This window comes from Pseudomonas sp. P39-UII1, from assembly GCF_039672635.1.
In the GTDB taxonomy this organism is placed as follows: Bacteria; Pseudomonadota; Gammaproteobacteria; order Pseudomonadales; family Pseudomonadaceae; genus Aquipseudomonas.
On sequence record NZ_JBDFPP010000023.1, the window covers coordinates 1 to 57,384 of the forward strand.

A 57,384-nucleotide genomic window follows, 5' to 3' on the forward strand; every position below is an offset into this window, starting at 1 on the left:
CAATCTGATCAACCACCGCCAATTTAAAAGACAGTGAGTAATCTCGCTGTGTGCGCTTTACACCTTGCTCCATCTGACTCTCCGGAAATTCGGGATGGGAGGTGTAAACCTTATTCAGGACGGGACAATGCGAAGAAAAAAGGCGACCCCTAAAGGTCGCCTTTTTTTGTTACTTGACCACCTTCAGGCTTGGCCGACCACTCGGACGCGGTGGCTGACCACCCCCTTCCGGCGGGCCATCGTCATCCGGCTCCACGTCATCATTCTCCAGCTCTTCACTGTCCAGCAACGACGGCTCGAGCTCAAAGACCATGCCTTGGCCGTTCTCACGGGCGTAAATACCCAGAATGGCGCCGACCGGCACGAACAGCGAATGGGCAACACCGCCGAAGCGCCCCTCGAAGCTCACCGCATCGTTGTCCATGTGCAGGTTGCGCACGGCACTCGGAGAAATGTTCAGGACGATCTGGCCGTCACTGGCAAAACCTTGCGGCACCTGGACAGCCGGAAACTCGGCATTGACCAGCATATGAGGGGTGCAATCGTTGTCGACGATCCACTCGTACAGTGCTCGAACCAGATAGGGGCGACTGGAGTTCATCAACAGCTCCTTAAAGCTTGCGCATTTCATGTTCAACGGAGGACAGGCTGGCCAGGAATGGCTCACGGGCAAACTGCCGCTCCATGTAATCAAGCAGCGGCTTGGCTTGCCGCGGCAATTCGATACCCAGCACCGGCAAACGCCAGAGTATGGGCAATAGACAACAATCGACCAGGCTTTGCTCATCACTCATGAAGCAAGCGAACTCACCGAACAGCGGTGAGACCCCGGTCAGGCTCTCTCGTAGCGCCTTGCGCGCCTCGGCGCGGGCGGCATCGCTGCTGCGCGGGTCGAGCACGGTATCGGCCAGCGCGCACCAGTCACGCTGGATGCGGTGTATCAGCAAACGGCTGTTACCACGCGCCACCGGATACACCGGCATCAGTGGCGGGTGCGGGTAACGCTCCTCGAGGTATTCCATCACCACGGTCGACTCATACAACGCCAGGTCACGATCGACCAGGGTCGGCACGCTGCCGTAAGGGTTCACCTCAACCAGCTTGGGCGGCAGGCGGCCGGGATCGACGTCGATGATCTGTACGCTGACACCTTTCTCGGCGAGAACGAGGCGTACCCGATGAGAATAATGGTCAGCGGGATCGGAATAGCAGGCTAACCGGTTGGTCGCGCCCATGTAGCGCCTCCTCGCAAGGCATGCGTAAAACTCTAAATGAAAACGCGCCCGGGGCAGCCTGGCAATATTGCTAGGCTCCCCCGGGCGCGTTCAACTACCAGAAACTACTGCGTGATCAGTGCACGTCCTTCCAGTATTCGCGCTTGAGCAAGTAGGCGAACACGAAGAAGAAAGCCAGGTACAGCAACACGTAGGTACCGATGCGCTGGCTTTCCAGTTTGACCGGGTTGGCCGAATAGGCCAGGAAGGTCACCAGGTTCTTGACCTTCTCGTCGAACTGCTCGGCCGTCAGGGTACCGGAATTCGGCGTGATGGTCAGCTGGTCACACGCTTCATGCGTCAGCGGGCTCCCCGTCAATGGGTCGAATTGTTTCTTGCCATCAACGACCATCTGCACCTGCTTGCAGCCAATCACCTGGTTACCCTGCAGGCCGACCAGCACGTTGGGCATGCCAACGTTCGGGAACACCTTGTTGTTCACGCCGTACGGGCGCGAAGGGTCTTCGTAGAAGCTGCGCAGGTAGCTGTACAGCCAGTCAGTGCCGCGCACCCGGGCGACCAGGGTCAAGTCAGGCGGCGCTGCACCGAACCAGGTCTTGGCATCACTGGGCTTCATGCCGATGGTCATGTGGTCACCGATCTTGGCACCGGTGAACACCAGCTTCTCCAGCATCAGCTCATGGGGAATCCCCAGGTCGTCGGCAACACGCTCATAGCGCTGGAACTTGGCGCTGTGGCAGCCCATGCAATAGTTGGCAAAGGTCCGCGCACCGTCCTGCATGGCGGCCTTGTCCGCCAGGTCGATATCGACCTTGTCCAGCTCCAGGCCATGTTCGGCAGCGAAGGAAAAGGCGGGCATCACTGCCAGCAAAAATACTGCAATCAACTTTTTCATCAGCCAGTCACCCTTTCCGGAACCGGTTTGGTCTTCTCAAGCCTTGTGTAGAACGGCATCAGCAGGAAGTAGGCGAAGTACAACACCGTGCACACCTGCGAGAGCAAGGTGCGCCCCGGCGTCGGTGCCAGTACCCCCAGCACGCCGAGGATGACGAAGGCTATGCAGAACACCAGCAGGAAGACCTTGCTGATCCAGCCCTTGTAGCGCATGGAGCGCACCGGGCTGCGGTCGAGCCATGGCAATACGAACAGCACGGCGATGGCAGCGCCCATCGCGATCACGCCCAGCAGCTTGTCGGGCACCGCGCGCAAGATCGCGTAGAACGGCGTGAAGTACCAGACCGGCGCGATATGCTCAGGCGTCTTGAACGCGTTGGCCTGCTCGAAGTTGGGTTTTTCCAGGAAGTAACCACCCATTTCCGGGAAGAAGAACACCACTGCGCAGAATACGAAGAGAAACACCACTACCCCGACAATGTCTTTGACGGTGTAGTACGGGTGGAACGGGATGCCGTCGAGCGGAATACCGTTCTCGTCCTTTTTCTTCTTGATGTCGACCCCATCCGGGTTGTTCGAGCCCACCTCGTGCAGGGCCAGAATATGCAGCACGACCAGCCCGAGAATGACGATTGGCAGGGCCACCACATGCAGCGCGAAGAAGCGGTTGAGGGTAATGCCGGAGATCAGGTAGTCGCCGCGAATCCACTGGGTAAGGTCGCCACCAATCACCGGGATGGCACCAAACAGCGAGATGATCACCTGGGCACCCCAGTACGACATCTGCCCCCACGGCAGCAGGTAGCCCATGAAGGCCTCTGCCATCAGCGCCAGGTAGATCAGCATGCCGAACAGCCACACCAACTCGCGCGGCTTCTGGTAGGAGCCGTAGAGCAGGCCGCGGAACATGTGCAGGTAGACCACGATAAAGAACGCCGAAGCCCCCGTAGAATGCAGGTAGCGCAATATCCAACCGTACTCCACGTCACGCATGATGTACTCGACCGAGGCAAAGGCCTCTTCAGCCGAGGGCGTGAAGCTCATGGTCAACCACACGCCAGTGACGATCTGGTTGACCAGCACCAGCAGCGCCAGCGAGCCGAAGAAATACAGGAAGTTGAAGTTCTTGGGCGCGTAATACTTGCTCAGGTGGTCTTCCCACATCTTGGTGGCGGGGAAGCGAGCGTCAATCCAGTCCATGAACTTGCTCATCATGCTTTCTCCTGGTCGACGCCGATGACGACAATGTCATCCGACTCGTAAGAGTGCGGTGGCACTGGCAGGTTGAGAGGCGCCGGCTGCGACTTGTACACACGGCCAGCCAGGTCGTAATGGGAGCCGTGGCACGGGCAGAAATAGCCACCCACCCATTTCGGCCCCAGGTCGGCGGGCGCGACTTCCGGGCGGAAGGTCGGCGAGCAGCCCAGGTGCGTGCACAGGCCTACGAGGATGAGCAGTTCTGGCTTGATGGAGCGAACTTCCGGGTCGACGTAGGTCGGCTGCTCCGACGCTTTCGACTCAGGGTCAGACAGCTCCCCAGTGAGTTTCTTGAGATTCCCGAGGATTTCTTGCGTTCGCCGCACGATGAAAACGGGCTGCCCCCGCCATTCCGCGACCATCTGCTGCCCAGGCTCCACCTTGGCGATATTCACCTTCACCGGTGCACCGGCAGCCTTTGCCTTGGCACTGGGAAACCATGACCCCACGAACGGTACCGCAGCCCCCACTGCCCCCGCTGCCCCGACCACGGATGTCGCGGCTACGAGGAAGCGGCGCCGGCCTGCGTTGACGCCGTCATTGCTCATTCAGTCCTCTCCCATCAGCTTGCTTGGCCTGTTGAACCAGGCCTGTACTTAGGTAATGTCTGTGGCACTAAAAGTTGGCCGCCATGGTAAGAAACAAAACCACACAGTGACAAGGTGATTAGCCGGGGTACGGCTACAACCCTCGCTTTGCTTGATCTGCGTCTATGCGGCGGGTCGCCCCGGACATGCTGACAGGTTAGTTCAAGACATAAAAAAAGCCCGGTTCCAAGGAACCGGGCTTTTTTCGACTGCCGAAGCGGTATTAACGCTTGGAGTACTGAGGACGCTTACGCGCTTTACGCAGACCCACTTTCTTACGCTCGACTTCACGAGCGTCGCGGGTAACGAAGCCAGCACGACGCAGAGCGCCACGCAGAGTTTCGTCGTATTCCATCAGAGCGCGGGTGATACCGTGACGGATCGCACCGGCTTGACCGCTGACACCACCACCGGCAACGGTGACGTAGATGTCGAACTTCTCGGTGGTTTCGGTCAGCTCGAGCGGCTGACGAACAACCATGCGAGCGGTTTCGCGACCGAAGAACACGTCCAGAGAACGGTTGTTGATGGAGATGTTACCAGTACCCGGACGCAGGAAAACGCGAGCGGTTGCGGTCTTGCGACGGCCAGTGCCGTAATTTTGAGTCGCCGACATAATGAACTATCCCGTTAGATCTTCAGTTCTTGAGGCTGCTGAGCAGTGTGTGGGTGAGCAGCACCCGCGTACACTTTCAGCTTACGGTACATGTCGCGACCCAGCGGGTTCTTCGGCAGCATGCCTTTGACCGCGGTTTCGATAACACGCTCAGGGGCTTTGGCGATCAACTTCTCGAAGTTGATTTCCTTGATGCCGCCTGGGAAGCCGGAGTGGGAGTAGTACATCTTGTCGGAAGACTTGGCGCCAGTTACACGGATCTGCTCGGCGTTGATGACGACGATGTAGTCGCCGGTGTCAACGTGAGGGGTGTATTCTGGTTTGTGTTTGCCACGCAGACGGCTAGCGATTTCGGTAGCCAGACGACCCAGGGTCTGACCAGCGGCGTCGACTACGAACCACTCGCGCTTTACTGTTTCCGGTTTAGCAGTAAAAGTTTTCATTCTCTAAAGCCTCAGAGGCCGCCCAGCGAAAAATAGACGGCGAATCTTACTGGATAGTGCACAGCTTGCCAAGGGCAAGCGCGCAGCCGAACACAGACGCTTTTGGGGGCTCGGGTCGGGCACGCCAATGTTCGACGGGGTTCTTCCTGCGCGGCGGTGCATCACTCCCACCACACGGAGAGGTGCCGAATTATCCAGATTGCGCGAAAAATTTCAACCTGCTTTTATGGGCTTCTTTGCCAAGGAGTGTTTTCCCGATGGAATACCGCAAGCTCGGCCGTACCGATCTCGACGTCAGCGCCCTGTGCCTGGGCACCATGACCTGGGGCGAGCAGAACGACGAGGCCGAGGCCTTTGCCCAGATCAATCGAGCCAAGGCCAGCGGGGTCAACTTCATCGACACCGCCGAAATGTACCCGGTCCCTCCCCGCCCCGAAACCTACGCCGCCACCGAACGCATCATCGGCAACTGGTTCCGCCAGCACGGCGACCGCGATGACTGGATCCTGGCCAGCAAGGTGGCAGGCCCCGGCAACGGCATCAGCCATATCCGCGATGGCCAGCTCAAGCACAACCGCCAGCACATCGTTGCAGCGCTGGACGCCAGCCTCGAACGGCTAAGCACGGACCGCATCGACCTTTACCAGCTGCACTGGCCGGAACGCAGCACCAACTTCTTCGGCAAGCTGGGCTACCAGCATCTGCCACACGACCACTTCACCCCGCTGGAGGAAACCCTGGAAGTGCTCGATGAACAGGTGCGGGCGGGCAAGGTCCGCCACATCGGCCTGTCCAACGAAACGCCGTGGGGCACCATGAAGTTCCTGCAGCTGGCGGAAAGCCGCGGCTGGCCGCGCGCGGTGTCGATCCAGAACCCGTACAACCTGCTCAACCGCAGCTTTGAAGTGGGCCTGGCGGAAGTGGCCATCCGCGAGCAGTGCGGCCTGTTGGCGTACTCGCCACTGGCTTTCGGCATGCTCTCGGGCAAATACGAGAACGGCGCGCGCCCGGAAAAAGGCCGCCTCACCCTGTTCAGCCGCTTCGCCCGCTACTCCAACCCGCAGACCGTGGCGGCCTGCAGCCGCTATGTGCAACTGGCCCGGGACCATGGCCTGGACCCGGCACAGATGGCCCTGGCGTTCGTCACACGCCAGCCGTTCGTGACCAGCAACATCATGGGTGCCACCGACCTGGTGCAGCTGGAGAGCAACCTCAAGAGCGTGGAGCTGAACCTGAGTGACGAGCTGTTGGCGGCTATCGAAGCGATCCATCAGGACCAGCCGAACCCTGCGCCGTAGCCGGGAAGGGGCCGCGTTGCGGCCCTTTCTCGACACGAGGCCGCTGCTACATTCTGCGGGGTAGACACAATCGCCAAAAAATAAGACGATCCAGCCGGTGATTGACCACTCTACCCTATAAGAACAATGACAATGATGTTTACCCAACCCTCCGCGTCGTTGCGGCGCGTCAGCATCCTGGCCATTGACAAGGTGTTCGCTTCGACCTTGATGCAGGCCAAGGATTTCTTCCACCTCGCCAGCCTGCGTTACAGCAAGCAGCTGGGCCTGGGCTTGCAGCCCATGTTCGAGATCAGCCTGGTGAGCCCGGACGGCCAGCCCGTGGACAGTTTCAGCAATGTGCAGCTGCCGGTCGATGGCGGCCTGGACGATGCCGATGTGATCATCCTCCCTGCCTTCTGGGAAGACTTCGACAACCTGTTGCAGCAGTACCCACAGGTGCTGCCATGGCTGCGCGCGCAGCATGCGCGGGGTGCCGTGCTCTGCGCCGAGGCCAGCGGGGTGTTCTGGCTGGCTGAGTCAGGCCTGCTCGACGGCAAGGAGGCGACTACCTACTGGCGCTTTTTCGCCAGTTTCGCCGAACGCTTCCCGAAGATCCGGCTGAACCAGGACAAGCACCTGACCGATGCCGACAACCTCTACTGCGCTGGCGGCACCACTTCGGCCTGCGACCTGTACATCTACCTGATCGAGCGTTTCTGCGGCGCCAACGTCGCCCGTGCCGTGGCCCGCGACATTCTCTATGAGGTGCAACGCAACTACACCCCTGGCCGCATGGGCTTTGGTGGCCAGAAGCTGCACCAGGACCTGATCATCCTGCAGATCCAGCATTGGCTGGAGGAACACTTCGCCGACAAGTTCCGCTTCGAGGACGTCGCCCGCAACCATGGCATGAGCATTCGCAACTTCATGCGTCGTTTCCAGGGCGCGACCGGCGACAAGCCATTGCATTACCTGCAGCGGCTACGGATCGAAACGGCCAAGGGGTTGCTCTCCAGTACGCGCAAGAGCATCAAGACCATCAGTTATGAGGTCGGCTACGACGATGCCAGCTTCTTCGCGCGGCTGTTCCGCCAGCATACGGAGTTGTCGCCGAACCAGTATCGGCAGCAGTTCATGCAAGAGGCCTGAAATGGCTGGGGCCGCTGTGGGAGCGGGCTTGTCCCGCGAAGCGGCCAACGCGGTGACTGGCACCGGCTTCGCCGGTGTTCGCGGGACAAGCCCGCTCCCACAACTTTAATGATTACGGCTTGTGCGCGCGCGACAGGAATTCGTGCGACTGCATTTCCAGCAACCGGCTCAGGGTACGCTGGAACTCGAACGCCAGCCGGCCACCGGTGTACAGGTCTTTGAGCTCCACCTCAGCCGAAATGATCAGCTTGACGTTGCGGTCGTAGAACTCGTCCACCATGTTGATGAAGCGCCGGGCGATGTCGTCGGTGGCGACACTCATCTGCTCGACGTTGCTCAGCAGCACGGCATGGAAGATCTTGCCCAGTTCGATGTAGTCGTTCTGGCTGCGCGGCCCGTCACACAGGGCGCGGAAGTCGAACCAGGCGACGTCGTCACAGGTACGCAGGGCGTGGATCGGGCGGTTTTCGATCATCAGTACGTCATTGTCGACAGCCTGGGTGCACTCCGGCGTCAGCGCCTTGAAGCTTGCACGCATGCTCTGCTCGGCCGCCTCGTTCAACGGGTAGTGGAACAGCTCGGCCTGCTCCAGGTGACGCAGGCGGTAGTCGACGCCGCTGTCGACGTTCACCACGTCGGTGTACTGCTTGATCATGGCGATGGCCGGCAAGAAGCGCGCACGTTGCAGGCCGTCCTTGTACAAGCCGTCCGGGACGATGTTGGAGGTCGCCACCAGCGATACGCCATTCTTGAACAGCTCTTCCATCAGGGTGCCGAGAATCATGGCATCGGTGATGTCGGAAACGAAGAATTCGTCGAAGCAGATCACCCGGGCTTCTTCACTGAAGCGCTTGGCAATGATGGTCAGCGGGTTTTTCTCACCCTTGAGGGTTTTCATTTCCTCGTGCACGCGCTTCATGAAGCGATGGAAGTGCGTACGCATCTTCTGCTTGAACGGCAGCGCCTCGAAGAAGGTATCGACCAGATAGGTCTTGCCTCGGCCTACCCCGCCCCAGAAATACAGGCCCTTGACCGGCGTCTGCTCCTTTTTGCCGAACAACTTGCCGAACACGCCGGGCTTGTTGTTCTGCGCCGCCACCAGGTCGTCGTACAGACGCTGGAGGTGACGCACCGCAGTTTCCTGCGCCGCATCATGGAAGAAGTCGGGACGTTTCAGATCTGCTTGATATCGTTCTAGGGGCGTCATGATTTCGTTAGCGAGGCAACAAAAAACGGGCCGTCACTGTAGCGACCGGCCCGCTTAATGGCAATCAGACTTGCGTCAAACTGTCTCAGTCCGCACGCAGTCCCTGTAGGAGCGGCTTCAGCCGCGAACACGGGCCAAGCCCGTGCCAGGCACCGCGGCGCCTGCTTCGCGGATAAATCCGCTCCTACAAAGGCTGGAGCGCTTCACGCAAGCGTTCGACGGCCGTGTCACGGGCTTCGGCGCTGTCGAACTGCGGCCCGTCTGCAACCTGCTCATCACCCAGCCACAGGCTGAAGCCCAGGCCTTCGACACGCACGTCGGCTTCGCCGCCCTGCTGCAATTGCTTGCTTACGGCACCCGCGCTCTTGCCGTCGGCGAAGCTGCGCGACAGCAAAAGTTGCTCGCCATCGGCGGCCAGCAAGCGGAAACGGAAGCTGCCGTCCTCATCACGGAAACTGACGAAACGCGCGCTCTTGGCGGCTTTTTTCTTCACTTCGGTCGTGGCCTGCACGCTGCTGCGGAACGAGCGCAGGCCAACGGCCTCGCGCAGTTGCTCGAGAAACGGCGTGGCGATCTTGCGCGCCTTGGTGGCGCCAGCCAGAAGGATGTCTTCCAGGTCCGCCGGGCGTGAAATCAGCTGGTGATAATGCTCGCGCTTCTCGGCCAGCTGGCCGTCGAGCAACTGGAACAGGCGCTGCTTGGCCTCACCCCAGCCCAGGCCCTGCAGCAGTTCTTCGCGGAACTCGGCACATTGCGCCGGCGACGAGAAGGCCTGGAACAGGGTGAACAGGTGCGAGTTGTCCGGGTCCTTGGCTTCGCCGGGCGCACGCGAATCGGTGACGATGCGCGAGATAGCGTCCTTCATGTCCTTGGCGCTGGTGAACAGCGGGATGGTGTTGTCGTAGCTCTTGGACATCTTGCGACCGTCCAGGCCCGGCAAGGTCGCCACGCTTTCCTCGATCACCGCCTCCGGCAGGGCGAAGAAGTCTTTGCCCTGGCCAAACAGGTGGTTGAAGCGCTGGCCGATATCACGGGCCATTTCCACGTGCTGGATCTGGTCGCGACCGACCGGCACCTTGTGAGCGTTGAACATCAGGATGTCCGCAGCCATCAGCACCGGGTAGCTGTACAAGCCCATGGTCACGCCGGCATCCGGGTCTTCGCCGGCCTCGAGGTTCTTGTCCACCGAAGCCTTGTAGGCGTGCGCGCGGTTGAGCAGGCCCTTGGCCGCAACGCAGGTCAGCAGCCAGGTCAGCTCGGGGATCTCGGGAATGTCGGACTGGCGGTAGAAGGTCACCTTGTCCGGGTCGAGGCCACCAGCCAGCCAGGTGGCGGCGATTTCAAGGCGCGAACGCTGAATGCGCAGCGGGTCGTCGCACTTGATCAGGGCGTGGTAGTCGGCCAGGAAGTAGAACGAATCGGCACCGGGCTGCTGGCTGGCGACGATGGCCGGGCGGATGGCGCCGGCGTAGTTGCCCAGGTGCGGGGTGCCGGTGGTGGTGATACCGGTGAGAATGCGCGTGGTCATGGGTGTTCGCTTATTCAGGCTTGGCTCAATTCGAAAGGCGCGGCAGCAGCAGATCCTTCAGATCGGTCAGCTTGCCATGGAAGAAGTGTCCGCATTCTGCCACTTTCAGCAGCTCATGGGGGCGCGACAGGCTGTCGGACCATTCGTAAACCAACTGCGGCGCGACGACTTCGTCGGCATCGGGCTGCACCACGGTGATCGGGCAACGCTGGGGCAGCGGGAACTCTGCGGTCAGGCGCATCACTGCCGGGGCAATCATGAACAGATGTTGCAGCGAGACATCGGCGCTTTCCAGCCGGCCCGCCAGGCTGGTAGCCACGAACCCACCGAACGAGAAGCCCATCAGCACCAGCGGCAATTGCGGATGTTTTTCACGCAGCCAGGCGGCGGCGGCCTCGGCATCAGCCACCTCGCCGGCGCCCATGTCATGGCTGCCGGCGCTCTGGCCCACGCCGCGGTAGTTGAAGCGCAGGGTCACGTAACCGGCATCACGCGCCGTGCGCTGAAGCGTCGAGACCACCTTGTTGAGCATGGTGCCGCCCTGGACCGGGTTGGGGTGGCAGATCAGCACCGCGCCGCGGGCGTCGGCCACGTCCAGGTACAAGGCTTCCAGCTGGCCGACAGGGCCGTCGATGAACAAGGGGGTTTCGCGGACAAGCAAGGCACTAACTCCGTGACCTCGAAGGGGGTCGATTCGTCTAGGTGAGGAATTCTGTTCTGATTTGCGATCGCTCGCGGTATACAGCGCAGGTCTGAGCCGTTAACGTAAAGCAAAGCCGTTTATAGAGGAAGGACTCGTGGAACTCTCGCTCCTTGTTTGGTTGTTGCCAACCCTGGCCCTGGTCATCGGTGTGGCGGTCGGTTTCATCGTGGCCCGCCTGCTGCCCAATGCGGCGCCCAGCAACACCCAGCGCCAACTGGATGACATCCAGAAGCGCTTCGACAGCTACCAGAACGAAGTGGTCACCCACTTCAACAGCACCGCCATGCTGGTCAAGAAACTGACCCAAAGCTACCAGGACGTGCAGGATCACCTGGCCGAAGGCGCCAACACCCTGGCCCTCGACGACGTCACCCGCCAGCGCCTGCTGGCTGCCCTGCACTCCGAAGCGGCCCAAGGCCCACGTGACCGCCTGACGCCGCCACGCGACACCGCCGAAGTGCCTCGAGACTACGCGCCAAAGACGCCGAACTCGCCGGGCATGCTCGATGAGAGCTACGGGCTCAAGCGCTGATGCGCTGAAATGAAACAAGGCCTCGCGAGAGGCCTTTTTCTTGGGCTGGTTTTACCGGCCTCTTCGCAGGCAAGCCCGCCCCCACAGAAAAACCAGTGCCCTTGAGCCCCCCACTGTACCTGCAGGAGCCGGCTTGCCGGCGATAGGGCCAGACCAGGCCACCTATCTGCAAGACCCCAACGCCTGCTTCACATCCGCGATCAAGTCCTCGACATCCTCCAACCCCACCGACAACCGCACCAACCCCTCCGAAATGCCATGGTGCGCACGCTCCTGCGGCGTATAGCTCGAATGCGTCATGCTCGCCGGGTGCTGGGCCAGCGACTCGGCATCGCCCAAACTCACCGCCCGCGCAAACAGCTGCAAGGCGTTCATGAAGCGCCGCCCCGCGTCGATCCCACCTTTGAGCTCGAACGCAATCATTCCACCTGGCAAGCGCATCTGGCGCTGGGCCAGCGCATGCTGTGCAAACGATGGCAACCCCGGGTAGTGGATCAGCTCGACCTGCGGTTGGCTCGCCAGAAACTGCGCCACCTGCTGCGCATTGGCGCAATGGCGGTCCATGCGCAAGGCCAAGGTCTTGATGCCTCGCATCAACAGCGAAGCGTCCTGCGCCGACAGCACCGCGCCGGTCATATCCTTCAGCCCTTCCAGGCGAATCCGGTCGATCAGCGCCTTGCGCCCGACCACCAGGCCCGCCGTGATATCTCCATGGCCGCTCAGGTATTTGGTCGCGGAATGCACCACCAGGTCGGCACCCATTTCCAGGGGCCGCTGCAAATAAGGTGTGCAATAGGTGTTGTCGACCACGATATGCACGTCATGCCCACGCGCTGCGTCGGCCACCGCTGCGATATCGACCAGTTGCATGTTGGGGTTGGCCGGGGTTTCGAAGTAGATCATCCGTGTCTTGCGGGTGATCGCTGCCTTGAGTGCCTCGATGTCGTTAAGGTCTACATGATGGATCTTGACCCCGAACTCGCCGATGCCATGGTGCAGGAAAGCAAACGTGCAGCCATACAACGTACGCCCAACGATCAGCTCGTCGCCCGGCCGTAGCAGCGTCCACATTGTCGAAGTGATGGCCCCCATCCCCGACGCCAATGCCAGCCCCGCCTCGCCCCCCTCCAGTGATGCCATGCGCTGTTCCAGCAACGCCAACGTCGGGTTGGAAATCCGACTGTAGACGTGCCCGCCCTCCTCCCCGGCAAAGCACGCCGCACCGTATTCGACGGTAGGGAAGGCATAAGTAGCAGTCTGATACACCGGCGGCACCAAGGCGCCGCCGTGGGAAAGCGGGTCGTAGCCATGATGAATGGCGCGTGTGGAGAAACCGTTGTTGTTATGGGAGTCGCGCATGGCAACAGCCTCTGGTGGTTTGCTATAAGCTTATGCCACCGAGCTGCCCGAATTTTTCCAAAATTGCCCACGCCTTCGCGGGCTTATTGGAATAAAAACAACAAAAACCACTTCAGGAGGGCAAACCATGCCTGCAAGCCTCGACCGCACCGACCGCGCCCTGCTCGCCGCCCTGCAGGACAACGCCCGCCTCACCGTTTCCGAACTTGCCGACCAGGTAGCATTGACCACCTCGCCCTGCTGGCGGCGGGTCAAACTGCTGGAGGACAACGGCTACATCACTGGCTACCAGGCGGTTCTTTCGCCCAAGTCACTGGGGTTCGGCGTCACCGCCTTCGTCAGCATCATGATGGATTCCCACACCAAGGACATGGCCTTGGCGTTCGAAAAGCGGCTGATGGAAATTCCCGAGATCGTGGCCTGCCACAACATCTCCGGGCGCTATGACTTCCTGCTGGAAATCCTGGCGCGGGACCTGGAGTCGTTTGGCGAATTTACCCGGGAAGTGCTGCAGCGGTTGCCGGGGGTGAAGGAGATTTACTCGAGTTTTTCCTACAAGGCGGTTAAGGAAAAACGCGTGATTCCTGTGTCGGAAACGCATATCTGAATCAGATCTTTCAAACCGGTGGGAATACTCCTACCGGTTGACAGACCGCGCCTGACATACGGGAAAAACTGCCTGGAGCACGCTTGCCATGTAGCTATCAGGAGGATGACTACATGGCTCAAAATGACACCATTCACTTACAGAACTCGTACGTTGATGCATCCAGAACGCTGCATATCAATGAAGCCGTCTGGATCAGCGCCCATGCCCCCGACCGAACTCCGCTAAGCCCTTTGCCTGGCGGTGGAGGGCCAGGATACGGCGGCTGGGGCCTTGACGCCGGCCGACCTCGAGGTACCGGAGGGCCTCCACGGTTTAACCACGAAAAGGGCTGGCGAACAGCATTCGGCGATGAACATCAGGCTGTCAGTAACGGCTACGCCGAACAATACGCTCCTACCCTGCAACAACTTCCCACACAAATTGCCGCGGAGAGAGCGGCCATTCAGCAGCAGGCGCACACTGCAGCGACCAGCCCCACCCAGCTTATCGAACTTCAACAACAGTTGATCACGGCAAACGTGCAACAAAAGCGTACCGAATACCTGCAAACCGTGCCAACGGCAACCGGGTTCTACGGCGCCATTCCCTTTTATAAACGCTACGACTCATTTGCGACTCGGCTCAATGATGACGGCGCGTTCGATTTGACTAGCTCGCCCGAGGAGTGGGGCAGACTAATCTGGGAAACTTTCAATGCATCAATCGACGCTGCCTACAGGCTCCACCTTATTGCAGAGAAGCACCGAGCACTGGCCAGCGATTTCCCCGCATTGGCCCAGCAAGTAGACCAAGCAGAGCTTGCGCAGACACCGGTAGATCTGCCCCGGGCGATTGATCGCAGAGCCAGGCAAATTCAACTGGAGCAGCAAATATGCTTTGACTGCCTGCCAAATTTCGTGCAGCAGCAGTTGATGCAGTCCGCCCCTGTTCAGGAAACCGACACGCTCAGCCAACGACTTTCGCTATATCTAAATGCCACCCATGCACTTATAAGGGCCAAGCGATCAGAAATCCCTGCTTTCAGCGAGCCCAACCCGAATATTGTCGGGCCGTTATCCAAGCCGCAGACCGAAGCACTGCAGCACCTTGTCGATGAACAGGCCACGCGAAGAGCGGGACCGCTTTGGGCAGACTATCACCGAGCACTCTCGCTAACGGAGTCCATTCGGCATCTGGAATGGTTCAGCGGCGCCATGAGCGGCCTGGTTCAACGCGCCATAGAGGTGGAGCAACTACAAGCCAGGCATGTAGCCGAGCAAGCAACGGCCGAGCAAGCTGCACGGCTTCAGGCAGAGGCCGAGCGACTGAATGCCGAACAAGCTGCACGACAACAAGCCGAGGCCGAACGGTTAGCCATCGAGGCCGAGCGTCAGAGACTTGAAGCGGCGCGGCAAAATATCAGCTACATCAACGAGGCCCGCGTCGCCTCTTCAACACCGAGCTTCATTCCTGTAGGTGCTGCGACATTCGGCATTGCCGAGGCCGCATCCACTGCTCTGCTGGAAGCGATCGCGGCGGCAGTTAGCCGAATGTCTGCGGCACTGGTATCCCTTCCCCCTCTTACCGTGGCGGTGCTGACTGCAGCCTGGCCATCAGCGCTCGGCAACGCTGAGCGGCGTTATCTGATCACCGCCCCTCTTTCCAGCCTCTCGCCTGCGGGCGGCCCGGACCTCGCAGCACTGGCCATGTCATCTGCCAGCGTCGACGTGCCGTATTTGCTCGCGGGGGATGAGAACGAGAACGAAATGGGGCTCTATGTAGTGCCGGGTGGCAAGCCGGTAGGGGTACGCGCGGCGACATTCGACAGCGAGCGGCAGGTTTACAGCCTCGCGCTGGACAATCCGCAGCGAATCCTGACATGGACGCCCGCGAGCGCGCCGGGCGATGAAGATGGAAACTCCACAAGCCTGCCTTCAGCACCACCGGGTACCGTCATTTATACCGGCAGCAGCCTGAACCCTGTAAGCACCGAGACGGAAAGCTACCCAGCGTTGGATTTACTGGATCAGGAACGGCTAATCATCACGTTCCCGATTGACTCGGGACTGCCGCCTATTCTGGTGGTGTTTAAAAGTCCACGCTATGAGCCGGGGACCGCTACAGGTGTCGGCATGCAGATAACGGGAACCTGGCTCGGAGACGGTACTCGGGAAAACGGCGCGTCAATCCCAGCACATATTGCTGACCGTCTCAGAGGTGCGGAATACAGAAATTTCGATGTATTCCGAACAAAATTCTGGAAGGCCATCGCTAATGATTCAGAGCTTTCGAAGCAATTTGACGAAAGAAGCTTGCGCCGGATGAGGAAAAACGGGAATGCTCCGCCAGTAGATGACAGTGACATCTACAGGAGTCAGGTATCTTTTGTGCTCCATCACTCCACGCCGATAAGTGAGGGCGGCGGAGTCTACGACATGGACAACATTAAAATCGTGACACCGGTGGCTCATAATAGAATTCATTATGGAGACAACCAATGATATTTAAAGAAAAACTCAGCGACTATACAGAAGAAGAATTCCTGGACTTCCTGAACGAAATCGACAGAGCAAATGACGACGAGCCTGACGCTGTACTAGCTCCTCTGCTACTACATTTCAGAAAAATCACTGAACATCCATCTGGTATTAATCTATTGTACAAGCCTGCTTCCAGCAAGGATGGTGAGCCACAGGAAATACTCAGAATCGTCAAGGAATGGCGCCTAGCTAACGGTAGAGATAGCTTCAAGACGTCCTGACAAAGTTCATTCAGAGGTCCTGATAACTCAGGCCCTCTGACCTCCCCACGCATGCAATCGAAAATTCCTACACATCAGTAAAAAATGCCCCACAGCCAAATAGGCCCTACTTAGGTTTATAAAATTCAAAGACTACGCCACCATCTTTTGACACTGCTCAAGAGAACTATCCTATGGCTGCTCATCTCCCCAATCACATTCTCAACAAGCTAGCCGCACAGACTTTCGATGACTTCGACCACTTCACCCAGGCAGTCTGGATGGCAATCGCCGAAGACCCCATCTACTCCCACCAATTCATCCCCTCCCAGCTCAACCGCATCAAACAGGGCTGGCCTCCCCACGCGCCCTTCCGTGATACCGCAAAAGGCCTGCTTTCTTACCAGATCAGCCATCTCAGCCCACCCGAATTCGGCGGCCTGATGTATGACGCCGACAACCTGCGCATCATGAGCGTCATGCAGTACGCGCTCTCTTCGGAGGTGGCGTGGTGATCAGCCAGAAACAAAACCTCGCGGACGACACCTATGCCGAGTTCGAGTCCGTAGTGGAAGCATTGCTGCAGGCTGCCGGCACTTCAGCTTGGCAAGATCGCCTGCTGGAGCACTTCATCGCTGTAGCAGGCCACCCCGACGGCTCGGACCTCATCTACTACACCGAAACCGCACACGAATGCCGCGCCGAGCAGGTGATCGCGCAGGTGGTGGCTTGGCGAAAATCGCAGGGACTTGCCTTGTTCAAGGATACGAAATGAGAAAAACTGCACTCTTGTTGATCCCGATTTTGGCAGGATGTGTCCATGGGAGACCCCTGCTTTTACCTGATAAGCAGGACCTGAAGTTCGCTTGCGACATGGACCCCTATAAACAAGGGTGCGAGAGGCGAAGCGACTACGATCAGCATTTCAAATCGATCGAGGGCAAGAAGGCCAGCTGGATCGAGGCTGTTGAATAGCGGTTTGGTCAACAGCGCGATCCGATCGGAGAGCGGCCATGAGCAGTGAGATACAGCGGTATGAAAACGACTTAAAACGAAAGGTACAGCAAGCACTGAACAACTCTCCGGAACTGGTGCGACAAATACGGATAGTGAGCGATTGCGGGGATTTCTTTATGCGCAGCAGTCGTGATGGTACCTCCTCAGGGGCTGAATAGACCCTTCAAGCACAACCTAGACCGAGCCAGCCCTTTCAACTTGTGCAACTGGCAACCCGTAACGGTTAGTGAAACATGCACGCTTCATAAACAAAAAACCCCGCCGAAGCGGGGTTTGGCATGGCAGCCAGTACTTAGATCGCGCCACGCTGACGCAGCACATCCAGCACCAACTTCACGCCTTCGTCGACACTGGTGTTCTGGGTATCGATCACCAGGTCTGCATCCAGCGGCACATCGAACGGGAAGCTCTCACCCGGGATATTGTCGCCACCAGCCGCATACAGGCCCTGCGGGTCACGCTCGCGGCACGCCAGCGGCGAGGCCTGAACGTAAACGGTCACCAGGCGCTCCTTGCCAATCAGTGCCTTGGCCTGTTCGCGGCCTTCGGCATCCGGGGCCACGAACGCGGCCAGGGTCAGCAGGCCGGCTTCGTTGAACTGGCGCGCCACATGGGCGGCGCGGCGCCAGTTCTCGGTGCGGCCAGCGCGGTCTTGTGGCAGGCCCTTGTTTAGGTCGTGGCGCAGGTTCTGCCCATCGAGCACGTACACCGCACGGCCCATGTCGAACAGCTTGCGCTCGACGGCGTAGGCCAGGGTGCTCTTGCCAGCGCCGGACAGGCCGCTGAACAGCACGGTGGCCGGCTGCTGGCCGAAGCGCAGCGCGCGCTCTTCGGTGGAAACGTGGGCCAGCTTGCCATGCTGACCGGTGCTGCCGTGTGGCAGCACTGGCGGGGCGATGATCATGCCGGCGCCGACGGTGCCGTTGGTCAGGCGGTCGATGACGATGAACGCACCGGTGGTGCGGTTGCTGTCGTAGCCGTCCAGGGCGATGGCGCTGTCAAGCGACACCTTGACGCGACCGATCTCGTTCAGTTGCAGCGCGCTGGCTGCGTCCTTCTCGAGCGTGTTCACATCGACCTTGTGGGTAATGCTTGCGATCGAGCCCGGCACATAGCTGGTGGCGCGCTTGATGTCGTATTTCTTGCCTGGGAGCATCGGCTCTTCGGCCATCCACACCAGCATGGCGTCGAACTGATCGGTCACCGGCGGCACGTTGTCGGCATGCACCAGCAGGTCGCCACGGGAGATGTCGATCTCGTCTTCCATGGTCAGAGTCACGGCCTGGCCTGGGCCGGCGTTTTCCAGTTCACCTTCGTAGGTGACGATCGATTTGACCCGGCTGCTCTTGCCCGAAGGCAGTACGACGATTTCGTCACCCTTGTGCACCACGCCGCTGGCGAGGGTGCCGGCGAAGCCGCGGAAGTTCAGGTTCGGGCGGTTGACGTACTGCACCGGGAAGCGCAGGTCGGTGAAGTTGCGGTCGGCCGCCACTTCCACGGTTTCGAGGATTTCCATCAGCGCGGGGCCGGTGTACCACGGCGAACGCTCGCTGCGGTTGACCACGTTGTCGCCCTTGAGCGCCGACATCGGCACGAAGTGCAGGCTGCTCGGGGTCAGGTTGATGGCCTCGGCAAACTTCAGGTAGTCAGCCTTGATTGCCTCGAAGACGCCTTCATCGAAGCCTTTGAGGTCCATCTTGTTGACCGCGACGACGATGTGCTTGATGCCCAGCAACGAGGCAATGTAGCTGTGGCGACGGGTCTGGGTCTGCACGCCATAGCGGGCATCGACCAGGATGATCGCCAGGTCACAGGTGGATGCACCGGTGGCCATGTTGCGGGTGTACTGCTCGTGGCCCGGGGTGTCGGCAATGATGAACTTGCGCTTGGCGGTGGAGAAGTAGCGGTAGGCGACATCGATGGTAATGCCCTGCTCACGCTCGGCCTGCAGGCCGTCGACCAGCAGCGCTAGGTCGACTTCTTCGCCGGTGGTGCCGGACTTCTTCGAATCACGGGTGATGGCTTCGAGGTGGTCCTCGTAGATCATCTTCGAATCGTGCAGCAGGCGCCCGATCAGGGTGCTCTTGCCGTCATCCACGTTGCCGCAGGTGAGGAAACGCAGCAGTTCTTTGCGCTCGTGCTGAGCCAGATAAGCGAGGATGTCTTCGCTGATCAAATCGGATTGGTGCGACATGGAGTAACCCTGAAAATTAGAAGTAGCCCTGACGTTTTTTGTCTTCCATGGAACCGGCGCCATCGTGGTCGATGACCCGGCCCTGGCGCTCGGAAGTGCGCGTCAGGAGCATTTCCTGAATGATGTCGGTCAGCGTTTCGGCTTCCGACTCGACAGCGCCCGTCAACGGGTAGCAACCGAGGGTACGGAAACGCACCTTCTTCTTGACGATGCGGGCTTTCTCTTCCTCGGAGAGGTGCTCGAGGATGCGCTCGTCGTCGATCATGATCAGGGTGCCGTTCTTCTCGATCACTTCACGCTCGGCGGCGAAGTACAGCGGCACGATCGGGATGCCTTCGAGGTAGATGTACTGCCAGATGTCCAGCTCGGTCCAGTTCGACAGCGGGAAGACGCGGATCGACTCGCCTTTGTTGACCTTGCCGTTGTACACGTTCCACAGCTCGGGGCGCTGGTTTTTCGGGTCCCAGCGGTGCTTGCTGTCACGGAACGAGTAGACGCGCTCCTTGGCCCGCGACTTCTCTTCGTCGCGGCGGGCTCCGCCGAAGGCGGCGTCGAAACCATGCTTGTCCAGTGCCTGCTTGAGGCCCTGGGTCTTCATGATGTCGGTGTGCTTGGAGCTGCCATGGGTGAACGGGTTGATGCCCTGCGCCACACCCTCGGGGTTGACGTGGGTGATCAGCTCCAGGCCCATTTCCTCGACCATCTTGTCGCGGAAGCTGTACATCTCCTGGAATTTCCACTGGGTGTCGACGTGCATCACCGGGAACGGCAGCTTGCCCGGGAAGAAGGCCTTGCGCGCCAGGTGCAGCATCACGGCGGAATCCTTGCCGATCGAGTACAGCATCACCGGGTTGTCGAACTCGGCGGCCACCTCGCGGATGATGTGGATGCTCTCCGCCTCCAGCTGTTTCAAGTGCGTCAGTTTGTCGACCATGGCTACTCACGAAAAACGATCTTATGGACGGCCTTCGGGCCGTGTTCGAGCGAGCCACTTTATCACAGCGGCTGATTCTATTTAGGCGCCGGGCTAGATCGAAAAGGTCTAACGATATGACTGAGGGTTTGGCTATCAATGCACCGCCCTACAGCTCACCTCCGGCTCCCATAGGCTCACCACACACCTTGAAGCCTGCAGTATTCCAGTGGGAGCCGGCTTGCCGGCGATGAGGCCGGAACAGGCCTCAGATCGGGTTCGGGCAATCGATGAACAGGTGCTCCACGGCAAACCGCCGGGCCAGGTAATCCCCCAGCGCCTGCACACCATAACGCTCGGTGGCATGGTGCCCGGCCGCAATGAAACTGACACCGTTTTCGCGGGCGCTGTGGTAGGTCTGCTCGGACGCCTCACCACTGATGAACAGGTCCACACCGGCCGCAATCGCGGTGTCGATGTAGCCCTGCCCGCCGCCGGTGCACCAGCCGACCCGGCGGATCATCGCGTCGCCTTCGACCAGCAGCGGCTCGCGCCCCATGACTTCCTGCACGCGTCGGGCAAAATCCCGCGCGGTCATGGGCTCGGCCAGTGAGCCAACCAGCCCCACCACCTTGGGGTTTTCAGGGTCAAGCGGCCCTTCAACCGTGATGTCCAGCTGCCGCGCCAGTTGCACGTTGTTGCCGACTTCCGGGTGCACGTCCAGGGGCAGATGGAACGCCAGCAGGCTGATGTCGTGCTTGAGCAGGGTTTTCAAGCGGCGCTGCTTGATGCCGGTGATGCACGGGTTCTCGCCCTTCCAGAAATAGCCGTGGTGCACCAGTATCAGGTCGGCCTCGGCCTCGACCGCCGCATCCAGCAACGCTTGGCTGGCGGTAACGCCGCTGACGATGCGGCTGACCTGCGGCCGGCCTTCGACCTGCAGGCCATTGGGGCAGTAATCCTGGATTTTCGCACTGCCCAGGTAGCGCTCGGCTTCCTCGACCAGGGTATTGAGGGCGACGGCCATGGAAAATCTCCTCGAAATCTGCACGTTCAACGGGAACAACGCCCGTATAATGGCCGCCATTATGGGCCGTCGCCGGCGTTGGGGAAACCGGTGTATGATCGCGCGCGTTTGCGCACCGCCGCGCCATCATGGCTCTCGCCCACTCCCAGGATTCGTTCATGTTCAAGGCTTTGCGTTATTTTGGCTGGCCCCTGCTTACCGGCATTCTGATCGCCATGCTGATCATCCAGCGCTTCCCGCAATGGGTCGGCCTGCCGAGCCAGGACGTCAACCTGCAACAGGCGCCACAAACCACCCAGATCATGCAGGGCCCGGTGTCCTACGCCGATGCCGTGACCCTCGCCGCACCAGCGGTGGTCAACCTGTACACCACCAAAGTGGTGAACAAGAGCGCCCACCCTTTGTTCGAAGACCCGCAGTTCCGCCGCTTCTTTGGCGACAACCTGCCCAAGCAGCGGCGCTGGGAATCGAGCCTCGGCTCAGCGGTGATCATGAGCCCCGAGGGCTACCTGCTGACCAACAACCACGTCACCAGCGGCGCCGACCAGATCGTCGTGGCGCTCAAGGACGGCCGCGAAACCCTGGCCCGGGTGATCGGCAGCGACCCCGAAACCGACCTTGCGGTATTGAAGATCGACCTCAAGAGCCTGCCGGCGATCACCATCGGCCGTTCCGACAGCATTCACATCGGTGACGTCACCCTGGCCATCGGCAACCCCTTCGGCGTCGGCCAGACCGTCACCATGGGCATCATCAGCGCCACCGGCCGCAACCAGCTGGGCCTGAACAACTACGAAGACTTCATCCAGACCGACGCTGCGATCAACCCGGGCAACTCCGGCGGCGCGCTGGTCGATGCCAACGGCAACCTGGTCGGCATCAACACGGCGATCTTTTCCAAGTCCGGCGGCTCACAGGGCATCGGCTTCGCCATACCGGTCAAGCTGGCCCTGGAAGTGATGAAGTCGATCGTCGAGCACGGCCAGGTGATCCGTGGCTGGCTGGGTATCGAGGTGCAGCCGTTGAGCCAGGAGTTGGCCGAGTCGTTCGGCATGCAGGGGCGCCCTGGCATCGTGGTGGCGGGGATCTTCCGCGACGGCCCGGCGCAGAAGGCCGGGTTGCAACTGGGCGACGTGATCCTCAGCATCAACGGCGAACCGGCCGGTGACGGGCGCAAGTCGATGAACCAGGTGGCGCGGATCAAGCCCAACGAGAAGATCACCATCGAGGTGATGCGCAATGGGCAGCAGTTGAAGCTGATCGCCGAGGTGGGGCTGCGGCCGCCGCCTGCTCCGGCAGCTGCCCCAGAAGAAGAGAAATAACAGAAGGGCTGCTTTGCAGCCCATCGCCGGCAAGCCGGCTCCCACAAGTTCTGCGCCTATCCTGAGAGCGGCGCCGTACCTGTGGGAGCCAGCTTGCCAGCGCCCACAAGTTCTGCGCCTATCCTGAGAGCGGCGCGGTACCTGTGGGAGCCGGCTCGCCGGCGATGGGCCGCAGAGCGGCCCCAGTTGCATCAGTGCAGGATCTGGCTGAGGAAGAGTCTGGTGCGGTCGCTGCGCGGCCGGTCGAAGAAATCATCCGGTGCCGCCTGCTCCACGATCTCCCCCTTGTCCATGAAGATCACCCGGTTCGCCACGGTGCGGGCAAAGCCCATCTCGTGGGTCACGCAGAGCATGGTCATGCCGTCCTCGGCCAGGCCGACCATGGTGTCGAGCACCTCCTTGACCATTTCCGGGTCCAACGCCGAAGTCGGCTCGTCGAACAGCATGATCTTCGGCTTCATGCACAGCGCCCGGGCAATCGCCACGCGCTGCTGCTGGCCACCGGACAACTGCCCCGGGAACTTGTGCGCCTGCTCCGGAATACGTACCCGCTCCAGGTAATGCATGGCAATTTCCTCGGCCTTGCGCCGCGGCATCTTGCGTACCCACATGGGCGCCAAGGTGCAGTTTTCGAGGATGGTCAGGTGCGGGAACAGGTTGAAGTGCTGGAACACCATGCCCACCTCGCGGCGGATTGCCTCGATCTGCTTCAGGTCGTTGGTCAGCTCCACGCCATCGACCACGATGCGGCCCTGCTGGTGTTCTTCCAGGCGGTTGAGGCAGCGGATGGTGGTGGACTTGCCCGAGCCGGACGGCCCGCACAGCACGATGCGTTCGCCCTGACGCACGTTCAGGTTGATGTCCTTGAGTACATGGAACTGGCCGTACCACTTGTTCACGCCCTGCATCTGGATGATGCCTTCGAGGCCAGCAGGCTGCTTGATCGCTTCACTCATTTCGAAACTCCTAACGCTTGTGGCCAGTGTCCAGCTTGCGCTCCAGGTGCATGGAGTAGCGGGACATACCGAAACAGAAGATCCAGAACACCAAGGCGGCAAACACGTAGCCCTCGGTGGCCATGCCCAGCCAGGCCGGGTCGGCGGCGGCTTGCTTGACGCTGTTGAGCAGGTCGAACAGGCCGATGATGATCACCAGGCTGGTGTCCTTGAACAGGGCAATGAACGTGTTGACGATGCCGGGAATAACCAGCTTCAGGGCCTGCGGCAGGATCACCAGGCCCATCGAACGCCAGTAGCCCAGGCCCATGGCCGCGGCCGCTTCGTATTGCCCTTTGGGGATGGCCTGCAGGCCGCCGCGTACCACCTCGGCGATGTACGCCGACTGGAACAGGATCACGCCGATCATCGCCCGCAGCAGCTTGTCGAAACTCATGCCCTCGGGCAGGAACAACGGCAGCATCACCGACGACATGAACAGCACGGTGATCAACGGCACACCCCGCCAGAACTCGATAAAGGTCACGCAGACCACTTTCACCGCTGGCATCCGCGAACGGCGCCCAAGCGCCAGCAAGATACCGAGAGGCAAGGCCCCGACGATGCCCACGGTGGCAATCACCAAGGTCAACATCAGCCCGCCCCACTGGCTGGTAGGCACGCTTTCCAGGCCCAGGTAGCCGCCATGCAGCAGCGTGTAGGCGAGGATCGGGTACAGCACCAGAAAGCCCAGGCCGTACACGGCCTTGCGCGGGAAACGCTTGATGAACAAAGGTGCGGCGCCAAGCACGGCAAGCCACACGGTCAGGTCCACGCGCCAGCGCAGTTCGGCCGGGTAGTAGCCATACATGAACTGGCCGAAGCGCTGCTGGATGAACACCCAGCAGGCGCCCTCCTTGGTGCAATCGGCGCGCGTGGTGCCAACCCAGTTGGCGTCGATCAACGCCCACTGCAGCAACGGTGGCACGATCAACCACACCAGGTACACGGCGAACAGGGTCAGCAGGGTGTTGAGCCAACTGGAGAACAGGTTGGCACGCATCCAGGCGAATACGCCGACGGTTTTCACCGGTGGCGGCATGTCAGGTTTGAAAACATGAGCATTCACGGGCGTATCCTCACCGCTCGATCAGCGCAATGCGCTTGTTGTACCAGTTCATCAGCAGCGAGATGCTGATGCTGATGGCGAGATAGACACTCATGGTGATGGCAATCACCTCGATGGCCTGGCCGGTCTGGTTGAGCACGGTACCGGCGAACAGCGAGACCATCTCCGGGTAGCCGATACCAGCTGCCAGCGATGAGTTCTTCGCCAGGTTCAGGTACTGGCTGGTCAGCGGCGGAATGATCACCCGCAGGGCCTGAGGGATGATCACCTTGCGCAGGGTCGGGCCCTCGCGCAGGCCGAGCGAACGGGCAGCTTCGGTCTGACCATGGCTGACCGAACGGATCCCCGAGCGCACGATTTCGGCGATAAACGCGGCGGTGTAGATAGTCAGTGCCAGCGTCAGCGCCAGCAGCTCGGGTATCAGCACCCAGCCGCCCACGAAGTTGAAGCCCTTCAGCTGCGGCACTTCCCAGTGCACCGGTGTGCCGAACAGCAGCGCACACAGGCCCGGGATGGCAATCAACAGCGCCAGCCCCACCCAGAACTTGTGGAACGGTTCGCCGGTTTCGTTGAAGCGCTTGTTGGCGTAACGCACCATCGCCGCGATAGCCACGATCGCCAGCACCACCGCAACGACAAACGGCCAGAAGCCATCAGCCATGGCAGCGCCAGGCATGTTCAGGCCACGGTTGCTGATGAAGAACATATCGTCGATGTTGATGCTCCCCCGCGGCCCCGGCAGGGTCAGGAACACGGCGAAATACCAGAACAGGATCTGCAGCAACGGCGGGATGTTGCGGAAGGTTTCCACATACACCGTCGCCAGTTTGTTGATCATCCAGTTCTGCGACAGGCGCGCCACACCGATGATGAAGCCCAGCACCGTCGCCAGGATGACGCCGATGAAGGTCACCAACAGGGTATTGAGCAGGCCGATGACGAACACCCGCGCGTAGCTGTCGGATTCCACATAGGGGATCAGATGCTGGGCGATACCAAAGCCGGCACTGCGGTCGAGGAAGTCGAAACCCGAGGTGATCCCCCGGTGCTGCAAGTTGGTTTGAGTGTTGTGGAACAGGTACCAGCCCAGGCCCACCACGAAGATGATCGTGAGAACCTGGAACAGCCACGCGCGCACACGCGGATCGTTCAGGGATAACCCCTTTTGTGCGCCGATTCGATTTTGCATGAAGTGCCCCGGACAGTAGGGATTCGAACAGCCTGCGGCGGCGGGATGCCGCCGCAGGGTGCAGCCATCAGCGCACAGGTGGCGCGTACTGGATGCCGCCGTTGTTCCACAGGGCGTTCATGCCACGGTCGATCTTCAAGTCAGTGCTCTGGCCCAGGTTCTTCTCGAACACTTCGCCATAGTTGCCCACTTGCTTGACGATCTGCACTACCCAGTCCTTGGGCAGTTTGAGGTCCTTGCCGTACTCGCCGTCAGCGCCGAGCAAACGGGCGTTGTCCGGGTTCTTGGTCGATTTGGCTTCAGCCTCGACAGTCTTCGAGGTGATACCCGCCTCTTCGGCGTTGAGCATGGCGAACAGGGTCCACTTGACGATGCTGAACCACTCCTCGTCGCCTTTGCGGACCACTGGGCCCAACGGTTCCTTGGAGATGGTTTCCGGCAACACCACGTAGTCGGTCGGCGCGGCCAGCTTGGAGCGCTGGGCGAACAGCTGCGACTTGTCCGAGGTCAGCACATCGCAACGGCCCGATTCCAGCGATTTGGCGCTTTCGTCAGAGGTGTCGAAGGTGATCGGGGTGTACTTCAGGCCATTGGCGCGGAAGTAGTCGGAAACGTTCAGCTCGGTGGTAGTACCGGCCTGGATGCAGATGGTCGCGCCATCGAGCTCCTTGGCACTGGAAACCCCCAGCTTCTTGTTGACCAGGAAGCCAACGCCGTCATAGTAGGTGACACCGGCAAACACCAGGCCCATGCCGGCATCGCGCGAGCTGGTCCAGGTGGTGTTGCGCGACAGCACGTCGACTTCGCCCGACTGCAGCGCAGTGAAGCGTTCCTTGGCGTTGAGCTGGCTGAACTTGACCTTGGTGGCGTCGCCGAACACGGCGGCGGCAACAGCGCGGCAGACGTCGGCATCGATACCGACGATCTTGCCCTGCGCATCAGGCACCGAGAACCCTGGAAGACCGTCGCTCACGCCACACTGGACGAAGCCCTTCTTCTTTACCGCATCGAGGGTGGCGCCGGCCTGGGCGTTGCTCACGGCGCCCAGCGCGGCGGCAGCGGTAAGGACTGCCAGGGTGGTTTTCAACATCTTCATTCACAACCTCCAAATCGCTCTTGTTGTATGAGCCGGAATTGCACCGCACCCTTATGAGGCGCATCCGACCCGTGTTGGCTTGTTCTTGGGTCAATTGGCGCAATGGGCTGTTCTATGACAGCCTTGCGTGCAAGGGTGTTACCGTGCCGGCCTGACCCTTGCATCGGATGTTCCATAGCAAACGGCGTACCACAGTCGACGGCTAAAGCGTTTAAGCGCACGTCAAGTAGGGAAAGTTGTATCGTTGCGACATTCTTTTTCTGACAATCATTTCCAGCGCCTTCTTTTTGCGCATGCCTTTACCAGATCCGCACACTTTCGGAGCAGTCATGACCAACCCGCTTATTCTCGAACCCCAGAAAACCGCAGACGCTTGTGTGATCTGGTTGCATGGCCTGGGCGCCGACCGTTACGACTTCCTACCGGTTGCCGAATTCATGCAGGAACGCCTGCTCAGCACACGCTTCGTCATGCCCCAGGCGCCAACCCGGCCGGTTACCATCAACGGCGGCTATGCAATGCCCAGCTGGTACGACATCAAGGCCATGACCCCGGCCCGCGCCATTGACGAAGCGCAATTGGAAGAATCGGCCGAGCAGATCATTGCGCTGATCAAGGCCGAACAGGGCAAAGGCATCAACTTGTCACGCATCTACCTGGCGGGGTTCTCTCAAGGGGGCGCAGTGGTGCTGCACACTGCCTATATAAAGTGGCAAGAAGCGCTGGGCGGCGTGATCGCACTGTCCACCTACGCGCCAACCTTCAGCGACAGCCACCAGCTCAGCGCCTGCCAACAGCGCACCCCTGCCCTGTGCCTGCACGGTGTGCATGATTCGGTGGTAATTCCAGCCATGGGCCGTACCGCCTTCGAGTACCTCAATACCTGGGGTGTTGCCGCCCAATGGCATGAATACCCGATGGAGCACGAAGTCGCTGTCGAGGAGCTGAGCGACATCTACAACTGGCTGAGCAAGCAGCTGCAATAAGCAGTATCTCTTGTAGTTGTGGTCCTATTCCGCTACGCCGCGTCCGGATCTTGCATTACACTGCCGGGCGTACATTCCTTAATCAGTTGATGAGACGATCGTGCTCAAGGCACTCAAAAAAATATTCGGCAAGGGAGACGCCGCGCCTCAGGCCGTCGCTCCTGCTGCCAGCCTCACGCCGCCCGCGCCCGCCGCGGCCCCCGTGGCTCAGCCCGAGCCGCAGCCCAGCCAACCGCGTGCCAAACCCGCCGCCAAGCCGGCCGTCGAGGCTCAAGCGCCTGCCGCAATGCCCGCTGCCGACAAGCCGGCCAAGGACAAACCACGCCGCGAGCGCAAGCCCAAACCCCAGGCAAGCCTGTGGAAGCCGGAAGACTTCGTGGTCGAGCCGCAGGAAGGCAAAACCCGCTTCCATGACTTCAAGCTGTCCAACGAGGTGATGCACGCCATTCACGACCTGGGCTTCCCGTACTGCACGCCGATCCAGGCTCAGGTACTGGGTTACACCCTGCGTGGCCAGGACGCCATCGGCCGTGCCCAGACCGGCACTGGCAAAACCGCCGCGTTCCTCATTTCGATCATCTCCCAGCTGCAGCAGACGCCACCGCCCAAGGAACGCTACATGGGCGAACCGCGCGCGCTGATCATCGCGCCGACCCGCGAGCTGGTGGTACAGATCGCCAAGGACGCCGCTGCCCTGACCAAGTACACCGGCCTGAACGTCATGACGTTCGTCGGCGGCATGGACTTCGACAAGCAGCTCAAGGCCCTGGAAGCGCGCCACTGCGACATTCTGGTGGCCACCCCGGGCCGCTTGCTGGACTTCAACCAGCGCGGTGACGTGCACCTGGACATGGTCGAGGTGATGGTGCTGGACGAAGCCGACCGCATGCTCGACATGGGCTTCATCCCCCAGGTACGCCAGATCATTCGCCAGACCCCACCGAAAAGCGAGCGGCAGACCCTGCTGTTCTCCGCCACCTTCACCGATGACGTGATGAACCTGGCCAAGCAGTGGACCACCGACCCTGCCATCGTCGAGATCGAGCCGGAGAACGTCGCCAGCGAAACCGTCGAACAGCACGTCTATGCCGTGGCCGGCAGCGACAAGTACAAGCTGCTGTACAACCTGGTAACCCAGAACAAGTGGGAACGGGTGATGGTGTTCGCCAACCGCAAGGACGAGGTGCGGCGCATCGAGGAAAAACTGGTGCGCGACGGCATCAACGCCGCCCAGCTGTCGGGTGATGTGCCGCAGCACAAGCGTATCCGTACCCTGGAGAGCTTCCGCGAAGGCCGCATCACTGTGCTGGTGGCCACCGACGTGGCAGGGCGCGGCATTCACATCGACGGCATCAGCCACGTGATCAACTTCACCCTGCCGGAAGATCCGGACGATTACGTGCACCGTATCGGCCGTACGGGCCGTGCCGGCACCAATGGTGTGTCGATCAGCTTTGCCGGTGAGGACGACTCGTATCAGCTGCCTGCGATCGAAGAGCTGCTGGGGCGCAAGATCAAGTGCGAGATGCCGCCGGACGAGCTGCTCAAGCCGGTGCCGCGCAAGCATCATTGATAGCGGGCTGCTTTGCAGCCCAATCGCCGGCAAGCCGGCTCCCACAGGTACCTGTGGGAGCCGGCTTGCCGGCGATCCGGGGCAAAGCCCCGGCCATTCAATCAGGCCTTACCAGCGCCCCGCCGCGTCCTGATCGCTCTGCTTGCCTTCCACCCACCGCGGCCCCTCCTGGGTGTTCTCCTTCTTCCAGAACGGCGCGCGGGTCTTCAGATAATCCATGATGAAATTGCAGGCATCGAACGCCGCCTGCCGGTGCGCACTGGCCACGCCGACGAACACGATCGGCTCTCCCGGCTGCAGTGCACCAATGCGATGCAGCACCTCGACCTTGAGCAACGGCCAGCGCTGTTCGGCCTCGACCACGATCTTGGCCAGGGCCTTCTCGGTCATCCCCGGATAGTGCTCGAGGAACATCCCCGCCACATCCCGACCGTCGTTGAAATCACGCACATAGCCGACAAAGCCGACCACCGCCCCCACGCCGACGTTGGCGGCGTGCATGGCATTGACCTCTGCGCCCGGGTCGAACGCCGCTTGCTGCACTCGCACCGCCATGCTCAGCCTCCGGTGACCGGTGGGAAAAACGCCACCTCATCGCCCGCTTCCAGCGGCTCGTCCAGCCTGCACAGCTCTTCGTTGCGTGCGCACATCAGGTTCTGCTCGGCCAGCACCTCGTACTGCCCACCCTTGGCGACCAAGGCCAGGCGAACATCGTCGACCACCTTGAATTCACCTTCCAGGCGCTCGGCATCCACACCGAGCAACTCGCGGTAACGGGCAAAGTACATCACGTTCACATTCATCACGCCTCCACCTTGTAGTGGCCGCTCTTGCCGCCCAGCTTCTCCAGCAGGCGCACCTGCTCGATGACCATGCCCTTGTCCACGGCCTTGCACATGTCGTAGATGGTCAGCGCGGCGACGCTGGCGGCGGTCAGCGCTTCCATCTCCACACCGGTCTGCCCGGCCAGCTTGCAGCGGGCGACAATGCGCACGGCATCTGCGCCGTCGGCACTGAGTTCGACCTTGACGCTGGTGAGCATCAGCGGATGGCACAGCGGGATCAGGTCACTGGTCTTTTTCGCTGCCTGAATGCCGGCAATACGCGCCACGGCGAACACATCGCCCTTGGGGTGCTCGCCATCGACGATCATCTGCAAGGTCTGCGGCAACATGCGCACGCGGGCTTCGGCAATGGCCTCGCGCTCGGTCACGGCCTTTTCAGTGACATCGACCATGTTGGCGCGGCCCTGGGAATCAAGATGTGTCAGCACTGCTCTGCTCCTGTGAAGGGAACACAGAGTGTAAACCTGTGGGTCAGGTTTGAGCAGTGGAATGTACAGTCAGCGGTGGCCTCTTCGCGGGCTTGCCCCGCGAAGAGGCCGGGCGGAGCGCCGCCCGGCGAGGAGGGTTACAGATGCGACTCGGCATACTCGGCCAGCACCGAGCGCGGGACGCCCTGCAAGGTGATGTGCACGCCGTGGGGGAAGTCCTTGAAGCGCTCGGTCAGGTAGGTGAGGCCCGAGCTGGTCGCGGACAGGTAGGGGGTGTCGATCTGCGCCAGGTTGCCCAGGCAGACCACCTTGGAACCGGAGCCGGCACGGGTGATGATGGTTTTCATCTGGTGCGGCGTGAGGTTCTGGCACTCGTCGATCAGGATAAGGCTCTGCTGGAAGCTGCGGCCACGGATGTAGTTCAGCGATTTGAACTGCAGCGGTACCCGCTCAAGGATGTATTCGACGCTGCCATGGGTGCTTTCGTCATCCATGTGCAAGGCTTCGAGGTTGTCGGTGATGGCGCCCAGCCAAGGCTCCATCTTCTCCGCTTCGGTGCCCGGCAGGAAGCCGATTTCCTGGTCCAGCCCCTGCACGCTGCGGGTGGCGATGATGCGCCGGTAGCGCTTGCTGACCATGGTCTGCTCGATGGCTGCAGCCAAGGCCAGGATGGTCTTGCCGGAACCGGCGGCGCCGGTCAGGTTGACCAGGTGGATGTCCGGGTCGAGCAGCGCGAACAGCGCCAGGCTCTGGTGGATATCCCGCGGTTTCAGGCCCCAGGCCTCCTGGTGCAACAGGGGTTCCTGATGCAGGTCGAGCAGCAGCAGCTCGTCGTTGCGGATGCCCTTGATCCAGCCTACGAAACCTTGCTCATCAATGATGAACTCATTGATGTGCACAGCCGGCAGGTTGTCGATCATCTGTACCCGATGCCAGGTGCGACCCCGCTCCTGACGGGTATCGACCTTGCTGACGCGGTCCCAGAACGAGCCGGTGACCGAATGGTAGCCCTTGGACAACAGCGACACGTCATCGACCAACTGGTCGGTGCTGTAGTCCTCGGCCGCGATACCGCAGGCGCGCGCCTTCAGGCGCATGTTGATGTCTTTGGTGACCAGCACCACGTCGAAGTCGGTGCGCCGGGCGCGGACTTCGAGCAACTGGTTGATGATGATGTTGTCGTTGAGGTTCTCCGGCAGCAGCTTGTTCGGCTCGTTGCGCGGGGTCATCAGGATGGACAGGAAGCCCTTGGGCCCACTTTTGTTGCGTTGGATCGGCACACCCTGCTCGACATCGCTGGGCGAGGCATCACCTAGGGTCTGGTCGATCAGGCGGATGGCCTGGCGGCATTCGGCGGCGATGGTCTGTTTACCGGTCTTGAGCTTGTCGAGTTCCTCCAGCACCGTCATGGGTATGGCGACGTGGTGCTCCTCGAAGTTGAGTAATGCGTTGGGGTCGTGAATCAGGACGTTGGTATCGAGCACATAGAGGATTGGCTTGCTGGAGGAAGGGTTGCGTCCTTGGTCATCCATACTCGGTCACCTTATGTCGAAGCCACACGGCGCGGTCTGCTGCGCCGCAGAGTGACTGCCGTGCTCCCCGTATCCGCGTTGCTACGGGCGGGAAGTAACCTGGCAAGGTGGGCTTGGATGACGCCACCTGTGCTGCAGGAATCGGCTGTCTGGTTTCTTCATACAGCAAAAACGATGACTAAAAAAAGCGTTTTTTCGTGTTGATGAAGTTTATTTTTCCGAATGACGAATAGGCCTTGGCGCTGACCCCAGACGGGTCTACAGTCAGAAATCAGACCCGTTAATCCTGATAGCCGTATTCGCGGCAATCCTCCCAACCGATGCCACTTTGTGCGGTATTGCGCAGCAACCATTCCACTGCCGGCTGAGCCTTAGGCAGGCTGTCGTGGAACTGAATCACGCCCTTGCGCCACAGCAGCATCAACGTCACCACCCGCTGGGCTGAAGCTTCAGCACTCAACGGGCCGTCATCCTGGGCATCGATATCCCACAGCGAAACACGCAGTTGCTGGCTGGCCATGAACGCCTCGCCATCGGCCCGACGCTGGCCATACGGTGGGCGGAACAGCGGCACATATTGCTCCGGCAAATCGGCCTGCACCCGGGCCTGGCTACGTTTGAGCGAATCCTGCCAACCATTCCACTGGGCATGCGAGCGGTATTCCCAGCCCTGAATACCCACGCATTGTCCTTTATAAAGTCGGCTCAGCGCGCCCACGGCACCGGCATCACGGCGCTGCTGCAAGCGGTTGCCCAAGACGAAGAACGTGCCCTGCAGCTTCTGTTTGCGCAGGTAATGGGCCAGCGTATCGGTGGTGCTGCCCTCGGGGCCAGGGCCGCCAACGAAGGTCAGCAGGAACATGCGATCGTTCAGTTCATCGCCATTGCGCTCGCGGTTGGACAGGCGCTCGACCTCGCTGCTGGTCTGTGGCAACAACGCCGCCTTGCGCAGTTGTTCATCGAGATAGCGCACATGGAACTGGTGGCTAGGCTCTATCCAACCTGTATAGAACGTGCCGACATCAGCTGCAAATGTCGCCGCCTTGGTGCGTAAGTCAGCCATGGACTCAACCAGATAGCAGAACGAGGCATCCTGCTCGCAACTGCGCTGCGCCTGCTGGTAACCCTGCCACAAACGCTGCCACATGCGTGCCCGTACTGCTCGCACCTTCTGCAGGTTGATCTGGCGCAGCCCCAAGCGTGCCGCCAGGGTAGCGTCATCCAGCAGCTCGCTTTCATGCAGTACCTGGGCAAACGACAGGATCTCCGCCCGCGAGGCCACATCGAACAGCGCCGGGCTGTCCAGTTGCTCGGGCCACAGGCTGCGGTCGAGGCTGGCCGGGGGAATGGGGGCGGCCTGGGCGGCCAGGCTCATCATCAAGGCCAGCAAGGCACCGGCAATGCGCACGATCGGTCTCTCCGTGACGGCGAAACGGGCACTATAGCGCCTGCTCAAACGATGGTCTGTGTCTATTGTCACCATAGTTTGGCGTTCACCCCTTCAATCCGTAGAATCCCCGGCAACGATTCCAGGAGCCGACCCGATGCTGACGGTGATTTCCCCCGCCAAGACCCTCGATTACGACACCCCGCCGGTGACCGAGCGTTTCACCCTGCCCCAGTACCTGGACGACTCCCAGGCGCTGATCGTGCAGCTGCGCGAGCTGTCGCCGGCGCAGATCAGCGAACTGATGCACCTGTCGGACAAACTCGCCGGCCTCAACGCCGCACGCTTTGGCAGCTGGACCCCAGACTTCACCCCGGCCAACGCCAAGCAGGCGCTGCTGGCCTTCAAGGGCGACGTGTACACCGGCCTGGATGCCGAAACCCTCGGCGAGGACGACTTTACCTACGCCCAGCAGCACCTGCGCATGTTGTCGGGCCTTTACGGCCTGTTGCGGCCACTGGACCTGATGCAGCCCTACCGCCTGGAAATGGGCACCAAGCTGGCCAACAGCCGCGGCAAGGACCTGTATGCCTTCTGGGGCACACGCATCAGCGAATGGCTGAACCAGGCAATGGCCGACCAAGGTGATGACCTGCTGCTGAACCTGGCCAGCAACGAGTATTTCAGCGCCGTGAAACGCACCGCGCTCAAGGGCCGGGTGATCAACGTCGACTTCAAGGACCAGAAAAACGGCCAGTACAAGATCATCAGCTTCTACGCCAAGAAAGCCCGCGGCATGATGAGCCGCTTCGTCATCCAGGAGCGGGTCAACGACCCGGAGCAGCTCAAGCAGTTCGATGTGCAGGGCTACTACTACAGTGCCGAGCAGTCCAAAGCTGATCATCTGGTGTTCCTGCGCGACCACCCTGCCGATTGATCGGCGCAACACCTGCCTGTGGGCGCCGGCTTGCTGGCGACAGGGCCGCAACGCGGCCCCCTACGGGACCTGCACATAACCCGCCTGCAGCCCTTGCACTTCTACCCCTTGCGCTACCGCGATACCGACCGTGACCGCGACCCTGCGCTCCGGCCCATCAGCCGCACTGCGGTAGCGCACGTAATCGCGCCCTGCCTCATCCACCCGCAGTGCTTGCGCTGGCACCGCAACCCCCTGCTCCGTTCGATGAACCCTCACTGTCAACTGCGCACTCATCCCCAGGCGCAGCCCCAATTCCGTTGGCTCGCGAGGCGCATCCAGTTCCACCAGCACGTCATACCAAGCCCCCTGCCCCGCATCGTCCCTGGCCTGAAGCCCGATGCGCCGCACCTTGCCTGCCAGTGCCTGGCCCGCGACCAACACATCGGCCTGCTGCCCCTCGCGCAGCCAGGCAAGATCCTGTTCGTGCACCCCGGCCAGCACCTGCAGCTGGCCCAGGTCGATCAGCGCCAGCAATGGGGTGCCTTGGCTGACCTGCTGGCCAGCCTGCACGGCGCGTGCAGCTGCGCCGTCGCGGCTACCGACGGGCGCAACCAGGGCGGCGAAAGGTGCAGTGCCTACCTGCCGCTGTCGCAGTGCCAGCAATGCCTGCCAACGCGCTTGGGCGTTGGTCAGTTCCATCTGCGCGATGCGTAACCCATCACCCTGCCCACGCGCCAGCACCCCCTGCAGTTCGTCTTCGGCATCCTGCAAGGCCTGGCGCTGCGCCGACACTTGCTGCGCCAGGCTGTCGACCTCGATACGGGCAACGATCCCGCGCTCGAACAAGCGCCGCGTGTCTACCAACGCCGCCTGGCTGAGCGCCAGCGAAGCGCGGCCGGCCAGCACCGACCGGCGTGCCCGCGTGACCTCAGGCCCCGCCTGCCAGCCCTGCAACTGCCGGTGGCTCGCACGGGCTTTGAGCCACTCGGCCTCGGCCTGACGTGTCTGCACATCGATCTGGGCGGTATCGAGCCTGTACAGCGGCTGGCCAGCGCTCACCCGCTGCCCTTCGGCGACCATCAGCGCGGCGACCACCGCGTCAAAGGGCGCAGCTTGAATTTCCTGGCGCGCCGCCTGGACCTTGCCGACCAGGCCCAAGCGACGCTCGAGCCGTTGCGGCTCCACCCACACCCAGCGCTCGTCAGCAATCGGCGGCTCGGCAGCGGGCCACGCCCACCACAGCACCGGCGCCAGCAGCCCGGGCAGCAGCCATGCCAACCGCCGCCAGCTAGTCATTCAGCGCGACCGCCCAGCGCTCCAGCGTGGTGCCCAGAACCTGGTCAAGTTGCGCCTGGCCATTGAGGTAGGCGATCCTGGCATCGAGTTCGGCATGCTGGGCCTGGCGCAGGTCGCCCTCGAAACTCAGCACCTGGAAGTTGCTTGAGCGCCCCGCTGCCAGCCGCTCCCGCTCGATCTCCAGCTTGCGCCGCGACAACGCCAAGGCCCGCCCGGCAATTTCCAGCTGACGCCAGCGTACCTGGGTATCACGCACCGCACCCAGCACCTCACGCTGTAACTGTTGGTGGAACTCGGCAAGGCTGACCTGCTGGTTCTCCACAGCCACCCGCGCCCGTACCTCGGCCTGGCGGCGGCTCAAGTCGCCGATGGGAATTTCCACCTCCAGGCCCAGATAGTGCTCCCAGCTGGCGTGGTTGCCTGGCCGCTGGCGAGTCTGGCTGGCTCCACCGACCAGGGCCAAGTCCCACCACTGGCCGTTGCGCGCCACCTGCAGGTCGATGGCCGCCTGTTCGCCGCTGATCAACTGCATCAGATAGGCCGGTTGCAGCGCTTGCGCTTTCACCAGCGCCTGCTCGGCATCCACCTGCAAGCGCTGAACCTCAACCCGCTCCACCGCCCGCAAAGGCGCGCCAAGGTCCACGGCCAACACCTGGGCCAGGGCCTGCCGGCTGGCATGCAGCTGATTGCGGCTACCTTCCAGTGCCAGTTCCTGGCTGGCCACTTCGGCCTCAGCCTGAACCCTGTCGAACGCTGCCATACGCCCGGAGGCGATCAACGCCTGGTTGACCTCGAGCAATTGCCGCGCCCGCGCCAGCGCCTGCTCGGCGATACTCAATTGTTCCTGGGTTTGCAGCAGCTCGCGGTAATGCAGGATGGTACGGGTGATGGCCAGGGCCACGCTGTCCTTGAGCGCCAACCGGTTGAGTTGCTCAGTCAGCTGGGCCTGGCGCAGGGGCGCGCTGGCCACCTCCCGCCCGGCGCCACGCAACAGCGGTTGGATCACCATCAGGTTGGCGCCATCCCGGTATCGTGCGCCAGCCCGGTCGGCGCGAGTTTGGCCATAGGCCCAATCCAGGCTCAGGCGAGTGCCGTAGGGTGTGAGCAAGCTCGCCGAGGGGGCCAGCTGGGTTTCGCGGTAGTGATCATCACTGTTGCGGTTACCCAGGTAGCGGGCCTTGAGTTGCAGCTGCGGGGCATAGCGATCATGCGCCACGCGCAGGTCGAATTTCTGCGCGATGCGTTCAAGGTAGGCACTGCGGACAGCGCGGTTGTCGCGCAGGGCCAGGGCGATGGCATCGGCAAGTTCAAGCTCCACTTCACCGCCTTCGGAGGCTGTCCAGGCGATGGCGGATACTGCCAGTGCCTGGCTGGGGTAAGACGGGCGCAACACTTCGGTGGCACATGCCGACCCGCCCAGCAATGCCAGCCACAGGGCAAGCAAAGGCCTAATCATCCCGCAGTGCCAGCACCGGCTGCAGGCGTGCGGCAGCGAGCGCCGGCTGCAGGCCGAAAAACAACCCAAGCGCCAGCGCACTGCCCATACCCAGCGGTATCGAGAACACATGCAGGGCAAAGCCCCACCCGGACATCAGGACAAAGCCTGCGGCAGCCACCAGCCCCAGCAGCGCCCCAAGCACTGCCCCACCCGCTGCCAGCAACACGGCCTCGAGCAAGAACAGCCAGGCGATGTCGCGGGCACGTGCGCCCAACGCCAGGCGCACGCCGATTTCGCGGCGCCTTTGCGTTACGCTCATCAACATCACATTCATCACCCCCACCCCACCCAGCAGCAAGGCGATACCCGCGAACCCACCCAACATCCAGTTGAACATCCGTGACTGGTTGGCCATGCCTTCAAGCAACTGCTGGGGCAACTGCACGTCCACTTCGTACCCCGGCAAGCGTGCGCGCAGGTAGCGGGCGAGCAATTGCGCGGTGCGTTGCTGGCCTGCCGCGTCATGCCCACGGGCAAGCAGCATGCCGGCTTGCGGGGCAACGCCCAGGCGGCGCATGCCTGCCAGCGGCATCAACAACGCCTCGTCGACTTCCAAGGGCAGTAGCGGGTTGTGGCCGCGGGGCGCCAGCACGCCAACTACCTCGAACAGATAGCGGCCCAGCTGCAGGTAATCGCCTACCGTTGCATTCAAATGGAGGGCCAACGCAGCCCCCAACAGCACGTGCGTGGCATCGTCGTCATAGCTGGACAACAACCGGCCTTGCCTGGCCTCCAGGCCCAATACCGGTGCCAACTGCAAGGTGCTGCCAGCGACCATGACCTCCTGGCGCACACTCGCCAGTTGCAGCGTGGCTACCGTGACCATCAGTGGCGCCGCGGCGCGAATGGAGGCAGGCAACCCGGCAAGGTCCAACGTTGCCGGCACCACGCCTTCTGCCTCAGCCTGCAGATTGGCGACCAGCAGTTCGCTCCCCATGCCCTGATACAACTGCTGTGCATGCTGCGCCGCACTGTGGCCGATGTTGAGCAAGGCCACCAGCGCGGCACAGCCCACGGCGATGCCGATCAACGCCAGCCCTGTGCGACGGCCCGCCTGGCGCAAGCCGGCCAACGCCTCGCCCAGGCGCTGTGACCAGGAAGGCCCATAGCACTCAGGCATCGAAGGCCCCGCCATTACGTACTTCGATGCAACGGTCCATGCGCCGTGCCATGGCGGGATCGTGCGTGACCATCAGCAAGGTCACACCGCGCTCGCGATTGAGCCGCAGCAACAGCCCGGCAATCTCCTCGGCCGTGGCGCCATCGAGGTTGCCAGTCGGCTCATCGGCCAGCAGCAACGCAGGCTCGGTCACCAGCGCCCGGGCGATGGCCACCCTTTGCCGCTGGCCGCCGGACATGTCGGCCGGCAAGTGTTGCGCACGCTCGCCAAGCCCGACCGCCTCCAGCTGCGCCCGCGCCGCCCGCCGCGCGGCCGCTTGCCCAATACCGCGGTAGCTCAGCGGCAAGGCGACGTTGTCCAGCGCAGAAAGCCGCGGCAGCAGGTTGAAGCTCTGGAAGACGAACCCCAGCATGCGGTTGCGCAGGATTGCCCGTTGGTCTGCCGTGGTTGCCGTCATGTCCCGGCCGGCCAACATCATCCGGCCGCAGCAAGGCTGGTCGAGCAGGCCAATCAGGTTGAGCAAGGTGCTTTTGCCCGCGCCGGAGGGGCCGATGATGGCGCAGGTCTGGCCGTGCGGGATGGTGAGTGAAAGGTTGTGCAGCACCGGTTGAGTGCCCAGTCGGCGGGTGATGCCCTGAAGGGTGACGATCGGGTTCATGCTTTGGGTTCCCCGTTGGGCGAACCTTCAGCCTGCGGGTCGAGTGGGTTAGCCATAGCGTCCTTCGCCGGCTCCCATTCTTTGGCAATCATGTCGATCAGCGAAGTATTGAATTCAGGCCATTCAACTTCGGAAATCGAGAATTGCATCATGATGTCAGCTTCGTAATTCCCCAGCTGCGCTTGTTCAATGGGAGGTAATGACCTGTAGTAATCGAGCATTTCATAAAGCCCCTGATCTTTACTTCCTGTCGTTTGAATTTCAGCACTGATTTTATGGCCCATATATACAGTCCACTCACATTCGCGCTTACTCAGCTCTTGCCAGGCGGCATGACGCTCATTCATTGTAAATTCACCGCCTTCGTCATACACGATCAAGCTCAACTGCTCTCGAGCGAGTTGCCCGAAAGGGTTCTCTTCCTTACCGTTTAAAAATGCTGTCGCCTGCCGTGCGCGCTCCAGCAATGCAGAATCTTCGGTATCGGGGACGAAGGCGTCGTAGGCACTTTTGCTGAATTGGTAACTGCCGCCCCACACTTTATCCAGTATCGTTTTGGCCAGCTCCGCAAGCTCTTTTCGACCCAACTGAGCATCCCTGGACGCCGCGCGTGTTGCGGCATCGCTGAGCTGGCGGGCTAACGACGATATCTCACTTCGCGTGTCCGATGAGGGCGCTGTTACAGGCTTTGTCTGTTCAGCTTCAGCAGGATCAGCGACGCGCCTGATAGGTACTGAATTATTTAAATTCAATTCGCGCATCACGAAAGTATTGATGATTTCCATAACTCACCCATGTCACTATTGCGCAAGCAAATGGTATATGCCTAAACAATCTGCCTCGCAGGCTCACAGGCGAGGCAGATTGCAGCCACTGGAATGAGTTACTTCATGGTGAACTCAACACTCCATGAATTATCCGCGCGCGTGCTGGTTATATTCGCTGTACACGTTGCTCCCCCGCTGGGCGTCGCAGTTTTGGTCCACTGGGGTTGTTTTATCCCACCGGGAAGTACGCGCATCTGGAAAGTTGTACCAAATGCGCACGTTTTACGGCCAATGGTATAGCGAACCATGGCGGCATTGACGTCTGGGCTTACCACGCGCTGCACGTTGAAGTTGATCTGGCCACCCGCGGGGACCCCTTGGGCCGGTTTAGGGCTGGCTATCTGATAGGTACTGGTCTCGTTCGACGTAACCATCTTCAACTCTGCGGGTACAGTCCCCACATTTTTGAACGTCACATTGACGTTAGGCCCAGCCTGCGCCAACGCGGCAGCAAGCAGCGATACGGTGGCGAGCAAAACCTGCGATGTCTTTTTCATTAGCGTCATCTCGTCTCTTCCCTGTGGTTAAGGATGAGACGCCCCTGGTGGCCAGTGGCCCCAGGCTGCCCAAGACGCTCCGTCGTACATGAACAGCTCCAAGTGAGCGTCCCTTGGGGTTAACGACCACCCCGGGCAAAACCTTAGCTTTCGTAGGGCTTTGCAGTGTTTCCGAATGTGAGCACGCACCACCAGGGGGCATGCATCACCGCGCCACCATGTCAACAAATCGGCGCCATGAATCCGTCAAGAGTGGGGTTATCGCCAACCGTCATAAGACCGTTCGTACTTTTTTGACGAATTTTGAAAAAATTTTTTCGATACTGGCATAAAAACATCTCCCCTCAGGCTCGCCCTTTATATACAGGGGTAAAACGCCCCTGTGCTATCAGTTTGAAAGTATTTGCCACTGAAGAATTATTTAGAAATCTTTCATCGAGGCAAAACTCACCCAGGAACTTCTCCTGCGACCTATCGCTCATAGTGCCGTAACGAATTTCATGCCCCGACGGTGTGAGAGATGACTTACAGATGACAACCGGCAGGCATCAAACGCCCGCCCCAGAAACTTCGACAGGTGCCACAGGTTCCCCTGAACGCCCTGTCCATGCAGGAGAGCCGCGCCCCTTTAAACTCGTCCTAGTGGTTGATTTCAAAGGATTTATCCACTTGAAAAAACAAGCACAGCAGGGCGCCACGTAGCGCTTTGCAATAAAGACGGCTGCATTTCAGGGCACGCCTTTTAATTACTGGCCTTTAACTGCCAACTTTGAGTGCATAACTTTTTGCGCTCCGGATTTATTCATGCCTGCGCTCGGTGAAGTGTGCATTCGCCAGGGATCCGTGCGCCCTGAAACTGATGTTAATCAACCCAGTCCGGCTCTTCCCGGAAGAGCTGACGTGATAAACACATGAGGTGATAGCGATGCGTATCAGCATCTTTGGTTTGGGTTATGTGGGTGCGGTCTGTGCAGGCTGCCTGACGGCGCGAGGCCATGACGTGATCGGTGTGGACGTGTCCAGCACCAAGATCGACCTGATCAATCAGGGCAAGTCGCCCATTGTCGAACCTGGCCTGGAAGCACTGCTGCAGCAAGGCATCGCCAATGGCCGCCTGCGTGGCACCACCGACTTCGCCGAGGCCATCCGCGCCAGCGACGTGTCGATGATCTGCGTCGGTACCCCCAGCAAGAAAAACGGCGACCTGGGCCTGGAATACATCGAGTCGGTGTGCCGCGAAATCGGTTATGTCCTGCGCGACACCACCCGCCGCCACACCATCGTAGTGCGCAGCACTGTGCTGCCTGGCACCGTGAAGAACGTGGTCATCCCGATCCTCGAAGACTGCTCGGGCAAGAAAGCCGGCGTCGACTTCGGCGTTGCGGTCAACCCTGAGTTCCTGCGTGAAAGCACCGCGATCAAGGACTACGACCACCCACCGATGACCGTCATCGGCGAGCTGGACACCGCCAGCGGCGATGTGCTGCAGAGCCTGTACGAAGAACTCGACGCACCGGTCATCCGCAAGCCGATCGAAGTGGCCGAGATGATCAAGTACACCTGCAACGTGTGGCACGCCACCAAGGTCACCTTCGCCAACGAAATCGGCAACATCGCCAAGGCTGTCGGTGTCGATGGCCGCGACGTGATGGACGTGGTCTGCCAGGACAAAGTACTGAACCTGTCGCAGTACTACATGCGCCCAGGCTTCGCCTTCGGCGGCTCCTGCCTGCCCAAGGACGTGCGCGCCCTCACCTACCGCGCCTCCAGCCTCGACGTACGGGCACCGCTGCTCGATTCGCTGATGCGCAGCAACGAGTCGCAGGTGCAGAACGCCTTCGAACTGATCGAAGCCCACGACAAGCGCAAGGTCGCCTTGCTCGGCCTGAGCTTCAAGGCCGGCACCGACGACCTGCGTGAAAGCCCGCTGGTGGAACTGGCCGAGCGCCTGATCGGCAAGGGCTACCAGCTGGACATCTACGACGAGAACGTCGAGTACGCCCGTGTTCACGGTGCGAACAAAGAGTACATCGAGTCGAAGATCCCGCACGTGTCGTCGCTGCTCAACGCCAACTTCCAGCAGGTCATCGACAACGCCGACATCATCGTCCTGGGTAACCGCGACGAGCAGTTCCGCGCCCTTGCCGAGCAGGCTCCGGACGGCAAGCAAGTGATCGACCTGGTCGGCTTCATGGGCAAACCGACCTGCACCACCAGCCGTACCGAAGGCATTTGCTGGTAAGCCCTCGGCCGGGCAGCGCAGAGCGCTCTGCACAGAGCCTCTGCGCTGCCCATCCCCCAAGAATTCTCCACGGATGCTGAACATGCAAAGGCTCCAGACAGTGCTGTTGCAGTGCGCCGGTTGGTTGCTCTACATGAGCCTGCTCATGTTGATCGCCCTGGCCCTGCCGGCCGATATCTTCGACTCGCAGTCGAAGCACTTCATCTTCCTGGTCGGCGCAGTCGGCATCTGGCGCTACTCCATGGGCGCCACCCATTTCATTCGCGGCATGATCTTCCTTTACGGTGTCTACCCGTACCTGCGCCGCAAGGTGCAGAAGATGGGCGCGGCAGCCGACCCGTCGCACGTGTACCTGATGGTCACCAGCTTTCGTATCGAAGCGCTGACCACCGCCCAGGTATACAGCTCGGTAATCCGCGAGGCGATCGACTGCGGCTACCCGACCACCGTGGTCTGCTCGCTGGTTGAGATGTCCGATGAGCTGCTGGTGAAGAGCCTGTGGGCCAAGTACAACCCGCCGGCACACGTCAAACTCGACATCGTGCGCATCGCCGGTACCGGCAAGCGTGACGGCCTGGCCTATGGCTTTCGCGCCATCTCGCGGATGCTGCCGGACGAGAACGCCGTGGTCGCGGTCATCGACGGCGACACCGTGCTGGCCGAAGGCGTGGTCCGCAAGACCGTCCCATGGTTCAAGCTGTACCCCAACGTGGGTGGCCTGACCACCAACGAATTCTGCGAAGTACGCGGCGGCTACATCATGAGCGAGTGGCACAAGCTGCGCTTCGCCCAGCGCCACATCAACATGTGCTCGATGGCACTGAGCAAACGCGTGCTGACCATGACCGGGCGCATGTCGATGTTCCGCGCCAGCGTGGTGACCAACCCCGAGTTCATCGCCGACGTCGAAAGCGACTCGCTGATGCACTGGCGCCTGGGCCGCTTCAAGTTCCTCACCGGTGACGACAAGTCCAGCTGGTTCAGCCTGATGCGCCTGGGCTACGACACCTTCTACGTGCCGGACGCAGCCATCAATACGGTCGAGCACCCGCCGGAAAAAAGCTTCCTCAAGGCCAGCCGCAAGCTGATGTACCGCTGGTACGGCAACAACCTGCGGCAGAACTCCCGCGCGCTCGGCCTGGGCCTGGGGCGCCTGGGGCTGTTCACCAGCATCGTGCTGTTCGACCAGCGTGTATCGATGTGGACCAGCCTGCTGGGCCTGACCGTGGCGGTGATCGCCAGCCTCAAGTTCGGCCTCGGTTTCCTGCTGGTGTACCTGCTGTGGATCGGCATTACCCGCCTGATCCTCACCATCATGCTGCTGTGCTCGGGCCACAACGTCGGCCCGGCCTACCCGCTGATCCTCTATTACAACCAGATCGTCGGCGCAATGATGAAGATCTACGTGTTCTTCCGCCTCGACAAGCAGTCCTGGACCCGCCAGCCCACTGCCCTCAAACGTGATCTCGCCAGTTTTCAACAATGGTTCAACACCTGGTCCTCGCGGACCATGACCTTCTCGGCAGCCAGCATCTTCGTCGCTGTGCTGTTCATGGTCGTGTGAGCCCAACCCGGATCGGATTAACAGGAACAAACCACCATGAATACCGCCGTGAACGTCAATGTCGTGCATGAGTCCGAAGCCCAGCGCCAACACGCCCGGGTGCGCATCCCGGCCAAGCTGCGCTACCTGGATGGCGAACGCCAAACCCATGAGGTCAAGGTCGATGACCTGTCTGCTGGCGGCTTGAGCTTCCATGCCAAGCAGCCGCTGCAGGTCGGCCAGGTGCTGCGCGGGCGCTTGCAGTTCGTGGTCGACAACCTCGGGCTGTCGATGGACATCGAGTTCCAGGTGCGCTCCTGCAACCCGAGCACCGGCCGTACCGGTGCGCAGTTCCAGAACCTCGAACCGCGCGACATCGCTACCCTGCGCCACATCATCACCAGTCACCTGTCGGGTGAACTGATCAGCGTGGGCGATGTGCTCAGCACCCTGCAGCGCGACAACTTCACCAAGGCGCGCAAGCAGAAAGACGGCGGCTCCGGGCTGTCCGCCTTCGGCCGCTTCAAGGCAGTGACCGTTACCCTCGGCGTGTTCGTGGTCGGCGTTGCCGCCTTCGGCTTCGTCGCCAAGTCGCTGTATGGCATGTACTTCATCAGCCATGCCGAGGCCGGCGTGGTCGCAGTACCGACCACCAGCGTCACCATGCCGCGTGACGGCACCGTGAACAGTTTGGTCCAGGCCGGCGGCCAAGTGGTCAAAGGCGCGCCGCTGGCAAGCTTCAGCACCAGCATGCTGGACATGCTCAAAGGCCACCTGGACGACTCGCAGCTGGAGCCGGCCAAGGTCGAGGAGCTGTTCGGCAAGCAGCTTTCCGGCACCCTCACCAGCCCATGCGATTGCGTGGTCGCCCGCCAGCTGGTGGACGACGGCCAGTACGCCGCCAAGGGCCAGCCGATCTTCCAGCTGATCCCGCGTACCACCAACCCGATGGTCGAAGCGCGCTTCAGCTACCGCCAGTTCGACGAGGTCAAGCCAGGCACCCGGGTCAACTTCCAGGTGGCCGGCGAAGACGAAGTGCGCACCGGCCAGATCGTCAGCAGCGCCAGCCTCAACAGCGAAGACCTGGCCTCCGACATCCGTGTCCAGATCAAGCCTGACAGCGGCCTGCCAGCAGAACTCGCCGGGCGCCCGGCTTCGGTCAACAGCGACCGCGGCCCTTCGCTCAACTGGCTGATCGACAAAGCCGCGGCCCGTGGTCTGTAAGAGGACAAGCCGATGACTAGCAGACAACCCGATACCTGTGGGAGCCGACTTGCTGGCTCCCACAGGGTCCGAGTGAACCTTGGAATGTGCGCCCTGGCTGCAGCCATCACGCTGGCCGGCTGTGCGGGCCTGCCCGACCAGCGCCTGGCCAACGAAGCCCTGAAGCGCGGTGACACGGCGCTGGCCGAGCGCAACTACAAGGCCCTGGCCGACCTGGGCTACAGCGACGCGCAGGTGGGGCTGGCCGATATCAAGGTCTCCACGGGCGACCCAGAGCAGTTCAAGGAAGCCGAGGCGACCTACCGCGCCGCCGCCGCCACCTCGCCCCGTGCCCAGGTGCGCCTTGGCCGCCTGCTGGTGGCCAAGCCCAACAGCACCCAGGCCGAGCGCGAAGAAGCCGAGACATTGCTCAAGCTCGCGGCACAACAGGGCGAACAGAAAACCCTGATCCCACTGGCGATGCTCTACCTGCTGTACCCGCAGAGCTTCCCCAAGGTCAACGCCCAGCAGCAGATCGATCAGTGGCAGGCCGCCGGCTACCCGGAAGCGGGCCTGGCGCAGATCCTGCTGTATCGCACCCAAGGCACGTACGATCAGAACCTCGACAACGTCGAGAAGCTCTGCAAGCAAGCCCTGGACACCATGGACGTGTGCTACGCGGAACTGGCCACCGTCTACCAGAAGCGTGGCCAGGCAGACCAGCAGGCAGCGTTGCTGCAACAGCTGAAATCCGCCTATGCCCGCGGCACCGTACCGGCTACCCGCGTCGACAACGTTGCCCGCGTGCTGGCCGACCGCAGCCTCGGCCAGACCGACGAGAAAACCGCCAAGGCGCTGCTGGAGCAGGTTGCCCCGGCCAACCCGGCTTCCTGGGTCAGCCTGGCACAACTGGTCTACGACTTCCCCGAACTGGGCGACACCGACCAGCTGATGGCCTACATCGACAAGGGCCGCGCAGCCGAACAGCCCCGCGCCGAACTGCTGTTGGGCCGCCTGTATTACGAAGGCAAGACCGTACCGGCCGATGCCGAAAAAGCCCAGCAGCACCTGCAGGCTGCCGCCGACGCCGGCGAAGTCAGCGCCCACTACTACCTCGGCCAGCTGTACCGCCGTGGCTACCTGGGCGAAGTCGAGCCGCAAAAGGCTGTGGATCACCTGCTCAGCGCCGCCCGTGGTGGCCAGAACAGCGCCGACTACGCCCTCGCCCAGCTGTTCAGCGAAGGCCACGGTATCCGCCCGCAACCGGGCAACGCCTGGGTGTTCGCGCAACTGTCGCAGGCCAACCCGACGCCACAGTCCGCCGAACTGCTGCAGCAACTCGACCAGCAACTGACGCCTGACCAGCGCAGCCAGGCCCAGAGCCTGTTGGCGCAGGAAAAACAGGCACGCGGCAGCATGGTCCAGGGCGGCACCAGCACCCTGGCCATCGAGGCCTTGCAAGACGACGAAAAAGACGTAGACGGTGAGGACTCGCTATGACGCTCAATCCCTTTGTGAAAGCCGGCATCGGCCTGAGCTTCGCCCTGCTGTGGTCCTGCCCGACCCTGGCCGACATGACGGCGCAGAAAAACTTCGGCCTGGACGTGAAGATCACCGGCCAGTCCGAAGACGATCGCGACCTGGGGACCCGCTCCGGCGGTGACGTCAATGGCCTGGGCCTCGACCTGCGCCCGTGGGTGTATGGCGAGCGCGGCAACTGGAGCGCCTACGCCATGGGCCAGGCAGTGGCCGCCACCGACACCATCGAAACCGACACCCTGCGCCAGAACGACGACGGCACCACCACCGACACCGGTGACGACAGCCGCAAGCCAGACAAAAGCTACCTGGCCATGCGCGAGTTCTGGGTTGGCTACAGCGGCCTCACCCAATACCCCGGCGAGCAACTGCGCCTGGGTCGCCAGCGCCTGCGCAGCGACGACGGCATGTGGCGCGACACCAACATCGAAGCGCTCAACTGGACCTTCGACACCACCCTGCTCAAGGCCGACCTGGGCGTGGCCCAGCGCTTCAGCGAATACCGCACCGACCTCACCGAGCTGGCGCCGGAAGACGAGGACCGCACACATATCTACGGTAACGTCGCCACGCAATGGACACCCGGCCACTGGGTTGGCGTGCGGGCCCACCACACCCATGACAGCGGCAGCCTGAAGAGCCCGGGCGAGACCATCGATGCGCTCGACAAGACCCGCACCGGCGACCTCACCTGGCTGGGCCTGGAAGCCAACAGCGACGCCTACAACTGGCGCAACGACCACACCGTCAACTACTGGGGCAGCCTGACCTGGCTGACCGGTGACCGCGACAAGCTCAGCAGCCAACAGGTGGGCGACGACCAGGTGGCCACCGGCAAACAGAGCGGCGACGTCAACGCCTGGGCCACCGACCTCGGTATCCGCCTGCGCCTGGACCCCAACTGGCAGGTCGGCGCGGCCTACGCCCGTGGCAGCGGCGGCGGTGGCGACGACGGTTCGAACAACTTCGAGCAGACCGGCCTTGAGAGCAACCGCTCCAACTTCACCGGCACCCGTTCGCGCGTGCACCGCTTCGGCGAAGCCTTCCGTGGCGAGCTGGGCAACCTGCAGGCCGCCACCCTGTTCGCCTCCTGGCAGCTGCGCGACGACTACGACGCCAGCTTCATCTACCACAAGTTCTGGCGTGTCGACGGCTCGCAGAACATCGGCTCCAGCGGCATCAACGCGGCGGTCAACGACAACGGCGTGAGCCGCCCGCTGATCAACGGCGAAAAAGACCTCGGCCAGGAAATGGACGTGGTCGTCACCAAGTACTTCAAGCAAGGCCTGCTGCCGGCCTCGATGAGCCAGGCGATCGACGAGCCGTCCGCGCTGGTGCGCCTGCGCGCCGGTGTGTTCAAGCCGGGCGATGCCTATGGCAAGGAAGCGGATTCGTACATGCACCGTGCCTTCGTCGACGTTATCTGGCGCTTCTAAGGCCGGGAGAGGACCTGCAATGAACCTTCACCCGCACATCCGTCACAGCCTCCTGGCCAGCGCACTGCTGCTGGCCTCGGGCCTTGCCGTCGCCGCAGAACCTGCGGTTGTCGCCAAGGAACTGCAGCAGGCCAAGACCTACACCGTGGCCAGCGCGCCGATCGAGCCGCTGCACATGGATCCGCCCAAGCTGCCCGACCTCAGCGGCTACACCGCTGAGGCCGTGCAGAAGAAGATCGACCGCCGCCACAAGGGCAAGGTCAGCGTGCGCCGCATGCTGCAGGAAGAGTCGCTGAAGGAGTTCATCGGCGGTGACAACAAGGCCGCCGAGTGGGTGCAGCGCCAGCATGGCATTCCCCAGGCGATCTTCGTCGACGACGGCCATGTCGACCTGGTGGAACTGAGCAAGAAGGTGCCCAAGCAGTACCTCAGCGAAGTCGAGCCGGGCGTGTACCTGGCGCGCCTGCCGATCGTGGTCGGGCAGAAGGGCATCCTCGAGATCGACGGCAAGGTCAAGCAACTGCGCCTGTCGCAGGAAGGCGGCGCGTTCCTGGTCAACGACGGCAAGTTGTTCGTCACTGACACCCAGGTCACCGGCTGGCGCGAAAAGGACAAAGGGCCGGCGACCTTCCGCTCGCCCCAGGAATTCCGCCCGTTCCTGCTGTCGTGGGGCGGCACCGAGACTTACATCGTCAATACCAGGATGGCCAGCTTCGGCTATGCCAAGTCCAAGTCTTACGGCGTGAGCATCTCGCAGTACACGCCGAACATGGCCAAGCGCATGGGCCGCCCGGAACCCACCGGCTGGATCATCGGCTCGGAATTCAGCGACATGTGGTACGGCTTCTACTGCTACGAGACGCAGGACTTCGTGGTCAAGGACAACACCTACCGCGACAACATCGTCTACGGCATCGACCCGCATGACCGTTCGCACCGCCTGATCATCGCCGGCAACACGGTGTACGGCACCAAGAAAAAGCACGGGATCATCGTCTCGCGTGAGGTCAACGACAGCTGGATCATCAACAACAAGAGCTACGACAACAAGCTCTCCGGCGTGGTGATCGACCGTAACAGCGTGAACAACCTGATCGCCTACAACGAGATCTACCGCAACCACACCGACGGCATCACCTTGTACGAAAGCGGCGACAACCTGATCTGGGGCAACAAGCTGATCAACAACCGCCGCCACGGCATCCGGGTGCGCAACAGCGTGAACATCCGCCTGTACGAAAACGTTGCCATGGCCAACGGCCTGGTGGGTGTGTACGGGCACATCAAGGACCTGTCGGATACCGACCGCGACATCGACCTCGACCCGTTCGACACCAAGGTCTCGCTGATCGTGGTCGGCGGCGAACTGGCGGCCAACGGCTCCGGGCCCCTGTCCATCGACTCGCCGCTGTCGGTCGAGCTGTACAACGTCTCCATGCTCGCCCCGCGCAAAGCCAACGGCATCAGCCTCAACGGCATCCTCGGCGAGCGCCAGGACGAAATCCTCGACCTGCTGGTGCGCCAGCAGAAGGCCGTGCTGATCGACCCGGTCGAACGCCAGACCGAAATGATCGATTAAGGAAGCCCAGACCATGACCCCACACCTGATCAAACTGCTGGGCCTGTCCGCCGCCCTTCTGGCCATCAGCCAGGGCGTACGCGCCGACGAAGTGAAGGCCCCGACCTTTACCGCCGAGCCCTGCTGCCAGCTGTGCCCCGAGGCGCATGACGCCAGCCGCTACACCACGCGTTACCAGCAGAACTTCACCACGCTGGTGCAAGCCCAGGGCGACTGGCTGTTCCGTACCCGCGAAGACCTGCGCACCGAGTTCAACACCACGCCGGCCGGCTACAAACGCCTGCAGCAAGTGCACGACGCGTTCAAGAAGCGCGGCGTGGAACTGGTCGTGGTCTACCAGCCGACCCGTGGCCTGGTGAACCGCAACATGCTCAAGCCGGCTGAAAAAGCCGCGTTCGATTACCAGAAGGCACTGGGCAATTACCAGGCCATGCTCAAGCGCTTCGCCAGCATGGGCTACAACGTGCCCGACCTGTCGCCGCTGACCAACGAGCAGTTGGCCGCCGCCGACCAGGGCAAGGATTTCTACTTCCGCGGTGACCAGCACTGGACGCCATACGGTGCCGAACGTGCCGCCAGGATCGTGGCCGATACCGTGCACAAGATGCAGGCCTTCGAGGGCATCCCGCGCAAGGAATTCGAAACCCAGAAGTCCGGGCGCATGGGCAAGACCGGCACCCTGCACAACGTTGCCGGGCAGCTGTGCGGCACCAGCTACGCGGTGCAGTACATGGACCAGTTCGCCACCGAGCCGAAAGGCTCGAGCGGCGGTGGCGACGACCTGTTCGGTGACGGCGGCAACGCGCAGATCACCCTGGTCGGCACCAGCCACAGCGGCAAGAACTACAACTTCTCGGGTTTCCTGGAGCAGTACATCGGTGCCGACGTGCTCAACGTCGCCTTCCCCGGTGGCGGCCTGGAGGGCTCGATGATCCAGTACCTGGGCAGCGAAGAGTTCCAGAACAACCCGCCGAAGATCCTCATCTGGGAATTCTCGCCGCTGTATCGCCTGGACCAGGAAACCATCTGGCGGCAGATCCTCGGCCTGCTCGACGATGGCTGTGACGCCCGCCCGGCACTAATGAGCGCCAGCAGCACCCTCAAGCCCGGCAAGAACGAGCTGATGGTCAACGGCAAGGGCGGCGTGATCAAAGACCTGATCAACCGCAACCTGCAGATGGACATCAAGTTCGAAGACCCGTCGGTGAAGGTGCTGCAGGCGACCCTCTGGTACCTCAACGGCCGCCACGAGGACATCAAGCTGGAGAAGCCGGAAACCTCCGACACCGACGGCCGCTTCGTCTTCCAGATGCGTGAAGACGAGGACTGGGCGAGCCAGAACCTGCTGGCACTGGAAGTCCAGGGGCCGGAAAAAGGCACCCAGAAAGTCGAAGCCAAGCTCTGCAAACGCAACAACTTCGCCGTGCCCGCGCACACCGCGCAAGCCGGCCAGTGAGGCGACCCATGACCATGCTCAAGCGAACCTTCAGCCCCGCCCTGCTCACGCTGGCCCTGTTTGGCGGTGCCGCGCATGCTGCGCTGGTACCACCCCAGGGTTACTACGAGGGGATCGAAAAGCTCAAGACCAGCGACGGCAACTTCCGTTGCGAAGCGCCGCCCAAGCCGTATACCGGCGCGCTGCAGTTCCGCAGCAAGTACGAAGGCTCGGACAAGGCCCGGGCCACCCTGAACCTGGACTCGGAACAGGCCTTCCGCGACTCCACCAAGGACATCACCACCCTTGAGCGCGGCGTCGCCAAGATGGTCAACCAGTACATGCGTGACGGCCGCCCGGCGCAGCTCGACTGCACCCTGACCTGGCTGGGCACCTGGGCACGCGCCGATGCGCTGATGTCGACCAACTACAACCACACCGGCAAGTCCATGCGCAAATGGGCGCTGGGCAGCATGAGTGGTTCGTGGTTGCGCCTGAAGTTCTCCAACTCGCAGCCGCTGGCCGCGCACCAGGCCGAGGCCGAGCTGGTCGAGAAATGGTTCGCCCGCCTCGCCGAGCAAACCGTGCGCGACTGGAGCAACCTGCCGCTGGCCAAGATCAACAACCACAGCTATTGGGCGGCCTGGTCGGTGATGGCCACCGCCGTGGCCACCGACCGCCGCGACCTGTTCGACTGGGCGGTGAAGGAATACAAAGTCGGCGCCAACCAGATCGACGACCAAGGCTTCCTGCCCAACGAAATCAAGCGCAAGCAACGCGCCCTGGCCTACCACAACTACGCCCTGCCGCCGCTGGCGATGATCGCAAGCTTTGCCAAGGCCAATGACGTGGACCTGCGCAGCGAAAACAACTTCGCCTTGCAGCGCCTGGGCGAAGGCGTGCTGTACGGCGCCCGCGACCCACGCTACTTCGCTGAACGCGCCGGTGAAAAACAGGACATGAAAGACCTCAAGGTCGACAGCAAGTACGCCTGGCTCGAGCCCTGGTGCGCGCTGTACCAGTGCGTCGGCGACACGCTGCAGCGCAAGCACGGGATGCAGCCGTTCGACAGCTTCCGGCTGGGCGGCAACCTGACCCGGGTCTACGACCCGAGCGCGGCTTCGAAGAAATAACGCAAAACCCTGTAGGAGCCGGCTCGCCGGCGATGGGCCGCGACGCGGCCCCTGACTACCGCTGGGCAAGGCTGTCGCCTTGCATCGCCGGCAAGCCAGCTCCTACAGGGATCTAGGTAGCCCGCCACATTTGCGTGGGGGGTTTGGGGGGCGCTTTGCCCTGGATGCTGTGAACCATTAGGAGAACCGGGATGGTCTTCTCGTCCAACGTGTTCCTGTTCCTGTTCTTGCCGATATTTCTCGGCCTGTACTACCTGAGCGGGCAACGCTATCGCAACCTGCTGCTGCTGGTCGCCAGCTACATCTTCTACGCCTGGTGGCGGGTGGACTTCCTCGCCCTGTTCGCCGGCGTGACCCTGTGGAACTACTGGATCGGCCTCAAAGTTGGCGCCGCCGGGGTGCGCACCAAGCCCGCCCAGCGCTGGCTGCTGCTCGGCGTGGGCGTGGACCTGGCGATCCTCGGCTACTTCAAGTACGCCAACTTCGGCATCGACAGCCTCAACGCGATCATCACCTCGTTCGGGCTTGAGCCGTTCATCCTCACCCACGTGCTGCTGCCGATCGGTATCTCGTTCTACATCTTCGAGTCGATCAGCTACATCATCGACGTGTACCGCGGCGATACCCCGGCCACCCGCAACCTGATCGACTTCGCGGCGTTCGTGGCGATCTTCCCGCACCTGATCGCCGGCCCCGTGCTGCGCTTCAAAGACCTGGTCGACCAGTTCAACAACCGCACCCACACCCTGGACAAGTTCTCCGAAGGCTGCACCCGCTTCATGCAGGGCTTCATCAAGAAGGTGTTCATCGCCGACACCCTGGCGGTGGTCGCCGACCATTGCTTCGCCCTGCAGAACCCGACCACCGGTGACGCCTGGCTCGGCGCCCTGGCCTACACCGCGCAGCTGTACTTCGACTTCTCCGGCTACAGCGACATGGCCATCGGCCTGGGCCTGATGATGGGCTTCCGCTTCATGGAGAACTTCAAGCAGCCGTACATCAGCCAGTCGATCACCGAGTTCTGGCGCCGCTGGCACATCAGCCTTTCCACCTGGTTGCGCGACTACCTGTACATCACCCTGGGCGGCAACCGCAAAGGCACCTTCAACACCTACCGCAACCTGTTCCTGACCATGCTGCTGGGCGGGTTGTGGCACGGCGCCAACTTCACCTACATCATCTGGGGCGCCTGGCACGGCATGTGGCTGGCCATCGAGCGTGCGCTGGGCCTGGATACCAACCCGCAGCGCTTCAACCCGGTCAAATGGGCCTTCACCTTCCTGCTCGTAGTCGTCGGCTGGGTGATCTTCCGCGCCGAGAACCTGCACGTGGCCGGGCGCATGTACGGCGCCATGTTCAGCTTCGGCGAATGGCAGCTGTCGGAGCTCAACCGCGCCCAGCTCACCGGCCTGCAGGTGGCCACCCTGGTGATCGCCTACATCACCCTGGCGTTCTTTGGCCTGCGCGACTTCTACCGCAATGCCAAGCCGACCCCCAAGGCGACCCCGGTGCAGATCAACGCCGACGGCTCGATTGGCCTGGACTGGACCCGGGTAATGACCCGCGCCCTGATCCTGCTGCTGTTCGTGGCCTCGATCCTCAAGCTTTCGGCGCAGAGCTACTCGCCGTTCCTTTACTTCCAGTTCTGAGGTTGATGACCATGACCCGGACATTACGTATCACCTATTCCCTGTCGTTCCTCGGGCTGCTGGTGGGCATGGGCGCCTGGTCCACAGGTGGCCTGCAAAGCTTCCAGCGCACCGAGCAGATGACCGTGCTCAACGGCAAGCTGGCCAAGGCCGCCGAGACCCACTACGACGCTGAATTCCCGATCAAGCGCCTGGGCACCAACCTCTGGGCAGCGCTGGACTTCAAGCTGTTCAACGAAGGCCGCCCGGGCGTTGTGCTGGGCCGCGAGCAGTGGCTGTTCAGCGATGAGGAATTCAAGCCCACCGCCGGTGCCGACCAGCTGATGCAGGAAAACCTGGCGCTGATCCGTGGCGTGCGCGACACCCTGCAGCAGCACGGCAGCCAGCTGGTGCTGGCGATCGTGCCGGCGAAGGCGCGGGTCTACTCGGAGTACGTTGGCAAAGAGCTGCCGGCCAGCCTGCATGACGACCTGTACAACCAGTTCCATGCCCAGGCCCGCCAGGCCAACGTGTTCGCCCCCGACCTGATGGCACCGATGGAGCAGGCCAAGGCCCGTGGCCAGGTGTTCCTGCGTACCGACACCCACTGGACGCCGATGGGCGCCGAAGTCGCCGCACAGGCGTTGGCCGAGGCGGTCAGCCGCCAGAGCCTGCTCAATGGCGACCCTCAGGCCTTCGTCACCGAGGCCGGCGACACCGCGCCGTACAAGGGCGACCTGACCAACTTCCTGCCGCTCGACCCGCTGTTCAGCAACCTGCTGCCGACGCCGGACACCCTGCAGCAACGCACCACGCGCCCCGCCGAAACCGAAGGCGAGGCAGGCGATGCGCTGTTTGCCGACAGCCAGATCCCGGTCGCACTGGTGGGCACCAGCTACAGCGCCAACCCGCACTGGAACTTCCTCGGCGCGCTGCAGCAGGCCCTGCACAGCGACGTCGCCAACTACGCCGAAGACGGCCATGGCCCGCTGCTGCCCATGCTCAAGTACCTGCAAAGCGATGCTTTCAAGAATGCCGCACCACAGGTGGTGGTGTGGGAATTCCCCGAACGTTATCTGCCAATGAAAAACGACCTCAGCAGCTTCGATCCGCAGTGGATCGCGCAGTTGAAGAACTCCCGTAAATCCGAAGAAAACCTGGCCTTGTCGTCCACCCGGACGAACCACTGAACGATAGAGAGGAACACGCACATGACTACCAAAACTTCCATTGCCAAAGCCCTCACCCTCGCGGCCGGCCTTTCCCTTGCTTCGATGCAGGCCTTCGCCGGCGCCGATGCCGCGCTGTATGGCCCGACCGCGCCGAAAGGCTCGACGTTCGTGCGCCTGTACAACGCCGCCAGCGCACCGGCCGCCGCCTCGGTCGGCAACACCCAGATCAAGCAGGTCGGCGCCCAGGCCAGCAGCGACTTCAGCTTCCTGCCAGGGGGTGACTACACCGCTCAGGTGGGCGGCAAGAGCGTGCCGGTCAAGCTGGCCTCGGACAAGTACTACACCCTGGTCAACAGCGCCAGCGGCAACCCACAACTGATCGAAGAGCCACCGTTCAAGAACAAACAGAAAGCCCTGGTGCGCGTGCAGAACCTCAGCGACCAGTCGCTGACCCTGAAGACCGCCGATGGCAAGACCGAAGTGGTCACCCCGGTAGCCGCCAAAGGCCGTGGCGAGCGTGAGATCAACCCGGTCAAGGTCAACCTGGCCCTGTTTGCTGGCGACAAGAAAGTCAGCGACGTCAAACCCGTCGCTCTGGAGCGCGGCGAAGCTGCCGTGCTGTACGTCACCGGTTCCGGCAGCAGCCTGTCGCCGGTCTGGGTTACCCGCCCAGTGTCCACCAACTGATCCCCTGCCTCGTTAACGACCTTATTGGAGAAACAACATGATCCCGGTAATTCTTTCTGGTGGTAGCGGTTCCCGTCTGTGGCCTCTGTCGCGCAAGCAGTTCCCCAAGCAGTTCCTGGCGCTGACCGGTGAACACACGCTGTTCCAGCAGACCATCGAGCGCCTGGTGTTCGAAGGCATGGACGCCCCCATCGTGGTTTGCAACAAGGACCACAAGTTCATCGTCCAGGAGCAGCTGGCCGCGCTGAAGCTCGAAACCCAGGGCATCCTGATGGAGCCCTTCGGCCGCAACACCGCACCTGCTGTGGCGCTGACGGCCATGAAGCTGGTCAACGAAGGCCGCGATGACTTGATGCTGGTGCTGCCGGCCGACCACGTGATCGACGACCAGAAAGCCCTGCAGCGCGCCCTGGCCCTGGCCACCGTGGCCGCAGAACGTGGCGAGATGGTGCTGTTCGGCGTGCCGGCGACCAAGCCTGAAACCGGCTATGGCTACATCCGCTCCAGCCAGGACGCCCTGCTGCCCGAAGGCGTGGCGCGGGTCGCGCAGTTTGTCGAGAAGCCCGATGAAAAGCGCGCTGCCGAGTTCGTCGCCGCCGGTGGCTACTTCTGGAACAGCGGCATGTTCCTGTTCCGCGCCAGCCGCTTCCTCGAAGAGCTGAAAAAACACGACGCCGACATCTACGACACCTGCGTGCTGGCCCTGGAGCGCAGTGACGAAGACGGCGATGTGCTGAGCATCGACGAAGCCACCTTCGCCTGCTGCCCGGACAACTCCATCGACTACGCGGTGATGGAAAAGACCCAGCGCGCCTGCGTGGTGCCGATGTCGGCTGGCTGGAGCGACGTGGGTTGCTGGTCGTCGCTGTGGGAAGTACACGAGAAGGACGCCCAGGGCAACGTCACCAAGGGTGATGTGGTGGTGCAGGACAGCCGCAACTGCATGATCCATGGCAACGGCAAGCTGGTGTCGGTGATCGGCCTGGAGAACATCGTCGTGGTCGAGACCAAGGACGCGATGATGATTGCCCACAAGGACAAGGTCCAGGGCGTCAAGCAGATGGTCAAGACCCTCGACGAGCAAGGCCGCAGCGAAACCCAGAACCACCTGGAAGTGTATCGCCCGTGGGGCTCGTACGACTCGGTGGACATGGGCGGCCGCTTCCAGGTCAAGCACATCACCGTCAAGCCGGGCGCCAGCCTGTCGCTGCAGATGCACCACCACCGCGCCGAGCACTGGATCGTGGTGTCCGGCACGGCCGAGGTGACCTGCGACGAAA

Annotated in this window: 53 protein-coding genes (1 of these 53 only partly in view); 24 read left to right on the forward strand and 29 right to left on the reverse strand. The window is 61.8% G+C overall.

The annotated features are described in order from the left end of the window. Positions 1–169: 169 nt before the first annotated feature. The 7 genes from ABEH27_RS21775 to rplM form a co-directional block, all read right to left on the reverse strand. The gene (locus ABEH27_RS21775; protein WP_346615546.1) at positions 170–601 is read right to left on the reverse strand and encodes a ClpXP protease specificity-enhancing factor; all 432 of its coding nucleotides are present in this window, start codon (positions 599–601) and stop codon (positions 170–172) included. 10 nt (positions 602–611) lie between these two features. Next, positions 612–1,235, reverse strand: coding sequence for a glutathione S-transferase N-terminal domain-containing protein (locus tag ABEH27_RS21780; protein WP_346615548.1), 624 nt, complete (start codon positions 1,233–1,235; stop codon positions 612–614). Positions 1,236–1,350: 115 nt separating this feature from the next. Further along, entirely contained in the window at positions 1,351–2,130 is a 780-nt protein-coding gene (locus ABEH27_RS21785; RefSeq protein WP_346615549.1) for a cytochrome c1, read from the reverse strand. After that, positions 2,130–3,341 (reverse strand): cytochrome bc complex cytochrome b subunit, encoded by a 1,212-nt coding sequence (locus ABEH27_RS21790; RefSeq protein ID WP_346615603.1) that lies wholly within the window; start codon positions 3,339–3,341, stop codon positions 2,130–2,132. Before ABEH27_RS21790 ends, ABEH27_RS21785 begins: the two co-directional genes overlap by 1 nt. After that, complete coding sequence (gene petA, locus ABEH27_RS21795) at positions 3,341–3,934, reverse strand: ubiquinol-cytochrome c reductase iron-sulfur subunit (protein ID WP_346615550.1); 594 nt, start codon at positions 3,932–3,934, stop codon at positions 3,341–3,343. Before petA ends, ABEH27_RS21790 begins: the two co-directional genes overlap by 1 nt. Positions 3,935–4,196: 262 nt before the next feature. Further along, the gene (gene rpsI / locus ABEH27_RS21800; protein ID WP_346615551.1) at positions 4,197–4,589 is read right to left on the reverse strand and encodes a 30S ribosomal protein S9; all 393 of its coding nucleotides are present in this window, start codon (positions 4,587–4,589) and stop codon (positions 4,197–4,199) included. Positions 4,590–4,603: 14 nt separating this feature from the next. Next, the gene (rplM, locus tag ABEH27_RS21805) at positions 4,604–5,032 is read right to left on the reverse strand and encodes a 50S ribosomal protein L13 (RefSeq protein WP_008097538.1); all 429 of its coding nucleotides are present in this window, start codon (positions 5,030–5,032) and stop codon (positions 4,604–4,606) included. Between the two features lie 257 nt (positions 5,033–5,289). Between rplM and ABEH27_RS21810 the strand changes: the two genes are divergently transcribed. Both ABEH27_RS21810 and ABEH27_RS21815 read left to right on the forward strand, forming a co-directional pair. Then, a complete protein-coding gene (locus tag ABEH27_RS21810; protein ID WP_346615552.1) occupies positions 5,290–6,330 on the forward strand; it encodes an NADP(H)-dependent aldo-keto reductase in 1,041 nt (346 codons plus the stop codon). 210 nt (positions 6,331–6,540) lie between these two features. Continuing rightward, positions 6,541–7,461 (forward strand): GlxA family transcriptional regulator, encoded by a 921-nt coding sequence (locus ABEH27_RS21815; protein WP_346615604.1) that lies wholly within the window; start codon positions 6,541–6,543, stop codon positions 7,459–7,461. Positions 7,462–7,573: 112 nt separating this feature from the next. On the opposite strand, the gene zapE is transcribed toward ABEH27_RS21815, so the two are convergent. The 3 genes from zapE to ABEH27_RS21830 form a co-directional block, all read right to left on the reverse strand. Then, positions 7,574–8,668 carry a cell division protein ZapE gene (gene zapE, locus ABEH27_RS21820; RefSeq protein ID WP_346615553.1) on the reverse strand — a complete coding sequence of 365 codons (1,095 nt, stop codon included), beginning with the start codon at positions 8,666–8,668 and terminating at the stop codon, positions 7,574–7,576. A gap of 184 nt (positions 8,669–8,852) precedes the next feature. Then, a complete protein-coding gene (locus ABEH27_RS21825; protein ID WP_346615554.1) occupies positions 8,853–10,196 on the reverse strand; it encodes a tryptophan--tRNA ligase in 1,344 nt (447 codons plus the stop codon). Between the two features lie 25 nt (positions 10,197–10,221). After that, positions 10,222–10,857: an alpha/beta fold hydrolase gene (locus tag ABEH27_RS21830; protein WP_346615555.1), complete on the reverse strand. Its 636-nt coding sequence runs from the start codon at positions 10,855–10,857 to the stop codon at positions 10,222–10,224. A gap of 136 nt (positions 10,858–10,993) precedes the next feature. Between ABEH27_RS21830 and ABEH27_RS21835 the strand changes: the two genes are divergently transcribed. Further along, positions 10,994–11,431 carry a DUF1043 family protein gene (locus tag ABEH27_RS21835; RefSeq protein WP_346615556.1) on the forward strand — a complete coding sequence of 146 codons (438 nt, stop codon included), beginning with the start codon at positions 10,994–10,996 and terminating at the stop codon, positions 11,429–11,431. Positions 11,432–11,593: 162 nt separating this feature from the next. Here the strand turns inward: ABEH27_RS21835 and ABEH27_RS21840 are convergent, their stop codons facing one another. Then, entirely contained in the window at positions 11,594–12,790 is a 1,197-nt protein-coding gene (locus tag ABEH27_RS21840) for a methionine gamma-lyase (RefSeq protein WP_346615557.1), read from the reverse strand. Between the two features lie 127 nt (positions 12,791–12,917). On the opposite strand from ABEH27_RS21840, the gene ABEH27_RS21845 reads away from it, so the two are divergent. The 5 genes from ABEH27_RS21845 (at position 12,918) to ABEH27_RS21865 (ending at position 16,894) form a co-directional block, all read left to right on the forward strand. Next, a complete protein-coding gene (locus tag ABEH27_RS21845) occupies positions 12,918–13,397 on the forward strand; it encodes an Lrp/AsnC family transcriptional regulator (RefSeq protein ID WP_346615558.1) in 480 nt (159 codons plus the stop codon). 113 nt (positions 13,398–13,510) lie between these two features. Then, positions 13,511–15,880: an S-type pyocin domain-containing protein gene (locus tag ABEH27_RS21850; protein ID WP_346615559.1), complete on the forward strand. Its 2,370-nt coding sequence runs from the start codon at positions 13,511–13,513 to the stop codon at positions 15,878–15,880. After that, positions 15,877–16,140 (forward strand): bacteriocin immunity protein, encoded by a 264-nt coding sequence (locus ABEH27_RS21855; RefSeq protein WP_346615560.1) that lies wholly within the window; start codon positions 15,877–15,879, stop codon positions 16,138–16,140. Before ABEH27_RS21850 ends, ABEH27_RS21855 begins: the two co-directional genes overlap by 4 nt. A gap of 173 nt (positions 16,141–16,313) precedes the next feature. Next, complete coding sequence (locus ABEH27_RS21860) at positions 16,314–16,634, forward strand: S-type pyocin (protein ID WP_346615561.1); 321 nt, start codon at positions 16,314–16,316, stop codon at positions 16,632–16,634. Then, positions 16,631–16,894, forward strand: coding sequence for a bacteriocin immunity protein (locus tag ABEH27_RS21865; protein ID WP_346615562.1), 264 nt, complete (start codon positions 16,631–16,633; stop codon positions 16,892–16,894). Before ABEH27_RS21860 ends, ABEH27_RS21865 begins: the two co-directional genes overlap by 4 nt. Before the next feature lie 534 nt (positions 16,895–17,428). Here the strand turns inward: ABEH27_RS21865 and cysN are convergent. The 3 genes from cysN to ABEH27_RS21880 all read right to left on the reverse strand — a co-directional run bounded on the left by cysN (position 17,429) and on the right by ABEH27_RS21880 (position 21,270). Beyond that, entirely contained in the window at positions 17,429–19,330 is a 1,902-nt protein-coding gene (cysN, locus tag ABEH27_RS21870) for a sulfate adenylyltransferase subunit CysN (RefSeq protein ID WP_346615563.1), read from the reverse strand. Between the two features lie 16 nt (positions 19,331–19,346). Continuing rightward, positions 19,347–20,264 carry a sulfate adenylyltransferase subunit CysD gene (gene cysD, locus ABEH27_RS21875; RefSeq protein ID WP_003251799.1) on the reverse strand — a complete coding sequence of 306 codons (918 nt, stop codon included), beginning with the start codon at positions 20,262–20,264 and terminating at the stop codon, positions 19,347–19,349. A 247-nt stretch (positions 20,265–20,511) separates the two neighbouring features. Next, entirely contained in the window at positions 20,512–21,270 is a 759-nt protein-coding gene (locus tag ABEH27_RS21880) for a Nif3-like dinuclear metal center hexameric protein (RefSeq protein ID WP_346615564.1), read from the reverse strand. A 158-nt stretch (positions 21,271–21,428) separates the two neighbouring features. Between ABEH27_RS21880 and algW the strand changes: the two genes are divergently transcribed. Continuing rightward, positions 21,429–22,592 carry a Do family serine endopeptidase AlgW gene (algW, locus tag ABEH27_RS21885; RefSeq protein WP_346615565.1) on the forward strand — a complete coding sequence of 388 codons (1,164 nt, stop codon included), beginning with the start codon at positions 21,429–21,431 and terminating at the stop codon, positions 22,590–22,592. 191 nt (positions 22,593–22,783) lie between these two features. Here the strand turns inward: algW and ABEH27_RS21890 are convergent, their stop codons facing one another. From ABEH27_RS21890 to ABEH27_RS21905, 4 genes are all read right to left on the reverse strand, one after another. Further along, on the reverse strand, positions 22,784–23,548 hold the full coding sequence (locus ABEH27_RS21890) for an amino acid ABC transporter ATP-binding protein (RefSeq protein ID WP_346615566.1): 765 nt from the start codon (positions 23,546–23,548) through the stop codon (positions 22,784–22,786). Positions 23,549–23,558: 10 nt separating this feature from the next. Further along, complete coding sequence (locus ABEH27_RS21895; protein ID WP_346615567.1) at positions 23,559–24,656, reverse strand: amino acid ABC transporter permease; 1,098 nt, start codon at positions 24,654–24,656, stop codon at positions 23,559–23,561. Positions 24,657–24,666: 10 nt separating this feature from the next. Then, positions 24,667–25,845 (reverse strand): amino acid ABC transporter permease, encoded by a 1,179-nt coding sequence (locus ABEH27_RS21900; protein ID WP_346615568.1) that lies wholly within the window; start codon positions 25,843–25,845, stop codon positions 24,667–24,669. A 67-nt stretch (positions 25,846–25,912) separates the two neighbouring features. Continuing rightward, a complete protein-coding gene (locus tag ABEH27_RS21905; protein ID WP_346615569.1) occupies positions 25,913–26,941 on the reverse strand; it encodes an amino acid ABC transporter substrate-binding protein in 1,029 nt (342 codons plus the stop codon). A gap of 329 nt (positions 26,942–27,270) precedes the next feature. On the opposite strand from ABEH27_RS21905, the gene ABEH27_RS21910 reads away from it, so the two are divergent. Beyond that, positions 27,271–27,927: an alpha/beta fold hydrolase gene (locus ABEH27_RS21910; RefSeq protein ID WP_346615570.1), complete on the forward strand. Its 657-nt coding sequence runs from the start codon at positions 27,271–27,273 to the stop codon at positions 27,925–27,927. Between the two features lie 100 nt (positions 27,928–28,027). Then, positions 28,028–29,500 (forward strand): ATP-dependent RNA helicase RhlB, encoded by a 1,473-nt coding sequence (rhlB, locus tag ABEH27_RS21915; RefSeq protein WP_346615571.1) that lies wholly within the window; start codon positions 28,028–28,030, stop codon positions 29,498–29,500. 108 nt (positions 29,501–29,608) lie between these two features. Here rhlB and moaE read toward each other — a convergent pair whose 3' ends face one another. The 5 genes from moaE to ABEH27_RS21940 all read right to left on the reverse strand — a co-directional run bounded on the left by moaE (position 29,609) and on the right by ABEH27_RS21940 (position 33,713). Then, positions 29,609–30,055 carry a molybdopterin synthase catalytic subunit MoaE gene (gene moaE, locus ABEH27_RS21920; protein ID WP_346615572.1) on the reverse strand — a complete coding sequence of 149 codons (447 nt, stop codon included), beginning with the start codon at positions 30,053–30,055 and terminating at the stop codon, positions 29,609–29,611. A gap of 2 nt (positions 30,056–30,057) precedes the next feature. Beyond that, positions 30,058–30,303, reverse strand: a complete 246-nt coding sequence (gene moaD / locus ABEH27_RS21925; protein ID WP_346615573.1) for a molybdopterin converting factor subunit 1 — start codon at positions 30,301–30,303, stop codon at positions 30,058–30,060. Beyond that, positions 30,303–30,773, reverse strand: a complete 471-nt coding sequence (moaC, locus tag ABEH27_RS21930; RefSeq protein WP_346615574.1) for a cyclic pyranopterin monophosphate synthase MoaC — start codon at positions 30,771–30,773, stop codon at positions 30,303–30,305. The genes moaD and moaC overlap by 1 nt, the downstream gene beginning before the upstream one ends. Positions 30,774–30,910: 137 nt before the next feature. Beyond that, entirely contained in the window at positions 30,911–32,305 is a 1,395-nt protein-coding gene (locus ABEH27_RS21935) for a PhoH family protein (RefSeq protein WP_346615575.1), read from the reverse strand. A 280-nt stretch (positions 32,306–32,585) separates the two neighbouring features. Then, a complete protein-coding gene (locus ABEH27_RS21940; protein WP_346615576.1) occupies positions 32,586–33,713 on the reverse strand; it encodes a polysaccharide deacetylase family protein in 1,128 nt (375 codons plus the stop codon). A 136-nt stretch (positions 33,714–33,849) separates the two neighbouring features. On the opposite strand from ABEH27_RS21940, the gene yaaA reads away from it, so the two are divergent. After that, entirely contained in the window at positions 33,850–34,629 is a 780-nt protein-coding gene (gene yaaA / locus ABEH27_RS21945) for a peroxide stress protein YaaA (protein WP_346615577.1), read from the forward strand. A gap of 60 nt (positions 34,630–34,689) precedes the next feature. Here yaaA and ABEH27_RS21950 read toward each other — a convergent pair whose 3' ends face one another. The 6 genes from ABEH27_RS21950 to ABEH27_RS21975 all read right to left on the reverse strand — a co-directional run bounded on the left by ABEH27_RS21950 (position 34,690) and on the right by ABEH27_RS21975 (position 40,516). Further along, positions 34,690–35,907: an HlyD family efflux transporter periplasmic adaptor subunit gene (locus tag ABEH27_RS21950; RefSeq protein WP_346615578.1), complete on the reverse strand. Its 1,218-nt coding sequence runs from the start codon at positions 35,905–35,907 to the stop codon at positions 34,690–34,692. Continuing rightward, the gene (locus tag ABEH27_RS21955) at positions 35,900–37,363 is read right to left on the reverse strand and encodes a TolC family protein (protein WP_346615579.1); all 1,464 of its coding nucleotides are present in this window, start codon (positions 37,361–37,363) and stop codon (positions 35,900–35,902) included. Before ABEH27_RS21955 ends, ABEH27_RS21950 begins: the two co-directional genes overlap by 8 nt. After that, positions 37,356–38,525 carry an ABC transporter permease gene (locus ABEH27_RS21960; protein ID WP_346615580.1) on the reverse strand — a complete coding sequence of 390 codons (1,170 nt, stop codon included), beginning with the start codon at positions 38,523–38,525 and terminating at the stop codon, positions 37,356–37,358. The genes ABEH27_RS21955 and ABEH27_RS21960 overlap by 8 nt, the downstream gene beginning before the upstream one ends. Next, complete coding sequence (locus ABEH27_RS21965; protein ID WP_346615581.1) at positions 38,518–39,183, reverse strand: ABC transporter ATP-binding protein; 666 nt, start codon at positions 39,181–39,183, stop codon at positions 38,518–38,520. Before ABEH27_RS21965 ends, ABEH27_RS21960 begins: the two co-directional genes overlap by 8 nt. Beyond that, entirely contained in the window at positions 39,180–39,968 is a 789-nt protein-coding gene (locus ABEH27_RS21970) for a hypothetical protein (protein ID WP_346615582.1), read from the reverse strand. The genes ABEH27_RS21965 and ABEH27_RS21970 overlap by 4 nt, the downstream gene beginning before the upstream one ends. Before the next feature lie 98 nt (positions 39,969–40,066). Beyond that, complete coding sequence (locus ABEH27_RS21975; RefSeq protein ID WP_346615583.1) at positions 40,067–40,516, reverse strand: hypothetical protein; 450 nt, start codon at positions 40,514–40,516, stop codon at positions 40,067–40,069. Between the two features lie 916 nt (positions 40,517–41,432). Here ABEH27_RS21975 and ABEH27_RS21980 point away from each other — a divergent pair. From ABEH27_RS21980 to ABEH27_RS22035, 12 genes are all read left to right on the forward strand, one after another. Next, positions 41,433–42,749: a UDP-glucose/GDP-mannose dehydrogenase family protein gene (locus tag ABEH27_RS21980; protein WP_346615584.1), complete on the forward strand. Its 1,317-nt coding sequence runs from the start codon at positions 41,433–41,435 to the stop codon at positions 42,747–42,749. An 82-nt stretch (positions 42,750–42,831) separates the two neighbouring features. Next, positions 42,832–44,313: a glycosyltransferase family 2 protein gene (locus tag ABEH27_RS21985; RefSeq protein ID WP_346615585.1), complete on the forward strand. Its 1,482-nt coding sequence runs from the start codon at positions 42,832–42,834 to the stop codon at positions 44,311–44,313. Positions 44,314–44,349: 36 nt separating this feature from the next. Beyond that, positions 44,350–45,516 (forward strand): PilZ domain-containing protein, encoded by a 1,167-nt coding sequence (locus ABEH27_RS21990; protein WP_346615586.1) that lies wholly within the window; start codon positions 44,350–44,352, stop codon positions 45,514–45,516. Between the two features lie 84 nt (positions 45,517–45,600). Further along, the gene (gene algK, locus ABEH27_RS21995) at positions 45,601–46,995 is read left to right on the forward strand and encodes an alginate biosynthesis TPR repeat lipoprotein AlgK (protein ID WP_346615587.1); all 1,395 of its coding nucleotides are present in this window, start codon (positions 45,601–45,603) and stop codon (positions 46,993–46,995) included. Then, entirely contained in the window at positions 46,992–48,470 is a 1,479-nt protein-coding gene (locus tag ABEH27_RS22000; protein WP_346615588.1) for an alginate export family protein, read from the forward strand. The genes algK and ABEH27_RS22000 overlap by 4 nt, the downstream gene beginning before the upstream one ends. A gap of 19 nt (positions 48,471–48,489) precedes the next feature. Next, a complete protein-coding gene (algG, locus tag ABEH27_RS22005; RefSeq protein WP_346615589.1) occupies positions 48,490–50,049 on the forward strand; it encodes a mannuronan 5-epimerase AlgG in 1,560 nt (519 codons plus the stop codon). A 13-nt stretch (positions 50,050–50,062) separates the two neighbouring features. Then, on the forward strand, positions 50,063–51,505 hold the full coding sequence (locus ABEH27_RS22010; protein ID WP_346615590.1) for an alginate O-acetyltransferase: 1,443 nt from the start codon (positions 50,063–50,065) through the stop codon (positions 51,503–51,505). Between the two features lie 8 nt (positions 51,506–51,513). Beyond that, positions 51,514–52,617: a mannuronate-specific alginate lyase gene (locus tag ABEH27_RS22015; RefSeq protein ID WP_346615591.1), complete on the forward strand. Its 1,104-nt coding sequence runs from the start codon at positions 51,514–51,516 to the stop codon at positions 52,615–52,617. A gap of 191 nt (positions 52,618–52,808) precedes the next feature. Continuing rightward, the gene (locus ABEH27_RS22020) at positions 52,809–54,266 is read left to right on the forward strand and encodes an MBOAT family protein (protein ID WP_346615592.1); all 1,458 of its coding nucleotides are present in this window, start codon (positions 52,809–52,811) and stop codon (positions 54,264–54,266) included. 11 nt (positions 54,267–54,277) lie between these two features. Next, positions 54,278–55,435, forward strand: a complete 1,158-nt coding sequence (locus ABEH27_RS22025) for an alginate O-acetyltransferase (protein ID WP_346615593.1) — start codon at positions 54,278–54,280, stop codon at positions 55,433–55,435. Between the two features lie 21 nt (positions 55,436–55,456). Next, a complete protein-coding gene (locus ABEH27_RS22030; protein WP_346615594.1) occupies positions 55,457–56,104 on the forward strand; it encodes an alginate O-acetyltransferase AlgF in 648 nt (215 codons plus the stop codon). A gap of 37 nt (positions 56,105–56,141) precedes the next feature. Then, positions 56,142–57,384, forward strand: the 5' portion of a protein-coding gene (locus tag ABEH27_RS22035; RefSeq protein WP_346615595.1) for a mannose-1-phosphate guanylyltransferase/mannose-6-phosphate isomerase. The gene runs 212 nt beyond the window's last position; only the first 1,243 of its 1,455 coding nucleotides appear in the window; it begins with the start codon at positions 56,142–56,144; the stop codon falls past the right edge of the window.

Bases quoted from the DNA above. Each gene is read 5' to 3' on its own strand.
- cysD (WP_003251799.1), bottom strand. From the start codon at position 20,264: ATGGTCGACAAACTGACGCACTTGAAACAGCTGGAGGCGGAGAGCATC.
- yaaA (WP_346615577.1), top strand. From the start codon at position 33,850: ATGCTGACGGTGATTTCCCCCGCCAAGACCCTCGATTACGACACCCCG.
- petA (WP_346615550.1), bottom strand. From the start codon at position 3,934: ATGAGCAATGACGGCGTCAACGCAGGCCGGCGCCGCTTCCTCGTAGCC.
- ABEH27_RS21970 (WP_346615582.1), bottom strand. From the start codon at position 39,968: ATGGAAATCATCAATACTTTCGTGATGCGCGAATTGAATTTAAATAAT.
- rplM (WP_008097538.1), bottom strand. From the start codon at position 5,032: ATGAAAACTTTTACTGCTAAACCGGAAACAGTAAAGCGCGAGTGGTTC.
- algW (WP_346615565.1), top strand. From the start codon at position 21,429: ATGTTCAAGGCTTTGCGTTATTTTGGCTGGCCCCTGCTTACCGGCATT.
- ABEH27_RS22030 (WP_346615594.1), top strand. From the start codon at position 55,457: ATGACTACCAAAACTTCCATTGCCAAAGCCCTCACCCTCGCGGCCGGC.
- algK (WP_346615587.1), top strand. From the start codon at position 45,601: ATGTGCGCCCTGGCTGCAGCCATCACGCTGGCCGGCTGTGCGGGCCTG.
- ABEH27_RS21880 (WP_346615564.1), bottom strand. From the start codon at position 21,270: ATGGCCGTCGCCCTCAATACCCTGGTCGAGGAAGCCGAGCGCTACCTG.
- ABEH27_RS21990 (WP_346615586.1), top strand. From the start codon at position 44,350: ATGAATACCGCCGTGAACGTCAATGTCGTGCATGAGTCCGAAGCCCAG.
- rpsI (WP_346615551.1), bottom strand. From the start codon at position 4,589: ATGTCGGCGACTCAAAATTACGGCACTGGCCGTCGCAAGACCGCAACC.
- ABEH27_RS21860 (WP_346615561.1), top strand. From the start codon at position 16,314: ATGGCTGCTCATCTCCCCAATCACATTCTCAACAAGCTAGCCGCACAG.
- ABEH27_RS21825 (WP_346615554.1), bottom strand. From the start codon at position 10,196: ATGACCACGCGCATTCTCACCGGTATCACCACCACCGGCACCCCGCAC.
- ABEH27_RS22015 (WP_346615591.1), top strand. From the start codon at position 51,514: ATGACCATGCTCAAGCGAACCTTCAGCCCCGCCCTGCTCACGCTGGCC.
- ABEH27_RS22025 (WP_346615593.1), top strand. From the start codon at position 54,278: ATGACCCGGACATTACGTATCACCTATTCCCTGTCGTTCCTCGGGCTG.
- ABEH27_RS21935 (WP_346615575.1), bottom strand. From the start codon at position 32,305: ATGGATGACCAAGGACGCAACCCTTCCTCCAGCAAGCCAATCCTCTAT.
- ABEH27_RS21855 (WP_346615560.1), top strand. From the start codon at position 15,877: ATGATATTTAAAGAAAAACTCAGCGACTATACAGAAGAAGAATTCCTG.
- ABEH27_RS21890 (WP_346615566.1), bottom strand. From the start codon at position 23,548: ATGAGTGAAGCGATCAAGCAGCCTGCTGGCCTCGAAGGCATCATCCAG.
- algG (WP_346615589.1), top strand. From the start codon at position 48,490: ATGAACCTTCACCCGCACATCCGTCACAGCCTCCTGGCCAGCGCACTG.
- zapE (WP_346615553.1), bottom strand. From the start codon at position 8,668: ATGACGCCCCTAGAACGATATCAAGCAGATCTGAAACGTCCCGACTTC.
- ABEH27_RS22020 (WP_346615592.1), top strand. From the start codon at position 52,809: ATGGTCTTCTCGTCCAACGTGTTCCTGTTCCTGTTCTTGCCGATATTT.
- ABEH27_RS22010 (WP_346615590.1), top strand. From the start codon at position 50,063: ATGACCCCACACCTGATCAAACTGCTGGGCCTGTCCGCCGCCCTTCTG.
- ABEH27_RS21840 (WP_346615557.1), bottom strand. From the start codon at position 12,790: ATGCGCGACTCCCATAACAACAACGGTTTCTCCACACGCGCCATTCAT.
- ABEH27_RS21900 (WP_346615568.1), bottom strand. From the start codon at position 25,845: ATGCAAAATCGAATCGGCGCACAAAAGGGGTTATCCCTGAACGATCCG.
- ABEH27_RS21975 (WP_346615583.1), bottom strand. From the start codon at position 40,516: ATGACGCTAATGAAAAAGACATCGCAGGTTTTGCTCGCCACCGTATCG.
- ABEH27_RS21950 (WP_346615578.1), bottom strand. From the start codon at position 35,907: ATGACTAGCTGGCGGCGGTTGGCATGGCTGCTGCCCGGGCTGCTGGCG.
- ABEH27_RS21790 (WP_346615603.1), bottom strand. From the start codon at position 3,341: ATGAGCAAGTTCATGGACTGGATTGACGCTCGCTTCCCCGCCACCAAG.
- ABEH27_RS21985 (WP_346615585.1), top strand. From the start codon at position 42,832: ATGCAAAGGCTCCAGACAGTGCTGTTGCAGTGCGCCGGTTGGTTGCTC.
- moaD (WP_346615573.1), bottom strand. From the start codon at position 30,303: ATGAATGTGAACGTGATGTACTTTGCCCGTTACCGCGAGTTGCTCGGT.
- moaE (WP_346615572.1), bottom strand. From the start codon at position 30,055: ATGGCGGTGCGAGTGCAGCAAGCGGCGTTCGACCCGGGCGCAGAGGTC.
- ABEH27_RS21815 (WP_346615604.1), top strand. From the start codon at position 6,541: ATGCAGGCCAAGGATTTCTTCCACCTCGCCAGCCTGCGTTACAGCAAG.
- ABEH27_RS21775 (WP_346615546.1), bottom strand. From the start codon at position 601: ATGAACTCCAGTCGCCCCTATCTGGTTCGAGCACTGTACGAGTGGATC.
- ABEH27_RS21905 (WP_346615569.1), bottom strand. From the start codon at position 26,941: ATGAAGATGTTGAAAACCACCCTGGCAGTCCTTACCGCTGCCGCCGCG.
- ABEH27_RS21955 (WP_346615579.1), bottom strand. From the start codon at position 37,363: ATGATTAGGCCTTTGCTTGCCCTGTGGCTGGCATTGCTGGGCGGGTCG.
- ABEH27_RS21965 (WP_346615581.1), bottom strand. From the start codon at position 39,183: ATGAACCCGATCGTCACCCTTCAGGGCATCACCCGCCGACTGGGCACT.
- ABEH27_RS21845 (WP_346615558.1), top strand. From the start codon at position 12,918: ATGCCTGCAAGCCTCGACCGCACCGACCGCGCCCTGCTCGCCGCCCTG.
- ABEH27_RS21980 (WP_346615584.1), top strand. From the start codon at position 41,433: ATGCGTATCAGCATCTTTGGTTTGGGTTATGTGGGTGCGGTCTGTGCA.
- ABEH27_RS21960 (WP_346615580.1), bottom strand. From the start codon at position 38,525: ATGCCTGAGTGCTATGGGCCTTCCTGGTCACAGCGCCTGGGCGAGGCG.
- cysN (WP_346615563.1), bottom strand. From the start codon at position 19,330: ATGTCGCACCAATCCGATTTGATCAGCGAAGACATCCTCGCTTATCTG.
- ABEH27_RS22000 (WP_346615588.1), top strand. From the start codon at position 46,992: ATGACGCTCAATCCCTTTGTGAAAGCCGGCATCGGCCTGAGCTTCGCC.
- ABEH27_RS21810 (WP_346615552.1), top strand. From the start codon at position 5,290: ATGGAATACCGCAAGCTCGGCCGTACCGATCTCGACGTCAGCGCCCTG.
- ABEH27_RS21850 (WP_346615559.1), top strand. From the start codon at position 13,511: ATGGCTCAAAATGACACCATTCACTTACAGAACTCGTACGTTGATGCA.
- ABEH27_RS21780 (WP_346615548.1), bottom strand. From the start codon at position 1,235: ATGGGCGCGACCAACCGGTTAGCCTGCTATTCCGATCCCGCTGACCAT.
- ABEH27_RS21785 (WP_346615549.1), bottom strand. From the start codon at position 2,130: ATGAAAAAGTTGATTGCAGTATTTTTGCTGGCAGTGATGCCCGCCTTT.
- ABEH27_RS21910 (WP_346615570.1), top strand. From the start codon at position 27,271: ATGACCAACCCGCTTATTCTCGAACCCCAGAAAACCGCAGACGCTTGT.